The organism is Leptospira fletcheri, assembly GCF_004769195.1.
GTDB classification, from domain to species: Bacteria; Spirochaetota; Leptospiria; order Leptospirales; family Leptospiraceae; genus Leptospira_B; species Leptospira_B fletcheri.
Genome location: NZ_RQET01000009.1, coordinates 173,014 through 230,684, shown reverse-complemented (window position 1 = coordinate 230,684; position 57,671 = coordinate 173,014). Strand labels below are relative to the sequence as shown.

General features: G+C 47.9%; 53 protein-coding genes (2 of these 53 only partly in view). 33 read left to right on the top strand and 20 right to left on the bottom strand.

Annotated features, from left to right (window positions below; all coding sequences use genetic code 11):
• The 16 genes from EHO60_RS13140 to EHO60_RS13065 all read left to right on the top strand — a co-directional run.
• Positions 1 to 9 carry the end of a hypothetical protein gene (locus tag EHO60_RS13140; protein WP_135768654.1) on the top strand. It extends 408 nt beyond the left edge of the window, so 9 of the gene's 417 nt are visible here — the last part of the coding sequence; its start codon lies beyond the left edge, outside the window; it ends in the stop codon at positions 7 to 9.
• Positions 6 to 440, top strand: coding sequence for a DUF488 domain-containing protein (locus EHO60_RS13135; protein ID WP_135768653.1), 435 nt, complete (start codon positions 6 to 8; stop codon positions 438 to 440). Before EHO60_RS13140 ends, EHO60_RS13135 begins: the two co-directional genes overlap by 4 nt.
• 25 nt (positions 441 to 465) lie before the next feature.
• A complete protein-coding gene (locus EHO60_RS13130; RefSeq protein WP_135768652.1) occupies positions 466 to 927 on the top strand; it encodes a hypothetical protein in 462 nt (153 codons plus the stop codon).
• Entirely contained in the window at positions 908 to 1,336 is a 429-nt protein-coding gene (locus EHO60_RS13125; RefSeq protein ID WP_135768651.1) for an SRPBCC family protein, read from the top strand. Before EHO60_RS13130 ends, EHO60_RS13125 begins: the two co-directional genes overlap by 20 nt.
• 75 nt (positions 1,337 to 1,411) lie before the next feature.
• Positions 1,412 to 2,323: an AraC family transcriptional regulator gene (locus EHO60_RS13120; protein ID WP_246028310.1), complete on the top strand. Its 912-nt coding sequence runs from the start codon at positions 1,412 to 1,414 to the stop codon at positions 2,321 to 2,323.
• A gap of 69 nt (positions 2,324 to 2,392) precedes the next feature.
• Complete coding sequence (locus EHO60_RS13115; RefSeq protein WP_135768650.1) at positions 2,393 to 3,256, top strand: helix-turn-helix domain-containing protein; 864 nt, start codon at positions 2,393 to 2,395, stop codon at positions 3,254 to 3,256.
• Positions 3,257 to 3,347: 91 nt separating this feature from the next.
• On the top strand, positions 3,348 to 3,797 hold the full coding sequence (locus EHO60_RS13110; RefSeq protein WP_135768649.1) for a DoxX family protein: 450 nt from the start codon (positions 3,348 to 3,350) through the stop codon (positions 3,795 to 3,797).
• A gap of 180 nt (positions 3,798 to 3,977) precedes the next feature.
• A complete protein-coding gene (locus EHO60_RS13105) occupies positions 3,978 to 4,346 on the top strand; it encodes an ArsR/SmtB family transcription factor (protein ID WP_135768648.1) in 369 nt (122 codons plus the stop codon).
• Positions 4,315 to 4,743 (top strand): DoxX family protein, encoded by a 429-nt coding sequence (locus tag EHO60_RS13100; protein ID WP_135768647.1) that lies wholly within the window; start codon positions 4,315 to 4,317, stop codon positions 4,741 to 4,743. The genes EHO60_RS13105 and EHO60_RS13100 overlap by 32 nt, the downstream gene beginning before the upstream one ends.
• Before the next feature lie 26 nt (positions 4,744 to 4,769).
• Positions 4,770 to 5,243 (top strand): SRPBCC family protein, encoded by a 474-nt coding sequence (locus EHO60_RS13095; protein WP_135768646.1) that lies wholly within the window; start codon positions 4,770 to 4,772, stop codon positions 5,241 to 5,243.
• Positions 5,244 to 5,334: 91 nt separating this feature from the next.
• Positions 5,335 to 5,874: an SRPBCC family protein gene (locus EHO60_RS13090; protein WP_135768645.1), complete on the top strand. Its 540-nt coding sequence runs from the start codon at positions 5,335 to 5,337 to the stop codon at positions 5,872 to 5,874.
• 62 nt (positions 5,875 to 5,936) lie between these two features.
• Positions 5,937 to 6,500 carry a dihydrofolate reductase family protein gene (locus EHO60_RS13085; protein WP_135768644.1) on the top strand — a complete coding sequence of 188 codons (564 nt, stop codon included), beginning with the start codon at positions 5,937 to 5,939 and terminating at the stop codon, positions 6,498 to 6,500.
• A 1-nt stretch (position 6,501) separates the two neighbouring features.
• Complete coding sequence (locus EHO60_RS13080) at positions 6,502 to 8,070, top strand: MFS transporter (RefSeq protein ID WP_135768643.1); 1,569 nt, start codon at positions 6,502 to 6,504, stop codon at positions 8,068 to 8,070.
• A gap of 35 nt (positions 8,071 to 8,105) precedes the next feature.
• On the top strand, positions 8,106 to 8,519 hold the full coding sequence (locus EHO60_RS13075) for a hypothetical protein (RefSeq protein ID WP_135768642.1): 414 nt from the start codon (positions 8,106 to 8,108) through the stop codon (positions 8,517 to 8,519).
• A gap of 18 nt (positions 8,520 to 8,537) precedes the next feature.
• Positions 8,538 to 10,094, top strand: coding sequence for an NAD(P)/FAD-dependent oxidoreductase (locus EHO60_RS13070; protein ID WP_135768641.1), 1,557 nt, complete (start codon positions 8,538 to 8,540; stop codon positions 10,092 to 10,094).
• A 328-nt stretch (positions 10,095 to 10,422) separates the two neighbouring features.
• Positions 10,423 to 10,683, top strand: coding sequence for an RNA recognition motif domain-containing protein (locus EHO60_RS13065; protein ID WP_010409572.1), 261 nt, complete (start codon positions 10,423 to 10,425; stop codon positions 10,681 to 10,683).
• A 154-nt stretch (positions 10,684 to 10,837) separates the two neighbouring features.
• Here the strand turns inward: EHO60_RS13065 and EHO60_RS13060 are convergent, their stop codons facing one another.
• The 3 genes from EHO60_RS13060 to EHO60_RS13050 all read right to left on the bottom strand — a co-directional run bounded on the left by EHO60_RS13060 (position 10,838) and on the right by EHO60_RS13050 (position 12,656).
• Positions 10,838 to 11,194: an LB_289 family protein gene (locus tag EHO60_RS13060; RefSeq protein WP_135768640.1), complete on the bottom strand. Its 357-nt coding sequence runs from the start codon at positions 11,192 to 11,194 to the stop codon at positions 10,838 to 10,840.
• 277 nt (positions 11,195 to 11,471) lie between these two features.
• Positions 11,472 to 11,900, bottom strand: a complete 429-nt coding sequence (locus EHO60_RS13055; RefSeq protein WP_135768639.1) for a thioesterase family protein — start codon at positions 11,898 to 11,900, stop codon at positions 11,472 to 11,474.
• 36 nt (positions 11,901 to 11,936) lie between these two features.
• Positions 11,937 to 12,656: a YIP1 family protein gene (locus EHO60_RS13050; protein WP_135768638.1), complete on the bottom strand. Its 720-nt coding sequence runs from the start codon at positions 12,654 to 12,656 to the stop codon at positions 11,937 to 11,939.
• A 141-nt stretch (positions 12,657 to 12,797) separates the two neighbouring features.
• Here EHO60_RS13050 and EHO60_RS13045 point away from each other — a divergent pair, with 141 nt between their 5' ends.
• The gene (locus EHO60_RS13045; protein WP_135768781.1) at positions 12,798 to 13,697 is read left to right on the top strand and encodes a glycerophosphodiester phosphodiesterase; all 900 of its coding nucleotides are present in this window, start codon (positions 12,798 to 12,800) and stop codon (positions 13,695 to 13,697) included.
• Here the strand turns inward: EHO60_RS13045 and EHO60_RS13040 are convergent.
• The 7 genes from EHO60_RS13040 to EHO60_RS13010 all read right to left on the bottom strand — a co-directional run bounded on the left by EHO60_RS13040 (position 13,686) and on the right by EHO60_RS13010 (position 22,570).
• Positions 13,686 to 15,260 carry an FMN-binding glutamate synthase family protein gene (locus tag EHO60_RS13040; RefSeq protein WP_135768637.1) on the bottom strand — a complete coding sequence of 525 codons (1,575 nt, stop codon included), beginning with the start codon at positions 15,258 to 15,260 and terminating at the stop codon, positions 13,686 to 13,688. The two genes, EHO60_RS13045 and EHO60_RS13040, sit on opposite strands and share 12 nt — an antisense overlap.
• A 112-nt stretch (positions 15,261 to 15,372) precedes the next feature.
• Positions 15,373 to 16,170, bottom strand: coding sequence for a UDP-2,3-diacylglucosamine diphosphatase (locus EHO60_RS13035; RefSeq protein WP_135768636.1), 798 nt, complete (start codon positions 16,168 to 16,170; stop codon positions 15,373 to 15,375).
• Positions 16,171 to 16,359: 189 nt separating this feature from the next.
• Positions 16,360 to 16,752 (bottom strand): DoxX family protein, encoded by a 393-nt coding sequence (locus EHO60_RS13030; protein ID WP_135768635.1) that lies wholly within the window; start codon positions 16,750 to 16,752, stop codon positions 16,360 to 16,362.
• Positions 16,753 to 16,819: 67 nt separating this feature from the next.
• Positions 16,820 to 18,754 carry an AMP-dependent synthetase/ligase gene (locus EHO60_RS13025; RefSeq protein ID WP_135768634.1) on the bottom strand — a complete coding sequence of 645 codons (1,935 nt, stop codon included), beginning with the start codon at positions 18,752 to 18,754 and terminating at the stop codon, positions 16,820 to 16,822.
• A gap of 119 nt (positions 18,755 to 18,873) precedes the next feature.
• Positions 18,874 to 20,667: a diguanylate cyclase gene (locus EHO60_RS13020; RefSeq protein WP_246028309.1), complete on the bottom strand. Its 1,794-nt coding sequence runs from the start codon at positions 20,665 to 20,667 to the stop codon at positions 18,874 to 18,876.
• 38 nt (positions 20,668 to 20,705) lie between these two features.
• Complete coding sequence (locus EHO60_RS13015; RefSeq protein WP_135768633.1) at positions 20,706 to 21,950, bottom strand: polysaccharide deacetylase family protein; 1,245 nt, start codon at positions 21,948 to 21,950, stop codon at positions 20,706 to 20,708.
• Between the two features lie 107 nt (positions 21,951 to 22,057).
• A complete protein-coding gene (locus EHO60_RS13010) occupies positions 22,058 to 22,570 on the bottom strand; it encodes an LB099 family protein (RefSeq protein ID WP_135768632.1) in 513 nt (170 codons plus the stop codon).
• A 625-nt stretch (positions 22,571 to 23,195) separates the two neighbouring features.
• Here EHO60_RS13010 and EHO60_RS13005 point away from each other — a divergent pair.
• Together EHO60_RS13005 and EHO60_RS13000 are read left to right on the top strand one after the other, a co-directional pair.
• A complete protein-coding gene (locus EHO60_RS13005; RefSeq protein ID WP_135768631.1) occupies positions 23,196 to 24,035 on the top strand; it encodes an SDR family oxidoreductase in 840 nt (279 codons plus the stop codon).
• Between the two features lie 102 nt (positions 24,036 to 24,137).
• On the top strand, positions 24,138 to 24,563 hold the full coding sequence (locus EHO60_RS13000; RefSeq protein WP_135768630.1) for an RrF2 family transcriptional regulator: 426 nt from the start codon (positions 24,138 to 24,140) through the stop codon (positions 24,561 to 24,563).
• A gap of 35 nt (positions 24,564 to 24,598) precedes the next feature.
• Here EHO60_RS13000 and EHO60_RS12995 read toward each other — a convergent pair whose 3' ends face one another.
• Positions 24,599 to 24,946, bottom strand: a complete 348-nt coding sequence (locus EHO60_RS12995; protein ID WP_135768629.1) for a TfoX/Sxy family protein — start codon at positions 24,944 to 24,946, stop codon at positions 24,599 to 24,601.
• A 269-nt stretch (positions 24,947 to 25,215) separates the two neighbouring features.
• On the opposite strand from EHO60_RS12995, the gene EHO60_RS12990 reads away from it, so the two are divergent.
• From EHO60_RS12990 to recD, 3 genes are read left to right on the top strand one after another with little or no spacing between them, the layout of a single operon-like run.
• A complete protein-coding gene (locus EHO60_RS12990; protein ID WP_135768628.1) occupies positions 25,216 to 28,662 on the top strand; it encodes an exodeoxyribonuclease V subunit gamma in 3,447 nt (1,148 codons plus the stop codon).
• Positions 28,659 to 32,324: a UvrD-helicase domain-containing protein gene (locus EHO60_RS12985; RefSeq protein ID WP_135768627.1), complete on the top strand. Its 3,666-nt coding sequence runs from the start codon at positions 28,659 to 28,661 to the stop codon at positions 32,322 to 32,324. Before EHO60_RS12990 ends, EHO60_RS12985 begins: the two co-directional genes overlap by 4 nt.
• Positions 32,321 to 34,102: an exodeoxyribonuclease V subunit alpha gene (gene recD, locus EHO60_RS12980; protein ID WP_135768626.1), complete on the top strand. Its 1,782-nt coding sequence runs from the start codon at positions 32,321 to 32,323 to the stop codon at positions 34,100 to 34,102. The genes EHO60_RS12985 and recD overlap by 4 nt, the downstream gene beginning before the upstream one ends.
• A 6-nt stretch (positions 34,103 to 34,108) precedes the next feature.
• Here recD and EHO60_RS12975 read toward each other — a convergent pair whose 3' ends face one another.
• Positions 34,109 to 36,958 carry an adenylate/guanylate cyclase domain-containing protein gene (locus EHO60_RS12975; RefSeq protein WP_135768625.1) on the bottom strand — a complete coding sequence of 950 codons (2,850 nt, stop codon included), beginning with the start codon at positions 36,956 to 36,958 and terminating at the stop codon, positions 34,109 to 34,111.
• Positions 36,959 to 37,048: 90 nt separating this feature from the next.
• Entirely contained in the window at positions 37,049 to 37,519 is a 471-nt protein-coding gene (locus EHO60_RS12970; protein ID WP_135768624.1) for an STAS domain protein, read from the bottom strand.
• A gap of 97 nt (positions 37,520 to 37,616) precedes the next feature.
• Between EHO60_RS12970 and EHO60_RS12965 the strand changes: the two genes are divergently transcribed.
• The 7 genes from EHO60_RS12965 (at position 37,617) to EHO60_RS12935 (ending at position 46,229) form a co-directional block, all read left to right on the top strand.
• Complete coding sequence (locus tag EHO60_RS12965; protein ID WP_135768623.1) at positions 37,617 to 39,506, top strand: polysaccharide biosynthesis protein; 1,890 nt, start codon at positions 37,617 to 37,619, stop codon at positions 39,504 to 39,506.
• Positions 39,496 to 39,990, top strand: coding sequence for a ClpXP protease specificity-enhancing factor SspB (locus tag EHO60_RS12960; protein WP_135768622.1), 495 nt, complete (start codon positions 39,496 to 39,498; stop codon positions 39,988 to 39,990). Before EHO60_RS12965 ends, EHO60_RS12960 begins: the two co-directional genes overlap by 11 nt.
• On the top strand, positions 39,987 to 41,594 hold the full coding sequence (locus tag EHO60_RS12955; RefSeq protein ID WP_135768621.1) for an NCS2 family permease: 1,608 nt from the start codon (positions 39,987 to 39,989) through the stop codon (positions 41,592 to 41,594). The genes EHO60_RS12960 and EHO60_RS12955 overlap by 4 nt, the downstream gene beginning before the upstream one ends.
• A gap of 75 nt (positions 41,595 to 41,669) precedes the next feature.
• Positions 41,670 to 42,581 (top strand): protease HtpX, encoded by a 912-nt coding sequence (htpX, locus tag EHO60_RS12950; RefSeq protein WP_135768620.1) that lies wholly within the window; start codon positions 41,670 to 41,672, stop codon positions 42,579 to 42,581.
• A gap of 89 nt (positions 42,582 to 42,670) precedes the next feature.
• Complete coding sequence (locus tag EHO60_RS12945) at positions 42,671 to 43,204, top strand: adenine phosphoribosyltransferase (RefSeq protein WP_135768619.1); 534 nt, start codon at positions 42,671 to 42,673, stop codon at positions 43,202 to 43,204.
• A gap of 6 nt (positions 43,205 to 43,210) precedes the next feature.
• A complete protein-coding gene (locus EHO60_RS12940) occupies positions 43,211 to 44,674 on the top strand; it encodes a S1C family serine protease (protein ID WP_135768618.1) in 1,464 nt (487 codons plus the stop codon).
• Between the two features lie 4 nt (positions 44,675 to 44,678).
• Positions 44,679 to 46,229 (top strand): PDZ domain-containing protein, encoded by a 1,551-nt coding sequence (locus tag EHO60_RS12935; RefSeq protein WP_135768617.1) that lies wholly within the window; start codon positions 44,679 to 44,681, stop codon positions 46,227 to 46,229.
• 6 nt (positions 46,230 to 46,235) lie between these two features.
• On the opposite strand, the gene EHO60_RS12930 is transcribed toward EHO60_RS12935, so the two are convergent.
• The 3 genes from EHO60_RS12930 to EHO60_RS12920 form a co-directional block, all read right to left on the bottom strand.
• Complete coding sequence (locus tag EHO60_RS12930; protein ID WP_135768779.1) at positions 46,236 to 47,429, bottom strand: AZOBR_p60025 family cell surface glycopolymer formation protein; 1,194 nt, start codon at positions 47,427 to 47,429, stop codon at positions 46,236 to 46,238.
• A 66-nt stretch (positions 47,430 to 47,495) separates the two neighbouring features.
• On the bottom strand, positions 47,496 to 49,064 hold the full coding sequence (locus EHO60_RS12925; protein WP_135768616.1) for a hypothetical protein: 1,569 nt from the start codon (positions 49,062 to 49,064) through the stop codon (positions 47,496 to 47,498).
• Positions 49,061 to 49,459, bottom strand: coding sequence for a Fur family transcriptional regulator (locus EHO60_RS12920; RefSeq protein ID WP_135768615.1), 399 nt, complete (start codon positions 49,457 to 49,459; stop codon positions 49,061 to 49,063). Before EHO60_RS12920 ends, EHO60_RS12925 begins: the two co-directional genes overlap by 4 nt.
• 61 nt (positions 49,460 to 49,520) lie before the next feature.
• On the opposite strand from EHO60_RS12920, the gene EHO60_RS12915 reads away from it, so the two are divergent.
• Positions 49,521 to 50,327 (top strand): leucine-rich repeat domain-containing protein, encoded by an 807-nt coding sequence (locus EHO60_RS12915; protein WP_246028308.1) that lies wholly within the window; start codon positions 49,521 to 49,523, stop codon positions 50,325 to 50,327.
• An 8-nt stretch (positions 50,328 to 50,335) separates the two neighbouring features.
• Here the strand turns inward: EHO60_RS12915 and EHO60_RS12910 are convergent, their stop codons facing one another.
• Positions 50,336 to 51,217, bottom strand: coding sequence for a hypothetical protein (locus tag EHO60_RS12910; protein WP_246028307.1), 882 nt, complete (start codon positions 51,215 to 51,217; stop codon positions 50,336 to 50,338).
• On the opposite strand from EHO60_RS12910, the gene EHO60_RS12905 reads away from it, so the two are divergent.
• Positions 51,216 to 52,835 carry a peptidase M30 gene (locus tag EHO60_RS12905; RefSeq protein ID WP_246028306.1) on the top strand — a complete coding sequence of 540 codons (1,620 nt, stop codon included), beginning with the start codon at positions 51,216 to 51,218 and terminating at the stop codon, positions 52,833 to 52,835. The two genes, EHO60_RS12910 and EHO60_RS12905, sit on opposite strands and share 2 nt — an antisense overlap.
• 4 nt (positions 52,836 to 52,839) lie before the next feature.
• Here the strand turns inward: EHO60_RS12905 and EHO60_RS12900 are convergent, their stop codons facing one another.
• The 3 genes from EHO60_RS12900 to queA all read right to left on the bottom strand — a co-directional run bounded on the left by EHO60_RS12900 (position 52,840) and on the right by queA (position 55,970).
• Entirely contained in the window at positions 52,840 to 53,148 is a 309-nt protein-coding gene (locus EHO60_RS12900) for a YbaB/EbfC family nucleoid-associated protein (protein WP_135768614.1), read from the bottom strand.
• 81 nt (positions 53,149 to 53,229) lie between these two features.
• The gene (locus tag EHO60_RS12895) at positions 53,230 to 54,852 is read right to left on the bottom strand and encodes a S16 family serine protease (protein ID WP_135768613.1); all 1,623 of its coding nucleotides are present in this window, start codon (positions 54,850 to 54,852) and stop codon (positions 53,230 to 53,232) included.
• Between the two features lie 65 nt (positions 54,853 to 54,917).
• On the bottom strand, positions 54,918 to 55,970 hold the full coding sequence (queA, locus tag EHO60_RS12890) for a tRNA preQ1(34) S-adenosylmethionine ribosyltransferase-isomerase QueA (RefSeq protein WP_135768612.1): 1,053 nt from the start codon (positions 55,968 to 55,970) through the stop codon (positions 54,918 to 54,920).
• Positions 55,971 to 56,089: 119 nt separating this feature from the next.
• Between queA and EHO60_RS12885 the strand changes: the two genes are divergently transcribed.
• Together EHO60_RS12885 and EHO60_RS12880 are read left to right on the top strand one after the other, a co-directional pair.
• Positions 56,090 to 57,409 carry a glycosyltransferase family 87 protein gene (locus EHO60_RS12885; protein ID WP_135768611.1) on the top strand — a complete coding sequence of 440 codons (1,320 nt, stop codon included), beginning with the start codon at positions 56,090 to 56,092 and terminating at the stop codon, positions 57,407 to 57,409.
• A protein-coding gene (locus tag EHO60_RS12880; protein ID WP_135768610.1) for a glycosyltransferase family 4 protein crosses the window boundary here: on the top strand, positions 57,406 to 57,671 show its 5' portion. The gene runs 886 nt beyond the window's last position; the window shows 266 of its 1,152 coding nt (coding positions 1-266); its start codon is at positions 57,406 to 57,408; its stop codon lies beyond the right edge, outside the window. The genes EHO60_RS12885 and EHO60_RS12880 overlap by 4 nt, the downstream gene beginning before the upstream one ends.

Here is a 57,671-nt window from a genome sequence, read left to right as displayed (position 1 = left end):
AGCGCTTGAAGCTATTCACTCTAGGATTCACCCAAAAAAGTGCATCCCAATTTTTCGAACTGCTCAAGCAACCCGGATTAAAGCGAGTGATAGACATCCGTTTGAACAACGTATCCCAGCTCGCCGGCTTCACGAAAAAAGACGATTTGCAGTTCTTTCTGCGAGAGATTCCGCATATCGATTATGTGCATTCCGTGGACCTGGCCCCGACCCAGGAGATATTAGACGAATATAAAAAGAACAAGGGCGATTGGAAGGTTTTCGAGAAGAAATTCGTAAATCTGATGAAGAAACGGAAAGTGGAAACCCTCTTTCCTAAAAATCTCTTCGACGGCGCTTGTCTGCTTTGTAGCGAACCTTCCCATGAGCACTGCCATAGGCATTTTGTGGCCGAATATCTAAAGGCCTCTTGGGGAAATATCGACATCATTCATTTATAGAACTGATTAGGGTCGGAGGACCGATATGACGACAAAGACCAGTATCAATTTCCCGAGAGTGCTTCTAGGAGGAATCCTAGCAGGGCTGATTTTCTTCGTTGTTGCCGGCATCGTAAACGGTGGCATTCTTAAAAACGATTTCGAAGGTTGGATGCAAAGAACCAGCGGAGTAATCCATCCCTTGCCCCAATCCGATTCTCTTTTGCTTTGGGCCTTGATGTGTTTCCTCCAGGGTGTCGTCGGAGTTTGGATTTACGCCGGAATTCGTCCCCGCTTCGGCGCCGGACACAAAACTGCTTTGATCGCTGCTTTGGTTCTTTGGATCGCTTCGAAGCTTTCCGTGTCCATCGATTTCATCACTCTAGGTATTTTCCCGTACCGTATTCTTACGGGACAGTTGGTCGGAAGTTTCGTTTCTACCTTCCTAGGTATCTTCGTCGGTGCCTGGTTTTACAAGGAGGACTCCCATGCCGGACATACTTCATAGAGTAGGAATCCGATCCAAGCCCGATCAGGTTTTCGAAGCGATCAATACGATCCAAGGACTGTCTCATTGGTGGACGACCGAGACTTCGGGAAATACGGGACTCGGCAAAATCGTGGATTTCGGTTTTACCAAGATGAAGGTCACGAAATTCGTGAAGAACAAACTCTTGGAATGGAGATGTATGGAAGGTCCCGAGGAATGGATCGATACCTCCGTCACTTTCAAACTGGTATACAAGGAAAAGCAGACCTTCGTTCTTTTCTCCCATGCAGGATGGAAATCTCCGGTGGAATTCATGTACCATTGCAGCACGAAATGGGCCACTTTTCTTTTGAGTCTCAGAAATTGGGTGGAGCGCGGAGAAGGACATCCTGCCCCGTACGATGTCAAGATTCACGTAAACGATTGAATGATTGCCCTTTCCCTTTTTCCGGTAACAATTCTAAAAATCGGAAAAAATTTCCGATGAATCGGATTTTTCTTTTTGGATCGCAAGAAGTATCAAGCGAATTGCTTGCAGGTCTGGTATTCTCCATTCCTAAGCATCGATAGAAACGGCATGAATTTCGTTCAGAAGGCCCTTTGGTTCGTGGAAAGTCATTCCAGGGAGAACATCTCCTTGGAGGAAATCGCAAAGGCTTCCGGAGTTTCACCCTTCCATCTCACCCGAACGTTTGCGGACGCGATGGGAGTCTCTTTGATGCGATACGTTCGTGCTCGTCGGTTAAGCGAAGCTGCAAAGCGACTGATGGAAACCGGGGAATCGATTCTCGACCTAGCCCTCGAAGTCGGCTACGGATCTCATGAAGCTTTTACCCGTGCCTTCCGCGACCAGTTTTCCGCCACTCCCGATCAGGTACGAAACCTAGGACACCTGAAGAACATCGATCTAGTGGAGGCTATCACGATGAATTCCCAACCTATTACCGTCGCACTCGACCCGCCGCGATTCGAAACTCTAAATCCCAGAATCATGGTCGGCATTCTGGAACGCTACGATTGCCAATCCCCCGGAGGAATTCCGAACCAATGGCAGAAATTTTCCCCTTATCTAGGAAACATTCCCGGACAGATCGGAGAGGATGCCTACGGGGTCTGTTATAACTTCGACGAGGAAGGAAACTTCGATTATTTGAGCGCTGTAGAAGTCGCCGAAGGCCATTCGTTGCCGAGCGGCCTGGTCCGTTTGAAGCTGCCCACTCAACGTTATGCGGTATTTTCCCATAAAGGACATATCGCCGGAATCCGGTCCACGATTTCCGCGATCTGGAACAAATGGTTTCCTGAGTCCGGTACGAAACCCGTCAACGCGCCGAATTTCGAAAAGTACGGAAAGGAGTTCAATCCCGCTACCGGGGAGGGCGGTCTGGAAATCTGGATGCCGGTAGAAAAGTAAACGTGTCTTCTCCGACGCGGGACCTGATTTTTGATTTGCGTTTCCGCGTCGGAATTCTAAAAACCCTGTATGGTCGAGCGGGAAATTTCCATTCCTTCCTTTTCACTCGCGGAAATAGAAAGAGTTCCCGAGTCCGTTTTTTACGCAGGCAAATTGGAGGAACTCCCGCCTTCATTCCGGGAATATTCCAGTTCTCATAGACACAATTACTTTGCGGTTTTCTTTTTTCTGCAAGGAGCGGGAACTCATACCATAGATTTTACGGAGTTCGAAATCCGTAAAAATTCGGTATTCTTTTTAAAACCGGGGCAGGTCCATTCCTGGAATTTCATCGGCCGCATCGAAGGTTATGCATTGAAAGTCTCCTCGGATTTTTACGCGCAAAACGGCTTTCGATCTTCCCTCCGAGACTTTCCTTTCTTTCGATACGGATCCACGGTTTCCGGAATCGTACCTAAGGATATCGAATCCTTAAGATCGGATTTCGGAAGATTGGTATCTTCCTGGAAAGCCGAGGAAGATCCGAGAGCTCTAAATGCGATCTCCCAATTGATTCTTTTGCAATTGGAAAAGGATTACGACCAGGTATCGAATTTCTCCTCTCGGGACTCCAAAGTCGCGGAATTCCAGCGGATGCTGGACGAATTTTTTCTGCAAAAAAGAAGCACAGCGTTTTACGCTCGAGCTTTGGGTCTTTCTCCAGCTCTTCTCAACAAACAATGCAAATCCGTCCTCGGGCAATCCGCAAAATCCCTGGTTCATGACAGAATTATGTTGGAGATTAAGAGACTCCTGATTCACAGCGACTTGAGTCTTTCGGAAATATCTAGAGACTTGGAATTCTCCGATTCAGCATATTTCAGTCGGTACGTAAAGATCCGATCCGGATTGACTCCCGCGGAAATTCGGAACCGAGTGCGAAAAGTGCAATAGAAGAATCGATCCGTCCATTTACGAAAACTCCGCTTGCGTGTTACACTCCTTCCGTGGAGGCGAGGGAAATCGCTTCTCACAGGAGAATGGAATGATCGAAAAATTGCTTTTTACGGAGGCGAACTTCGCTTATACGATTGCGAGGATCACGCTCGGAGCGGTAATGCTTCCCCACGGCTTACAGAAATTGTTCGGATGGTTCGGAGGCTACGGCTTTTCTGCCACAGTGAACTTCTTCTCCTCCCAGGGAATTCCGAGCCAGGTTTCCGTGCTGGTGATTCTTGCAGAATCCTTCGGTGCCTTAGGACTGATCTTCGGTTTCGGGACCCGAATTTCGGCCTTGGGGATCGGCCTGGTCATGATCGGGGCCGCGATCTACCAAAGGCAAAACGGATTCTTCATGAATTGGTTCGGTTCCCAAGCGGGAGAAGGATTCGAATATCATATTTTAGCCGTCGGAATTTCGGGTCTTCTCGTTCTTTCCGGAGGAGGGGCTTGGGCTCTGGACTCGGTGCTATTCAAAAGAATCCTGCCTGATTGATTCACCTTGGAACAGCCCCCCAGGACAAAATCCGGGCGGGGCTGTCTTTCCGTTTCTGCCAATTTGTCCGAGATTTCCTTTCGAACTCACCTGTTTGCAGGAAAATGCAGGGCCTTCTTCTTTTTTCCATTGACAAAAAGTCTTCCTATCTATTATTTTACCAGTTGGTTAATTAACTATATGGTTTCATCTGCGATACTGGAAGATCGGTTGAGCGTCACCTTTGCCGCACTTGCGGACCCGACTCGCAGGCAAATTTTATCCACCCTCCAAGGGGGGGAGGCTTCCGTGAAGGAACTCGCGGAACCTTTCGATATGAGTCTGCCTGCGATCACCAAACATCTGAAAGTATTGGAAAGAGCAGGACTGATTTCGAGAGGTCGGGAGGCCCAGTGGCGCCCGGCAAAATTGGAAGTAGGTCCCTTAAAAGAAGCGTCCGATTGGATCGACCGCTATCGCAAGATTTGGGAAGAGCGATTCGATCGTCTGGAAGAATATTTGAAGGAGTTACAACAGAATGGACACGACGACACAAGAAGCCGGTCATAATCCGGCAAAGACAAGAATCCTGATTCGGAATATCGCGTATTGGGTTACCACCGTTCTTGTCGCCGCGAGTTTCGGCTCGGGAGGGATCATTTATTTAAGCGGAAGTCCGGAGGTTGCAGCCGGAATGCAACAACTAGGATTCCCACCGTATTTTCCGATGATCTTAGGTCCTTGGAAGTTGTTAGGCGGAATCGTAATCCTGCTTCCTAGGCTGGCTCTTTTGAAGGAATGGGCCTATGCGGGAATGTTGTTCAATCTCACGGCCGCCAGTGCAGCGAACGCGTTTGCGGGAAATGCAGTCTGGCATATCATCACTCCTCTTGTGGTGCTCCTCCTCGTCGCCGCTTCCTGGGCGCTTCGACCGGAAAGCAAAAGGCTCCCAGGCACTCTGAACTAAGACCGTTTCAAAAGGAGAAATCGGACATGGAAAAAGAATTGGAATCGAGTACTGCGGACCGGGAAATCTCTACTACGAGAATTTTTGATGCTCCCCGAGAATTGGTTTGGGAAGCCTGGACGAATCCGAAACACATCGTCCATTGGTGGGGGCCGAACGGTTTTACGAATACGATCGATAGCATGGAAGTGAAACCGGGAGGAGTCTGGAAATTCATCATGCACGGTCCCGACGGAACGGATTATCCGAATCAGATCGATTACACCGAGGTTGTCAAACCGAGTCGACTCGTCTATACCCACGGTACCGGCGAAGCGGATTATCCGGGAGAATTCAAGGTGACCGTAATCTTTACGGAAAAGAATGGAAAAACGGAACTTTACATGAAGTCGGTCTTTAAGACTGCGGAAGCGCGCAACGAAGTAGTCGAGAAGTACGGAGCGACGGAAGGTCTGAACCAAACTCTCACGAAACTTGCGGACTATCTGTCTAAGATGTAAAAAACGCGACGAATGCGATCGACGAGAATTGTTTCCGTCGATCGTCCTGAATATTTTTAGAATCGAATCTTCGGATTCGTAGGGAGAAACTATGCTTCGGTTAAAATCGGTTTTAAAGGGAATCGGACTCTTGGTCCTAGTCCTCTTACTAGGAGTGATCGGATTTGCGGCCACCAAGCCGGACCAATTCCGTATCGAAAGGTCGATCGAGATCCAAACCTCCGCGGAAAAAGTATATTCCGTACTGACGGATCTGCGCCAAGGATCCACCTGGTCTCCTTTCGAAAAGGACCCGGGAATGCGGAGGAAATTCAGCGGATCCGAAACCGGAAAAGGAGCGGTGTACGAGTGGGAAGGCAAGGAAGCCGGAGTCGGAAGGATGGAAATCACTGAAACGATCCCTTTTTCCAAGATCGTGCTCAAATTGGATTTTGTAAAACCCTTCGAAGCTCATGACACCGTGGAATACACCATCACCTCCGAAGGAAAGACCGCTCGAATCACGTGGACCATGTACGGCGCCAATCACTATTTCTCGAAAGTAATGTCGGTGTTCTGCGATGTAGACAAGTTGGTCGGTTCGGAATTCGAAACCGGATTGGCGAATCTCAAGCGAATTCTGGAAAAATGATCCTGTATGTTCCGATGCACCCGTTCGGTCGCCAAAAGCAAAGACAGGAGAGGCGTACTAAGATGAGAAAAATCGTTTTTCAAATGTTGACCACTCTGGACGGTTATTACGCCGGATCGAATGGAGAAATCGATTGGCACTATGTGGATGATTCGTTTAACGAATATGCGATGGACTTTCTGGATCAGGTGGACACTCTGGTGTTCGGTCGCCGTACCTACGAACTTATGGCGGGGTATTGGCCTACCTCCTTGGCCGTAGAACAGGACCCGCTGGTTGCGGAAAGAATGAACGATTTGGATAAAATCGTCTGTTCTAGAACCTTAACGAAGGCGGATTGGAAAAATACCAGATTGATCCGTGAAAACGTAAAAGAGGAATTTTCGGTTCTAAAAAAAACGCCCGGAAAGGATATCGCGATCTTCGGCAGTTCGAATCTAGGCGCTTACTTAGCGGAACAAGGATTGATCGACGAGTATAGGATTATGATCAATCCGCTGTTTTTAGGAAAAGGGAAGCCGCTTTTTGAGGGACTTTCGTCTATACTGCACCTTGAACTTTTCGATTGGAAACGTTTCGATTCGGGACTCGTTTCCCTTTTGTATCGACCGAAAAAGGATAAATAGAATGAATCCGAACTCTAGTCCGCGCGCCGGTAGCAAGGAATGGATCGGCTTGGCGGTGATCGCTTTACCTTGTTTATTATACGCCATGGATCTGACGGTGCTTTATCTTGCGATTCCCCAGCTCGCGGCGGAACTGAAGCCTTCCAGTTCGCAGATGCTATGGATCGTGGATATCTACGGATTCTTGGTCGCCGGCTTTTTGATCACCATGGGAACCCTGGGAGATCGTATCGGTAGACGAAAATTATTGCTCATGGGCGCCGCCGCGTTCGGAGCCGCGTCCGTATTCGCGGCGTTTTCCAATAGTGCCGAGATGCTCATCTGTACCCGAGCTCTACTCGGGATCACCGCCGCGACCCTCGCGCCTTCCACACTTTCCCTGATACGGAACATGTTTTTGGACGCGAATGAACGTACCTTTGCCATCGGTATCTGGGGAACCAGCTTTTCGATCGGAGGAGCGATCGGTCCTTTGGTAGGGGGAATGTTGCTGGAACATTTTTGGTGGGGTTCCGTATTTCTTTTGAGCGTGCCGGTAATGATCCTTCTCCTGTTAGTGGGACCGAAATTATTACCGGAATTCAAGGATCCGAACGCGGGCAGACTGGATTTTACGAGCGCGCTTCTTTCTCTTTTGGGTGTTCTTTCCGTGATCTACGGACTGAAAAAAATTTCCGAAGACGGCCTCGGGAAGATTCCGTTAGCGTTCATTTTCGCAGGTATATTCGTGGGCTATCTCTTCGTAAAAAGACAAAAGACTCTCTCCGATCCTCTCCTGGATCTGGAACTTTTCAAAATCCCCACTTTTTCGGGGGCCTTGGTCGCGAATACGATGGTCATCTTCGTGGCATTGGGAAGTTTTTTGTTCGTTACACAGTATCTTCAATTGGTTCTGGGATTGTCTCCGTTAGAGGCGGGACTCTGGACCCTTCCGGGAGCGGTGGGAAATGTAATGGGATCCTTAACGGTTCCGATTTTGGTCAAACGCATCAGACGTCTTTACGTGGTGATCGGCGGTTGTATTCTCTGCATCTTGGGATTTTTTCTCTACTTCCAGATCCAGGGTGATTCCGGACTCGTATATATTTTTCTAGGCGCCTTATGCTTGTCGAACGGGATCTGCTGCGTGGTCATCCTAGGAACGGACATCATCGTGGGCGCCGCTCCTCCGGAAAGGGCTGGTGCGGCGGCTTCCATTTCGGAAACCGGAGCGGAGTTCGGCGGGGTACTGGGAATCGCCGTCCTGGGCAGCATCGGGACTGCAGTTTATAGAAATCGAATGAAGGAAATTTCCTTGGAAGGCGTGGACCCGAATTCACTCGAAGCCGCCAGAAGTACCCTGGGAGCGGCGGTGGCAATCGCCAAGGATTTGCCGGAACAGTTCGGCACTGCGCTTACGGAGGCGGCTCGTCTGGCGTTTCTGGATTCTATGCGCCTCGTGATCCTCATCTGCGCCGGGATCTCGACCGTACTCGCGGCAGGGGCCTTATACACCCTCAAAAATCCGAAAAAAGCCGGAGAGATTTCGGGCGATCGGAGAGCGGAAGAAACCGCGGAAATGGTTGAATGAATCGAACTGCATGGTAGGAAGAGTCAATCCGACTCATGAAAAATCTCTTAAGACAATTCCTACCGCCGATTCTCCTCAAAGCGGCCGCCTTTCTCCTGCGCTCGATTCGAAAGAAATCCGGTTCGACGTTTTCGAATCTGGACGAAGAAAGCATTATCCGTAAGTATCTGGAAACGCTCGGAATCAAAGAACGTTTCTGCGTGGACATCGCGGCTTCGGACGGCATTACCATGTCTAATACGCTGTTTCTGTTCCGTCAGGGTTGGAACGGGATCGCGGTGGAATACGACGCGACTAAGTTTTCCAAGCTGGCCGGTTTGTACGCTTCCTTTCCCGATTGTTATTTGATCAAAACGAAGGTTACTCCGCTCGCGATGCAAAAAAAAGAAGGGATGGAATTTTTGCGCGAAAAATTCAAATCCTATTCCGGCAAATTCCTACTGAACTGATCCGAGCAGGGAAGTCGAATGATCCAAGAACTCCATCTTCGGGTATCGCCCGAGATCGCAGGGCAAGAGGAAGAACTGAGAAAATACGTCTCTAAGTCCGCTAGGATTCCGATGCAGGAACTCCGTCATGTGGAGATTTTGAGCCGTTCGATCGACGCTAGACAAAGGAATATCCTGTTCGATTTAAAAGTCCTGGCTTTTATCGGGGAAGAGTTCCTCGAAACTCCGATGCGATTGCCGGATTATCCGAACGTAAAAGATTCCGAGGAAGTTCTCGTCGTCGGAGCAGGTCCTGCCGGATTGTTTGCCGCACTGGAACTCATCGAGAACGGTTTGAAACCTGTGATTCTGGAAAGAGGAAAGGACGTTTCCCGCAGACCTTTGGATTTGCGACAGATCAATGCGCACCATACGGTGGATGAAGATTCCAATTATTGTTTCGGAGAAGGCGGAGCGGGAACCTATTCCGACGGAAAGTTATATACTAGATCCAAAAAAAGAGGCAATGTCAGAAGGATCCTGGAATTGCTCGTGGGTTTCGGCGCTTCCAAGGACATACTCGTCGAGGCCCATCCCCATATAGGAACGAATAAGTTGCCTAAGATCGTCCGCAAAATCCGCGAAACGATTCTGGATAGGGGAGGAGAGGTCCATTTCGACCAACGGGTCACGGATATCCTGTTAGAGGGGGATTCGATCCGGGGAGTTCTTACGAAACGAGGGGACCGTTTTACCGCAGAACGGTTGGTCTTGGCTACGGGACATTCCGCTAGAGACATATTCGAATTATTGCATGCAAAAGGGATCGAAATCCAGGCAAAACCTCTTGCCCTAGGAGTCAGAGTGGAACACCGGCAGTCCTTGATCGATTCCATCCAGTACCGTTGCGGAGAAAGAGGTCCTTATCTCCCGCCTTCTCCCTATAGCATCGTAAAACAGGTGGAGGGTAGAGGAGTGTATTCTTTTTGCATGTGCCCCGGCGGAGTCATAGCGGCTTGCGCCACAAAACAGGAGGAAATCGTCACCAACGGCTGGTCCTCTTCCAAAAGAGCCAGGCCCACTGCAAATTCAGGAGTCGTGGTCGAACTCCAACTCCAGGATTTTAAACCGTACGCGAAATTCGGTCCTCTGGCGGGGATGGAATTCCAAAAAGAACTAGAAAAACGAGCCTGGATTGCAGGGGGAAGAACCCAAACCGCCCCCGCCCAGAGACTCGCCGACTTTGTGGACGGCAAAATGTCGGAAAGCCTTCCCAAGACTTCTTACGCACCGGGAGTAAAATCCGTGGAATTGGGTTCCGTTTTGCCGGGACTCATATACGGACTTCTCCGCGCCGGATTCCGCGAATTCGACAAATCCATGAGGGGATATCTGACCAACGACGCCGTGGTTCACGCACCGGAAACCAGAACCTCTTCTCCCGTTCAGATTCCGAGAGACCCGGAAACCCTGGAACATGTGAAAATCAAAGGCTTGTATCCCTGCGGAGAAGGAGGCGGCTACGCCGGCGGAATCGTGTCGGCGGCCATGGACGGAATTCGGTGTGCCGCCGAGATCGCTAAAGCTAGGCGTTGATTTCTTTCGGAACCGCCGGATGCCGGATGGGAGGCGATTATTACGATTCCAAACTTATAAACTCGAACAATTTCTTATGCTTGCATGTTCTCGAATATGATTTTATAGTGGCTTTATTGCAGGTTCGCTGATCTTTATAACCGCACATGTCATAGTAGTAGATCCATCTCTTTTGGACCTAAGTTTCCCAGAAAGTCAGGAAGTTCCGGTAGCAAAAGGCGGTGGATACCCGCTCGAATCGCTTCCTCAGCCTTTAGGTTGTTTTCAGGAATCGACAAATACCATTTGCGAAGTCCCGGCTGCCTAAAATGAAACTATCGAGGAAAGCATGCAAAATCGCAAACTTTTTGTTGGAAATCTCAACTACTCTGTAGGGCATTCGGAAATTAACGAATTGTTCTCTAATTATGGCGAAGTTGCTTTCGTTAAAATCATCGAAGGCAAAGGTTTCGGCTTTGTAGAGATGGCAAACGAACAACAGGCAGAAAACGCCAAAAACAGTCTGAATGGAACCGAGTTTAAAGGTAGAACGCTGAACGTAGACGTCGCAAAACCGCAGACGTTCAACAATAGACCGAAAAGACATTAATCTTCGAAGCGAATTCGCTTCGTCGGTAAAACGAATTAGGACAAGGTAGGAGCGAAAATCGCACCCCATCTTGTCCTTTCTATTTCGATTGGTTAGATGAGAAACCGACCCGTCTGCGTGCCTAATTGCTCCGGCAAACGGATCGTGGGGTTGTTTAAACCCCTACTTCTTCCGTAGACTCTGCGTCTTCTTCCTCTTCAAAAGAGAGAAGCTCCAGCAATTCCTGATAAGCCCGTTCTTTTTCCACGACCCCGGTTTTCTTGATCGCTTTTCTTAAAACGTCGTCCCACTTTTTCTGCGGAATGACCGCTTGCATATCTTCCAATACTTCTAGGATCGCAATATCGTCCTTGGTATTGAAAATCTCCGTAGCGTCGTGGCGAAACAACCCGGACAACTGTTCGATGAAGTCTCCAATGCTGCTTCCTTTGGCACGTCTCTGCAGGGTTTCTTGTTTTTTTTGCGCTTTGCGGAGATCTCTTTCTCGTCTCTCCAACTCGGTCCGTTTCATAGGAAAAACCCTCTCTTTCCGGCTGTACTTGCCATTCTTTCCAGATGGCCTGCCAGGCAAAGAAAAAACCGTGAATCTATGTTTGGGAAGCGCAGGCCTATTCCCGTTCGGGGTACCTTTTAGCCCTTAGAGGAGGGGGTTTTTGCCGGGTTGAAAATCCTCTCACCCTTCTTTTTCTCTTTTTCGGCTCGTTTCCCGAAAACTTCCGAGCTCCCGAAGCCTACGACTATTAGACGAGGGCTCGGGAGGAAAAAGTTTCCTCCCTATTAGGATCCGCTTAAAACCAACTTTTAAAGCTTTGCGGGACTTCCGTGACTTTTCGAGTCGAGTAATCCATAAAGACTAGTCCCGTTTTGGCTTCGCATATCACTTTTCCCGAGATTGGTCCGTCGGTGTGAACCATACGATAATACAGATCGCAACCTTTGGAACTGAAATCGTCCGCTCCGATTTCCACCCGAATCTCGTCTCCGAAAAACGCCTCTGCCTTATAGACCACTACCAGATCCGTGAGAATGATTCCGGATCCTTCCACATCCAGTTCGTTCGTTCCCTTTTCCCGAAAAAGTCTGGCTCTTGCCTCGTGCAATAGGGAAACCACCCTGTCGTGAGCTAGGTGGGCGGCAAAGTTCGTATCGTAAATTCTGATCCTAAGGGACGTGGACCAGGAAAGTTTTTCGGGCAGTTGCAGTTGGACTCGCGCCATATTCGGCTCCTTTTTTGAATTCGAGGGTTTATATTTTTAATTCGAAAGGCCTTTTTCCCTTCTTGCTTTTTCCAATCTTTCGATGACTTCTTTCGCTTCCTGGATTTTTTCCTTCTCTTCTTCCGGTGTCATGGATTTGGGATAGGAAGGCCGGAACAGGTCTTGGGAAACTCCTCCATTCATCCAGAAGAAGAGGAAAAGCGAGACCGAGCCGACTGCCAGGCTGCTGATAAACGAATTCCTGCGTTCGCATTTCAATCCGTAATAAAGGACGTTCAGGAGTAGGTAGCTGGAATAGAGGAAGAAAAGGATCAAAACGGTGAAACGGAACCGGCCCGCAGGAAGCATAAGATACAGGCAGGAACAGAGCGGGAAAAGAAAAGCCAATCTGGAAACGAAGGTGGCGCTTTTGCGTACATCCGTCAGTCCCCGGGAATATTTCGGAATCCAATAGAGAAGAATTCCTCCGATCAGTAAAAAGCATCCGGAATACAGCGCGGAGTATATCGCTCCCCAAAAAACGGAAGGCAAAAGAACGATGAAAAGAAAATTCAGGAAGGAGCCTCCGAAAGCCAGAAAAATGGCCGCGGATTGCAGGGAGAAAAGTCCGCCGACGAAGGAGCCGATTAGGAAAAAGAAAAAAACCCTTAGGAAAGAGACTAGAAAATTCGGATCCGTACCCGCGCTTTGGAACGCGGAACTGGGAGAGCGCAATACGATTAAGACTTCTCGAACGTGGTCGATCAGAATTTTCATCCTTATAATGGCGCAAAGTTTGTTACGAAATGAAAAAAAGGCAAGCGATTCTCCTGAAAACTTCTTTTCCGAAACTCGAACGGAGTTAGAAAGGTCCTTGTCGTTTTGATAGCACCGCTTTCCGCGGAAGGAGCGATCCAAATGTTCTCGACTAGATTCCGGATGCACGGCCGAAATTCCCTTTTTCTCGGCGTCTTCTTTGTATTTCTACTTTTCGGAACGAATTGTGTTCCTCATTCTCCGCGCACGGATCTCGTACGGAAAGAATTTCCGCAGTCCGTGTTAATTCTCGGACACAGAGGTGCCAGGGCCTTGGCTCCGGAAAACACCCTTTCCGGATTTCGTTTAGCGATGAAATACGGACACGGCTTCGAGCTGGACACTATGCTTTGTAAAACCGGAGAATTGGTCGTTATACACGATTATAATCTGGATCGGGTGACGAACGGAAAAGGAAAGGTCAAGGACACTTCTCTGGCGGACATCAAACGGTTGGATGCGGGAAGTCATTTCGCTCCCGAATACAAGGGAGAAGAGGTCCCGACTTTAGAGGAAGTGTTAAACGAATTCGGCGGAAAGTCGGTCATAGACATCGAAATCAAATCCGAAGAATCGGGGGAACCCGCAAAACAGGTGGCGGATGCAGTCATCGATCTGCTCACGAAGAAAAAATTTCCGAAATACGTCTTCGTCTCCTCTTTCAATCCGTTCGTACTGGAACGGATTAAGGAGAAAAAGCCGGAGATTCTGAGAGGACAAATCTATGCTACGTTCAAGGATTCCCAGATGTCCTATTATAAGAAAGTGGCATTGAGGAATCTCCTGCTGAACGACAAGGCCGTTCCGGATATATTGGCTCCGGAGCATCTGATGGTGGACGAGGATTATGTGAAAAAATACCATTCCCTAGGATATAAAATCTATCCGTGGACGGTAAATGATCCTTCCGATATGCGAAGACTCCTCAAGGACGGGGTCGACGGGATCATTACCGATCGTCCGGATCTACTTTCCCAAGTCCTGAAAGAATCAGGCAGATGATTTTTCAGGGATAAAACTGGTATAATCCATCATCGTAGTAAAACGGACCGGTTCCCGTTCGTATTCCAATACTTCGGAAAGCGTTCGGAAGCGGTTCAGTCCGGCTCCTATTTCTATATCCGACCCGGTAAATTGAAGAGGATGTTCGTATCCGCATGCGTGCGCGACTGCAAGTAACTCCTTCCGGAATCCTTTGATATAACTCGCGGCTCGCTCGGCTTTAAGATTCACGTCCAACCCTGCTTGCAACCATCTGCTCTGAGTTGCGACTCCGGCAGGGCAATGACCCGTATGACATTTCTGGGCTTGGATGCATCCTATGGACATCATGGATTCCCTGGCCACGTTGATCAAGTCGCACCCCATCGCGAAAGCCACGATAGCTCTATCAGGAAAACCTAATTTTCCACTTCCAATCCAGACGATTCCGTCCGCGATCCTTGCATTCTGAAAAATACGATATACGCGGGCGAATCCCACTTTAAAGGGCAAAGAGACGTGGTCCGTAAACGTTAAGGGAGCAGCTCCCGTGCCGCCTTCCCCTCCGTCTATGGTAATGAAGTCGGGGCCTTTTCCGCCGGATTTCATTCTTTCCGCCAACTCTTCCCAAAACTTGGACTCTCCTACCGCGCTCTTGATGCCCACGGGCAGGCCCGTTTCTCCCGCAATTTTTTCTATGAATTCCACAAGGCCTTTTACGTCCGTAAATTCGGAATGTGCGTTAGGCGAAATACAATCCTGTCCCTGCTGGATTCCGCGGATTTTTGCGATTTCCGCGGTGACTTTGGCGCCAGGTAAGATTCCACCCTTTCCGGGTTTCGCGCCCTGGGATAATTTGATCTCTATGGCTCTGACGTACGGATTTTCGGAGAGACGTTCCAGAAACTTATCCATGGAAAACTTTCCTTTTTCGTCTCTAGCGCCGAAATACCCCGTTCCTAACTGCCACACGACGTCCGCTCCGAAGGCGTGATAAGGGGAAAGGCCTCCCTCTCCCGTATTATGATAACATCGAGCAAGCTTTGCTCCTTGGTTAAGTGCGGATACCGCTCTTTCTCCCAAAGATCCGTATGACATAGCGGAGATGTTGATGACGGAAGAAGGGCGATAAGGTTTTTTTCTGCCTCGGGATTCGCCCATGACTTTTAAGGAAGGGATCATGGAAGGGTCTCCGTTCAGAAATTTGGCCTGACCTTCCGGAAAGGGAAACGCGGAATGCTTTATGATCGGATAGCCCGCGTCGTATAACAATTCGGTGGTCCCGAAACCGAAATTATTGTTTTGCTTCTTCGCAGTCGCGTAAACCCAGGACCGTTCGGCGCGATTAAAAGGCATTTCCTCCTTGTCGTTGGCGACCCAATACTGTCTCAACTCCGGACCGATCATCTCGAACAAATAACGGATATGACCTACGATGGGAAAGTTGTGTTTTATCGTGTGTTTTCTTTGAACCAGGTCGTGGATGAAAACCGAGATTAGAAAAATACCGGTGACGCCGAACCAGAATAACCAGGGGTGATTGTCTATAATCCTAAGAGTTGCGAAGAGTTGTTCTTCCGACATGGGCGAAAGTATACATACAAGGAAAGATTTTGCAATTTCCTTTCATCCGCGACAGGGATTTTCTGATTCGAACCGTCCGACGGAAAATTCGGATTTGCCCGGTAGCTTTCGATCAGACTTTTAATCGAAATTCCTTTTTGAATTCTTTTCTAGCGGTCATTCTGATCCCGATGAATTTGCGCAGATCCTGGATTACGAACGTGTTGCTTTTCACCCAATCTCCGGTGTTAATAATGTTCATTTTCGGCAGACATAGGAAATCGTGTGTGTGTCCCGAAATCAGCACTTTTTTGCCTTGGTGTGCGAATTTTGCCAGCTTCTGGTAATAGGCGAGTGTTTCTTCGGCGGTCGTCGGGTCTTGTCTGTTCAAATGTTTGTGATAAAAATTCTCGGAGAATCGGAAGATTCCCGGAAACAAGGAGGCAAAGACGTGTAAGATTCTTAATATGAATATGGATCCGATCCAAGTGAATTTATTGTACTGGCCCTGATGACCGTGCAACGCGATCAGGAGATCGTCTTCCGCTTTTTCGCAGATGATCCAGTCCCTTGCCCGCAGATAGCTTTCCACTCTGGGGGACAATCTCATTAAATAGGAAGTCGTATCGTGGTTTCCTACGATGTAATATTTCCTTCCCTTGCCGCTGGAAAGGCGGTCCAATCGATCGAATAATTTGTTGAACCTTTTCTTTCCCTTAATTCTGGTCAACCTTCTGTCTGCGCTGAAAAACCAGCTTTCGATGATGTCTCCTACCAGATAAAGATTATGAAACTTGATCTCCTTCCTGTCCAGATGATCGAGTAATTGAAAAAGCTCTTTGTGCTTATGGGATTTGATTTTTTTGTTCAGCAGATAATGAACGTCGGAAACAAAGAATCCGTCGTATATTTTTCCTCGTGGGAATTTCATCAGGTGAAGCGACCTTATCCCATAAGATCCGACGGATTGGAAATGTCAACGGAATCGGCCGTTTGTAAGAGGAAGTTTCGATCGAATTTGGGATAAAAATACGTTACGATCCAACGGGACGCACCCTCTCGGAAACACGGAATCTCCTACCGCAATTTCGATCTCGGAAAGGTTCTTCTGATCCGACTTTTAGGGAGCGGGCCGACTGTCCCATTCTATACTTAAAATGATCGTACAGGAGGCGAGGGTGAACAAGGCCAACCCGAAGAGCAAACCTCCGTCATTGTGGACTACGATTCCCAGAAAAAGAAGGTGGGAAAAGACCGCGCCTACCATCAGGAAAAAACCTCCGATCGCTCCGATAAATCTTAGGGGCGGGATCAGGAGTAAAACGGCTATGAGAAATTCGAATGTCCCTGTCCAGATCCTTCCCCAAGGCTCCATTCCCATGGTGGCAAAGATCTCCACGGACTCGTCCGCTCCGGTGAACTTGAAAAAAAGAGTCTGTAGAAAGATGATCGAAGATAGTATCGACAGTACGGTTGAGATTCGATGCTTAAGCTGTTCCGACAGGGATAACATGTATAAAGCTCCTTTCCTACATTTCGAGAAATTCTTTTCGACGGTTACATCGGTTAAAAATAAATCCTTATTTGTACAGTTTCTCTATCGCGTTTTTGTATTTATCGGCGACCACATTCCGACGCACCTTCATGGTCAAAGTCAATTCGTCTCCCGGTTCGAACTTCTTGGGTAGAAGATAGAAATTAGACACCTTCTCGAAATTTTTGAAGCCGTTTTTGGAAGAAACCAAATCGCGAATTTCTTTCCTAAACAACTCGCGAACGTCGGGATCCGAGTTCGGATCCTGGATTTCCTGAAGCAATCTGGATTTCCATTCCTGGAGTTGCTTGTCCAAGACTTCCCAATCGGGAACGAGCAGGGCTCCGACGGACTTTTTGTCGTGCCCGACGACCATTGCCTGTAGGATCAGTTCGCTCTTGGTCAGCGCGAATTCGATCGGCTCGGGTTCAAGATTTTCCCCTCCGGAAAGTACGATCGTATCCTTTGCTCGGCCTGCGTATTTCAGGTCGCCTTGCGCGGTCCAAAACAGGAGATCTCCGGAATTCAACCACCCGTCCACGAGGATTTCCGCCGTTTTTTCCGGGTCCTTGTAGTATCCCATCATGACGTGAGGTCCTCGGTGCCACGCGATCCCTTTGATTCCCGGGTCATGGATCTCTTCCCCTTTTTCGTTGAGAAGTTTGATTTCTACTCCCGGCAGACACTTGCCTAGCGTTCCTACGGTGATCGCGTCCAATCTCCTACGAGTGGAGATCCCTCCTAACTCCGTCATCCCGTAGCCTTCCAATAAAGGAATTCCTATGGAATTGAAAAATCGATCTATGTATTCCGGCAAAGCCCCGGCGCCGGAAAGCGCATATTTCAGATTTCCCCCGAGACCGTTTCGAATTTTAGAAAAAACGAATTGAGCCATCAAGTTCGGCAGATATAGAAACGATAGCACCGCCAAGGCCGTGGACCTACGGAGAAATTCGACCGGAAAGGAGATCCTGCGCAGGGAATATTCCAGGCCCAAAAATCTACTCTTATATTTATGAAAGGACGAAGCGGTTTTTTGAAAGACGGGAAAGAGCAGTCTCCGAAAAGGGGAGGCTTCCCTCAGTTTATCCTGGATCTTATTGTAAAAACTTTCCCATACCCGAGGCACGGATAAGAGAAAGGTCGGACGAATTTCCTGCAGATCCTGACCTAAACTCGAAATAGAAGTGAAGGCTTCCGAAGCTCCGACACGCAGACAGGCGGTTTCTATCAATCTTTCCGCGATATGCCACGGAGGAAGATAAGCCATGGTTCGATCTTCCGGACTGAAATGGAGGTCGTAGAGAGAAAGGGAAGTGTCCACGTTGAACATTATGTTTTTGTGGGAAAGCATGACTCCTTTCGGTTTCCCGGTAGTGCCGGAAGTGTATACGATCGTAGCAAGATCGTCCTCCCGGATGGACTCTCCCCGTTTGTGGAATTCCATCTCTCCTTTTTCCCGGATCCAGCGATCCCCTAAGGAGATTAGGTCCTCTAAATGAAGAACTTTGAAAGAATCGTTTTGTCCTAGATTAGCGGAAGGCTCGAACGCGATCAGAACTTTCAGTTTCGGAAACGCGGAGGAGTTCGAAGCAATCTTACGAAGAGTGATTCCGTTTTCGACGAACGCCACCCTCGCTTCGGAATGGTTCAGAATATAAACCAAATCCTCCAGAGTAGAGTCCGTTCCTCTCGGAACATCCACGCTTCCTATATTCGTGATCCCCATACTGGCCCAAAGCCATCTATATCCGGAATCGGCGATCAAGGCTACATTCTCTCCTCGGTCGACTCCGATAGAAACCAAACCGAGACCGATTCTGGTTACGATTTCGTACAGTTCCGAATAGGATACGGCTCTGTAGGACTTCCCGTCAGGTTTGTAGAATTGCGCAGGGTGTTCTTTAAACGTCTCAGCGGAAACCTTCGTCATGTGATACAAAGTGGAGGAGCTGAGAAAAGGAAGCCTTGATGTTTCCATAGCGGGAACCGATTGTAACCTCGGTTAAAAAGAGGGTCCAGGAAAATTTGACCCTTTTCCTATTTTTTTGGCTTTTTTTGATTCGACTTCTAGTTTAGATCGGATTACAAAAATCGATTTTAATGTCGGATGTGATTTCTACCGAAAGACTTCGCATCGTATAGATTCTTATCCGCTGCTCCGAGAAGTTCTTGGGGAGAATGGATTTCCCTGTCTAAATTGCTGGAGACTCCGATGGACACGGTCACTCTGGAAAAAGGGCTTTTTTCATGAACGATCTGCATATCTTCTACGGTCTGTAGCATATCCAAGGCGACGACGATGGCTCCTTCCACGGGAGTATCCGGCAGAATTACGCCGAATTCCTCACCTCCGTATCTGGAGATCATATCCGAAGAACGATTCAAACAATCCTTCAATGCGAGAGCCACTCTTTCCAGAATTTCATCTCCCTTCAGATGCCCGTAGGTGTCGTTGTAGGATTTGAAATAATCCACATCTATCATAAGAAGCGACAGAGGTCTTTCCGTACGGAGAGATCGGTTCCATTCGCGGTCCAATTCTTGGTCGAAAAACCTTCTGTTCGCCACTCCCGTCAACGGATCCAACAGAGAAAGCTCCAAAAGTTGATCCGCTTTCTCCTTGTATTCCTCCTTTTCTTTCCGGAACGTGTTGATCCTATCTACCAATCCTAGAGAAAGCAAAACCACGTTACTCAAGAGGCCTAATTTCAACGCCCCGCTTGCGATCGGCTCCGATTCCCAAAGTCCCAATCTATTTAAGGAAAACATGATAATTCCCGCAAGGCCGAGTATCCATGCCGCAAGGAAGATTTTGGCTCTTCTGTCGTTCTTCAGCGCTCTTAAAACGGAAACGAAAAGAAGCAAAAGGATTCCTAGGATGGAAAGAACCGCGATGATCGGAAGAAGTTTGTGAAGCGGAAAGAAGGGAGCAGCGCAAAGAGAAAGAACCCATACTCCTGCCAACAATTTCGATAGAAGATGCAGCCTAGGATGGGAGTTCCTGGTTTGTAGGTATTCCTGCGAAAAAAGGATCAAAAAAAACATCGATATAGGCGTGATGCCGGCAAATGCGTAGTTTCCCCATTTCGGGAAGTCCGAAAAGAGCAGCCAGAAGCCGTAGCCGGAACTGATCAAAGTGAATAATACGAAAGAGAATACGACGATGGTATAGTATAAATACGCTTTTTCCCGAATTCCTAGGAACAGGAAAAAATTATAGAAGACCATGACTCCCAAAGCGCCGAAAAATATTCCGTTCAGCACAAGGGATATTCTGAAGGATTCCTCCCACTTGCTCCGGGTAATTAAGGAAATCGGAATGGTCAAGGATCCTTCGGATTCCACCCTGAAATACACCTCCACTTCCGCCTTGTCTTCCAGAGGGATCGGAAATACGAAGTACCTGTCTTTGACGGGTCTTTCTTTGAACGGTGTGAGATTTCCTGTATGAAATTCCCCCTCTCTGCCCAAAGAATCTTTCCAATATAGGTCGATCTTATCCAAATGAGGGTATTCTATTCTTAAATATCTTTCTTCTGATATCGGTTCTTCCACCTGCGCACGGAATTTGAACCAGTAAGGATTGGAGTCGTAACCGAAGTTGGAGATTTTATCCGCGTTTTTACGAAAAGCGGAATCCAGCTCTCCTCCGATCACTTCGTTGGAGGAAAGCGAACCGAGGGAATCCCTCATGAAAGAAATTTCATCGAAAAGTCGGATCTCCTCCGGCGAGCCGGAATCCAACTGTAACGTTTTTGCGGAGGTCGGCCCCAAGGATTTGGGGTACGTTTGCCCGACGAAAATCAGAAAAACGGCAAGAAAGACCGGACCAGAGATTAGAAATCGGTAAAATTTGGAAAGGCATTCCCGCATACAGCGGAAACGATCCACTGCATTCGAAGAATGTCAAAGATTTTCTTCCGTACCGTTTAGTCGGGTTCTCGGGTAAAAGCCTGCCTGTTTACGAAGAGAAACTGGGTTTCGGTGCGTCTGCCGTCCGAAGTCTTACCGGTAATCACGAGGGGAGGGTAACTTACCTTCGTTTTAAAATCGGGTATTCCGACTACGTACTCCGTCGCGGACTTTTTGGATCGAATCGCGTTCTTGCCTCTGATCTTCATTTGAATCGTCGCCGGATCCAAACCTTCCACGTTCACGGAAAATGTCTGTCCGGGCTTGACCCAGGAACCGTCCGCGATTCCGAGTTTGATCTTTCCCGGGGGGCTCGCGCTCAATATCGAATTGAATCTGGCCTGAGATTGTCCCCATGGAATCAGAGACCTATGGACCGTATACGGATCGGTGGAAGGAACGTTCTTGCCCGGATTGACGGTGAACGCCATTCTATAACCCGCTTCCTTCGCTTCCTCTATCACTCGGACGTCGAATAACCCGAACGGATAAGCGAGATCTTTGACCTTATGGCCGGTTTTCGCCTCGAGAATCGCTTTGGATTCCCTCAATTGTTTCCGAATTTCGGCCCTCTTCATTGCGGGTAATTTAGGATGGTATAGAGTATGAGAGCCTAAATCGAGGACTCCGCTGTCCAGAGCTTCTTTCAAGTCGGGCCAACGCATATAAAATTTGAATTTCGGATTGGAGATCGTACTCGGGTAAATGAATATCGAAGCCCTAAAACCGTATTTTTTCAGAAGGGAAACCAACACGGTCTTATGAGTGAGAGAACCATCGTCGAAAGTGAGTAAGATCGGACGCTTGGGAAAATCCGCGCCGCTTTCCCCCTTTATGTAGGAATAAAATTGGTCCAAACTTACCGTTTGGTAGCCTAACTTTTTCAGATATTTGAACTGCTCTTCCAGCAAACTCGGGTCGAGATTGTATCCCCCCATAGGGTTTCCATTGTCGACCAGATGGTGATAACAAAGGACCGGGATCCCTTTTCCATGGCCCGATCCGTCCGGATTTTCCTTGCCGGCGTCATAAGCGACTCTTGCAGGCAAATTCGAAACATTGGGAATGGAATTTTCGAAAGTTTTAGCGGATTTGGGAGAATCTTCGATTTTCGATTTTGCGCGGGCTTCCGGAGGATTCTTCTTCGATCCCTGAGAGGATGGTTCTGGATTTAAGAAATTTTTTACCGGAGTCGCTACTGCGGAGAAAGAAATCAGGAATGTTACAGTTAGGATAAACTTCGTCGGTGTAAGGCGGCTCATATTCTCTCAGACAGGAGGAGTCAACGCCCATTTTTTTTACGGCATCCGCGTTCGCAACTTGTTTCTGGAACCTCCTCCCTAAGGAAATGCTTCGGAGGAGGGGAAATTTATTTCCTTCCTTTTTCCCGAATCATCCGCTTTAGAACGGACTCGGAATGATGACTTAGCTTTACGACAGCCACCTTGGTCGGTTTCTTTTTTTCGGATTCGAGAAGCAGACTAGCGAATCTGAATTTCCTTCGGATGTGGTTCACTGCGGGAATGGAAGTCTTAAACAATTTCGCCAACTCGTGGTCGGCGTGTCCTTCCTGATTCAAGTCGTAGAATTTATTCAGTTTATTTTCATCCCAAACGATCTTTTCATCCGACTTGTAGTAATTGTGATGCTCCAATCTCCGACTGTTTCTTTCGTACGATCCCTTATTTCTTTTCTCCCGCCAGAACGGATGCCGATTTCTTGCGTATTTTATGTCATCTATTGTATAACCTGATTTATTCAACCATTCTGTGGTAATACTAGATTTCTTCGGTCCTTCTAGTTTTGATTTTATGGAAAATTCGATGTATTGCTCGGGCGTTTTTGCCGAGAGAAGTTTCTTTTTTTCCTTTTCGTAATCCATATCCTTGCCTTGCGATCGTTGACCCACCGTGAATAGGGTGTTAGTTTCTATTTAAGTCGGTGGATAGTGTTCTTTACCATAAGTTGTACCGAAACTCTTTTTCCGCCTATACTTCGAAAAAACAAAACGACCTGAGTCATTCCGCTCCGGTATTTGTAAGATTTAAATCGGCTAAGTATACTAAGAATATTAACCGAACTACAATGTCCCAATTTACTAATGTTACTTGAGCCTCGAAAAATTCCGATAAGCATACGATCGAATTCGACCCCGATCCGACTGTACCCCGGCGGTCATTTTTATAAGCGAAGTCCTTTATCATCTTATAAAAGCCGAACCGAGGATTTTTATCGGAAGTGCTCAAAAAATATTCATTAGAAATCACGGTAGCGCCCGAGTTCTATTCTCCGCCTCATCGACGAAAAATGGAAGCATAGAACTAGCTCTACGATCGGAAATCGTTAGAAATCGGCATATTTCACTTTTCCTTGACTTACCGTCGCAAAAGTTCCTACATTTCCGAACTTCGGTCCGACCGAAATTTTTTTCCATTCCGACGGATCCGTAAGAAGGCTTTCCTACACTTCGGAGGTCTAAATGAAAACTACCAAGGAAAACAGTACAAATGAAATACTCGGTTATTACCGGAGGAACGGAAGGAATCGGGAAGGCGACCGTAAGCGGATTGGCCGAAAGAGGTTGGTCGGTCACTATGATCGCTCGAAATCCGGAAAAGGCGGAGGCGACGGCAAAGGAAATTCGGGCGAAAACGGGAAACCAAAACGTGGACTTTATCGCGGGCGATCTTTCTTCCCTGGAAAACGTGGCAAACACAGCCAAGACAGTGCGGAAAAAAATTCCGAAAATCGACGCTTTAATCAATAATGCAGGGTTGATGTCTCCCGAAAGACAGGTATCCAAAGACGGATATGAAATGAATTTTGCGGTCAATCACTTGGCGCATGTTTTGTTAACCGAACTCTTATTGGAGAATGTAAAGGCCGCCGACCAGGGAAGAATCGTCGCTGTAAGCTCCAAATTATATAGGAATGCCAAGCCCGATCTGTCCGATCTTTCGCTGGAAAAAAAATATTCCTGGATTCAGGCGTACGCGGATTCCAAATTGTATAATATTTTTTACGTCCAGGAATTGGCGGATCGACTGCAAGGAAGCGGAACGACGGCGAATTCCTTGCACCCGGGAGTAGTCAATACGTCCCTTGCCAGGGATTTGAAGGGCCCCATCGGATTCGTCTTTTCAGGGATAAAAAACCTATTTTTTATCTCTCCTGAAAAAGGAGCTAGAACCTCGATCTATCTCGCGGACGCGCCCGGGCTGGAAAAAATTTCCGGACAGTATTTCGAAGATCGGGTTCAGGTCCCTCTGGCCGGCCTGGCATTGAACGGTGAGCTTCGAAAAAGAATCGGGGAAGAAACTCGAAAAATTCTGTCCAAATTCCTATAATATGCTCGAACGGGGGAAATTCCCCGTTCCTTTTTCCGATCGGCGACCTCGGAACCCGATTGACCGAGACGAAATTTGCGTTACTCTCGGAATCCGTTTCTCATGGCCGCTAATAAAAGATTTTCCGTCGCCGTTCATACGCTTGCAGTCGTAGGTTACCACCAAAGAAAAAACTCTTCTCCCGTGACTTCCGAAGATATCGCCAAGAGCGTAGATACGAATCCGGTAGTCATACGAAATCTAGTGCGGTCTTTAAAAGCGGCGGGGATCATCGAATCAAAGGAGGGAAAAGGAGGCGGACTTCTTTTGTCCAAGGATCCGAAGTCGGTCACCTTGGGCGAGATTTATCATGCACTGACACCTTCCCCGATCCTGAAAGAGAACGACGGGAGTGTCCAGAAAGCCTGCCAAGTCAGTTGTCATATGAAACAAATATTAAAACCTTTTTTACAAAAGGCGGACCAAGCCGTTTTGGAAACGTTATCACATACGACATTAGAAGAGGTGATTCAAGCGATCCCGAAGTAGGTCCCTTGCTTTTCGCGTTTGATCGGCTCTACGATTTATTTCTTCTTTCGATTTTTAGAACTTTTTGCCGTCTTGTTGAAATCGAGAGAAAGTTGGATCCAGTAATCAAAATCTTTATTCGTTTTGATTGCGTCTTTGCCGACGAGTACGTAGCCTTTGTATTCTTTGCCTTTCATATTCATAGTTCGACAGCCTTTTCTCTGAATCGCATCCTCGTGCAGAGAGGGATCTATGCGGCAAAGCAATTCGTCATCTCCGACACCGATGCACATCTTACCGTTCACCATAAAGGTGACGCCGCGAAACATCCGTTTCTCCTCTACGTCGGGTAAATGTTGGAGCGCAGTTCTAACTCGGTTCGTCAGTTGTTCGTTGTACGCCATGAGGAACCTCACTTGAGAATCATATTCCGATTGCGGACCGTTCGCTTCGCGCAAATTCGTATAACAACCGCGAATTATACGAGCGTTTCTTGAACCCGATTCTTCGAAAATTTAAGCGACATAATGTTGATTATCGGAAGAAGTCGATCCGTCTCAAAATACGAAAAAAGCCTTCCTTTTTGATCGTTCCTGTTTCTTCTACCGCACAATCTATCCGAGAAAAATCCTTTTCTCGGTGATTCCTTTCTCTACATTGGATAGGCTTTCCCATGTCCGTCAGAGTATTTTCCTCCAATGACCTATCCGAGTTGGCTCGGATCTTACAGGACTCGATTTCCGGAGAACTCGAACAAGAAAACGGATTGTACAGCCCCTTGGTGGTCATTCCGAACAAGAGCATGGAAACCTGGCTGTACTTGGAATTCGCGAAGCGGAAAGGCGTAGTCTTTAACCTTCGGTTTCTCTTTTTAGAAAAAGCGATCGAGGAATTATTGAAAAGAAAATACGGGTCCGACCCGGACTTTCAGGCCTTCGCTCGACCGGAAGAAAGAAAATTCCTCATTTACGAATACGTTCAAAACCACCCTGAATTTCTTTTGCGGTATCCTTCCTTACGATCCTACCTGATTCCTTCCGGTAGACAAAACATAGATCCGACCCGCTTATTCGAATTTTCCGGGAAGATCGCGAATTATTTTAAGGACTACGAACTGCACAGGCAAGACTGGATTCGGAATTGGCTGGGAGGAAAAACCGAATATTTACGATTGGGCGAACAGGATATCGAAGAGAAGATCGCCACCAAATCCCAGATGTTTTTTCTCCAGAAAGAACTGTACGCCGCGGTCGCAGCCTCTTCCAAAACTTTGGTTCAATATGCGATGCAAGCAGGAAACCGCAAACAAAGCCCGAGACCGGAAAACGGAAACCTAGAATCGAAAAAATTATATTTATTCGGTCTGTCCCAACTTTCCCAGACATATCTCGCTCTATTTAAGAAATTATTTCCGGAGCTATCTCTGGAAGCCTATCAATTCGGGCTCCCCCGGGATAGCGCCGGTACCGAAGAAAGCATATCTCTTCCTTGCCGCAGATGGGCATCTCCCTTCCGATCCTTATTTGCAAGTTGGAACTTAACGGGGGCTTCGATTCGGAATGTATCTTCCGTTAGAGAAAGGAAAGATAAAAGCGTTCTTACCTCTTTCCAAGAATACTTACTCGTTGGCCCGAATGCGCTTTCGGACCGTAAACACTCCGATGCTAGCCTTGTCATCCTGGAAGCTCCGGGAATCTTTCGGGAAGTGGAAGCGGTATTTCACATAATTCTTTCCAAGCTGGACGAAGATCCGACGTTGAACTTGACGGATATCGGAATCTTTTGTCCGAATTTATCCCAATACAGACCCGCTATCCAATCCGTCTTCGACGGGGGAATTCCCGCAAAATTGATAAACGAAAACGGATCCCCCGAATTTTCCGTTCGCACTCTGCCGTATACGATCCAAGACATCAGAGCGGGAGAAACCAGTCCGTTTTTAAACGGAATTCTATCCGTCTTTCCTTTGCTCTTAGGCAAACGTTCCAGGACGGAATTCTTTGCCTTATTCCGAAATTCCTGCTTCCAAAAAAAATGGGATATCTCCGCCGAAACGGTTCGCGAATGGGAGGAACTTTCCCGAGAGCTTTCGCTTTTTTTGGACGATTCCCAGGAAGGTCCTCCGCTTCCGTTTTCCTTCCGGAACGGATTTCTTCGCTTATCAATGGGAGAAGTTCTCCCTACCGTCGCGGAAGAAGAGACTTCCTTTTCCCCTTATTCCGCCTCCGATCGAAAAACCGTAGAACTATGGATCGGAACCTGGAAACGTTTGGAAGAAATGACGGACCGGGTCACGGAGGAATGCGGACGCTCCGAAATCGACCCGGACGGATGCTTGGATTCTTTTACCTCCTTTCTTCGCGAATTATTAGGTCCGACCGAAGATTCTCCCGAGGAAAATTCCATCGCATCCGAACTCTTTTCCAAATTCGGTTCCTTACGAGGAAAGGCATGGGATCCCGGAAATTTCGAGGATCGATTGCGATTTCTGGAAGTTTTCGTCCGGGAATCCTGCGAGGGAATTCCGATCCGTAAAGGAAAATATCTGACCGGAGGAATCACAGTCTCTTCCCTCCAACCGATGCGACCCATTCCGTTTCGGCATATTTTTCTGTTAGGCCTCGGAGAAGTCGAATTTCCCGGTTCCGAGGATCGCTCCGCTTTCAACTTAAGACACCTGTCTCCTAGAGACGGCGATGTCACGAATCGACAATTGAACGAATTATTGTTATATGAAACGGTTCTCTCTGCCAAAGAAAGCCTGAATCTCTCTTTCGTATCCGTGGATTCTAGTTCGGAGGAGGAAATGGCTCCTTCTCCGTCTATCCTGCAAATGGAACAAGTGCTGAGAGACTACGTTCTTCACCCGGAGGAAAGTACGCGCGTTCTTCTCCCTTTGAACAAACATAGCCGGCAATATTTCGAGCCGAGACCGGAAGGAAAGGATTTTCGGATCCGATACTTCGAAACCTACGATATTTCCTCTTCCGCCGCTTATGGATTCGAAAAAGATAAAGTAGAATATTCTAAAACATTTCTGGATTTTCGGAACCCTCGCTCGGTTGATCCGATAAGAAAACCGGACGTAAGATCGGAAACCGAAGCTGAGATTACGCTCGATTTGAAGGATTTGATCCGCTTCTGGCGCTCTCCTTTGCAACATTTCCTAAGGAGCCAATTCGGTCTGTTCGTAGAGGAGCAAAAGGAGGACAATCCCTCGAGCAGCGAACCCTTCCGATTGTCGGACCCGTTAAGAATATTAACGAAGTCATGGGAGCTTTTTTTCAAAGCCCTTTCGGAGAAATCGGTTCCGAAAGATTCCTTGGAATTGTTTCGGGAATCCCGGGAAAAAGCGATCTCCGCCTTCGGAAAGAAAGGATTTTTGCCTAGAGGCAAATACGGTCGGGTGGAAGAGATTCTTCTTTCGGAAAGATTCGAACGTTCTTGGAGCAAAATTTCTCCCTTACTGGAAGACAGAGATTTTTACGAAGCGATTTCTTTCGGAGAATCCACAAAGCAAGGTAGAATTCTGACGCTTCCGACACCGACACTTACTCTAAAGAACGGCTCTCGCATCCGATTTACCGGACTCAAGGAGTCGATCTTTCTCTCTCCAGAAATGCGGAGTATTGTCCTAGTATATCCCAACTCCAAGAAAAAATTAAAGAATGGAATCGAGCCGTTTCTGATCCAATCGATTTTGGATCTCGTACGAACGGAACATTCCCCGAAAACCGTATCCGTCCTTTTCGGATATACGGCCAGAGACGGAGCTCCTGAAATTTTGGAATTCGAGGAAAACGGTTCCGAGAGGACGGAATTTTTAAAGTATCTAACGGAGGAATATCTCGGTGCCGAGAGACCTCTCCTCTCCCCCGATTTTTGGGAGGATTTTCCTCTAAGAAAATCGGGAACTCTTTTCGATTCCGGCGGAAAGGAGAAAGAAGAACTCGGGCGGGAATTCCTCCAATGGGTACACGAATCCTTGGAATACGAACTTTCGGATTACGTCCCGGCAACTCTCCGTCTCCTCCCCTCCCCGAAACGCTTAGTCCCGACGAACGCATTCGAATTGTCCGAGAAATTATACGATCCTGTTTTTAGAGGGTTGTTTTCATGAATCGGAATTCTCCTGGTCTTCCTCCCTCTTACGCGGACCATATAGATCTTTCCAAACACGGATTTATAGGCGCCTCAGCCGGAACGGGGAAGACCCATACGATCGTCTATTTAGTATTAAAAATTCTGCATACGTATTTTCTTTCCTCCGGCTCGGATGAACCCGAAAGAGGAATAGAATCCGTACTCGTGCTGACCTATACCGAAAAAGCAGCTTCAGAACTCCGCTCCCGTATCAGACACGGAATCAAGGACAGGATTCGGGTTTTGGAAGCGGGTCTTTCTGCGGACCCGGATCTAGAGTTGGAAAGAAAATATTTCCTAGGGCAATTAGGTCGTCTGGACCAGGCGACCATCTCCACGATACACGGATTTTGCAATAAGATTCTGAAGGAATATTCCCTGGAAACGGGGACTCCATCCGACCCGAAATTGGTTCCGGAAGAAGAACCATTGCGCCGTCTCTTGGATTCCCATCTTCGCTCGGAATTTACGGAAGAACTCCCTGCGGAAAGTCTGGTATTGACCCTATTGGAACTGAGAAGATCTTTCGACAACGGATTTACCGGAGATACCTGGGAGAGCTTTCTTGCGGAAATAGCGGGTAAAAAAGAAGTCTCTCCGGATTCCACATTTTTCCTTCCGGATCCTTTTTCCGGATCCTTTCCGGATCAGGAGAAGATCCGGAGCGTTTTTCGATCGTTAAACGAAGAATACCACAGACTCAAAGAAAGCCAGGCGCCCGTGCTGAAATCCTTGCACGCAAGTACGAGAAAGGCCCTAGCGGAAAGACAAACTGTCTTCGAATCCGTAATGGAAAACGCGATGATGGCGTTAGATCCTTTTCAAGAAGAGGAGCTCACGAGGGCGATTCTAGAAATCGGCCGCCTCAAGAGAAAAGATTCCGGGATCGGAAGCGTACTGCTCTCCGATGAGGAATTGACGAAAGCAGGACCCGATCCGGCCGTCGCAAAATACCGGAATTGTCGTGAAGGGGTAAGGAAAAGCCTGACCCCTCTGGAAAATCTAGCGGCCTTGTTCGTCGTAAAAATCGCCGAAAAGATCGTAAAGGAAACTCCCTTCGAAAAAAACGGAAGCGGGGAAATCACTTATAACGATATGATCCGAAATCTTGCCAGATCCGTTTCGGATAACCCTGACTTATTAAGCGAACTCAGAAGAAGATTCGATTATGCGATCGTGGATGAATTTCAGGATACGGACTGGAGCCAATTTTCGATTTTTAAAACCGTGTTCCTGGAGGAAAATTCGAATAGAAACCGTTTGTTCCTGATCGGAGATCCAAAGCAGGCGATTTACGGATTCCGAGGAGCGGACATAGGAACATATCTGGCTGCGAGGGCTTATATGGATCAAGGAGGAGCTTTTTCCTCCGTCTCCGCGGTGTATCCGGAGTTGGACACGAACCGCAGGTCTCTGCCCGAATTGGTCGCCTCTTACAACGACCTATTTTCTTCCGGAGGGGAAACTTGGTTTCCGATCTCTGAACCCGGATTCGAGCCTATCCGTTATTCGAAAGTACAAGCAGCGTACGAAGGCGGAAAAGCGGTTTTGTACTCGGACAAAAGCGGGAGGGGAGCTCTTAACGCGTTCTCTCTTCCGGTCGGATCGAATAAACAAGGATTGAGAGAGCCCTACGCGAAGTTCGTCGTTTCGGAAATTTTACATCTCGTTTCACCGGAAGCGGAAATTTTTATCCGAAAGGAAAAACACAACAAGCAACCCTATTCGGGCAAAGTGGAATTCGGAGATATCGCGATTCTTATACGAAACCAAGAGGATTCAAGAGAGCTGGAGAATTATCTTAAGATCGCGGGAATTCCCTATTCGAATATCCGCAAAAGAGGACTCTTTTCCTCTAACGAGGCCTTTCGTTGCAGGCAGATTTTATCCTGTATAGAAGACGAAGGGTTACCTGATTCTTTTTACAAACTTTTACTTTCGGATCTGTTCGAGATCTCTCCGGATCGTCTGCATCTTTATGCCGAATATTCCCTGGAATCGGAAGAAAAAAGACGCATCGAATCTTGGAGAAGATTCGCACGAAAAAAGGACTTCCCTGCCTTATTCCGCTCCCTGACTACGGAAAGTCTTTTGGCGAGACCTAGAGATTCCGAATTGACTCTGGAATGGGAAAGAAGGATCGCGAATTTCAAGCAGATCTTTTCTCTGCTAACGGAAAAGGCTTCCGAAAACGATCTTTCCCTTCGGGAGATCCTAGATTGGTTGGACACCAAGATTTCCGCGGAAGCGAGCGCGGAAAAGGACGAATCCTTGTCTCGGGAAACGGAAGAGGATAGGGTCAAAATCCTGACCATACATTCCAGCAAAGGTTTGGAATTTCCGTTCGTATTCCTGATAGGTGGGTTCTCCGGTTGGTCCCTTTCACAAAAGAAATATTACGAATACAGGGAAACGGTTTCCGCAAACGCTACAGAACCGAAAAGTCGTAAGATTCTCGATCTCACCAAGGGGCATCCGGAAAAATATCTGACTTATCTAAAGAACGAAGACAAACGGTTGTACTATGTTGCTGTCACTCGGGCCATGTACAAATTCTACTTCCCTCTGCTTTCCGAACCGTCCTCGGATCGCCCTCTGGAATTATTCCGTTCCTCCTTTGAAAAGACGGCGGAGCATCCTTCTACTACCTCTCATATTTCTAAAATCTTTTGGAACGAGGAACAGAGAAAGTATTCAGCGGAGATCCTTTCCGGTCTCCCCTCGGAAAAAAGGACGTTGCTAGAGTTGCAGCCCCCCGCTTCCGAGCAGGAACCTGCGAGAAGTCCTCTCCTCTGGCCCCGAAACTGCGAACATAGAAGGATCCGTTTGGAAAGTTATTCTTCCTTGGATCGGTTTTTAAATCCTCCCGAAATCAAATTCGGACCGGAGTCGGAACTCTTCCGAACGGATGAGGAAATTCCCCTCTCCTTCCCATCGGAAGAACTTCCGTCCTCGAACCGAATGGGAAATCTTCTGCACCAGCTTTTAGAGAGGCTTGAATTTTCCTCTTTTTTCCGTTCCGACCTAGGCGAACAGAATATCTCGGAGGTGAAAAAATTACTGAGGGAATACGGATTCGGAAAGGACGAAGAAGAAAGAAATATCTTCGCCGAAAAGATTTTATCGATGCTCCGGAACACTCTTCGTTCTCCCCTTCCCCAAATTCCTAGCTTGGATTGCCTTGCGGCCTTATCTTCATCCGAAAGAAAGCACGAGGTGGATTTCTTTCTCAAACTTTCGACGGGCCGGTCCGAAAAGGAGGAATTCCTAAACGGAACCGTGGATATGATCTTTTTTTCGGAGGGCAAGTACTGGATTGTAGACTGGAAATCCAATCGTCTGGAAGGCTCCTCTTACTCCGAAGCGGATCTGACAAGAAAGGTGGAGGAAGTCTATTCGCTCCAATTGGCACTTTATTCTCTAGTGTTAAACGAATGGTTGCAAGCCAGATTCGGAGCCGAATACGATCGGAATCTACTCGGCGGCATGTATTTCCTCTTTTTGAGGGGGATGGATCCGAATCGTTCTAGTTCGGGAATTTTCTTCCAAAAAATCGATCCGGAATTCGTCGAAATTTCCAGACGTACCGTTCTTGATGCTTTAGATCGGAAACATTCGGAAAAAGGAATACAGCTATGACCGAGGAAATCGGAGCCGCCGACCCGGAATATATCCGATTTCTGACTTCGGAGATGCATAGAGTTCTTCCGGAAACCGAGCAGGGGGATCTTTTCCAACGGAATTCCCTTCTCTTAACCGCATTGCGAACGGGAAGTTTGGGAATCCCCGAACCCCGGGATTCTCTTTCGGACAAGGACAATCCTTTCTTTCGATCCAGAAACGGAGTCCTATATTTTCGTAAAACCTTCGATGCCTTGACCTCGTCCGAGGAAATTTTCCGAAGCCTATTAAACAGGAATCTACCGGAGAGTCAAAAAAAGCAAATCCCCGAAGTTCTGAAGGAAATTACGGAACGCTCCCCTCTAGTATTGCGGAGAGAGAGTTTGGAAACCGTTCTTTGTGGGGAAGGAGAACAGAGGGAAGCTTTGGAAGCCGCTCTCCATTCTCCTTTTTTCGTGCTTACGGGAGGCCCCGGTACCGGAAAAACCACGGTGGTTACGAGCTTGTTGCGGGCGCTGGTCCGTTTGGGATATGATCCTGTTCGGATCGGATTGGCGGCTCCCACCGGCAGGGCCGCGCAAAGATTGAAAGAATCTTTGGAGAACACTCTGAAGCTAGGAACCGGTACGGATCCGATGGATCTGAAATTGTACAATCTAACCACGGCAACCTTGCATCGGTTATTAAGATTCGATCCCAAAACCAGGAGCTACAAGTACGGAAAGGACTTCCGTCTTCCGTACGAAGTGGTCGTGGTGGACGAAGTTTCTATGGTGGATTTGGATCTGATGCATTCCCTTTTACTCTCCTTACCGGATGCAAAACAGGATCGATTTCGGATCGTCCTGCTCGGAGACGCGGACCAACTTCCGAGCGTAGAAGCGGGCGCCGTCCTTTCCGATCTGGCGGAATGTATTTCCCGTTCCGAGAATTTCTACAAACTAAGGACGGGACGTAGGCAAACGGGAAACGCTTCGGCGATTTTCGACGCGGCACGGAAATGCATTTCGAACGATGCCGACCCGGATTCCCTTTTAAAAGCGACTTTTTCCGTCCAACCTTCCCCATCGTTAAGCGAAGTACAGGAAAGGACGATCCGAGATGGCTTTTACCGGAGCAAAATCGATCTAAAAAAGGATCGCATCCGTTTTTTAAGCGATTACGTGGAGAAATGCCTACTCCCCGGATTTTCTTCCTTGGAAAAAATCCGTTCCGATCCGAAGCGATTGGCAGAATTTCTCAGAACCGATCTGAATCATACGCGAATCCTGACGATTTTAAGACAAGGAGAATTTGGAAGCGAAGGGATTAACAGGGATATCATCCGCCTACTTTTGAAACAAACGAAGATGCGCACGATTCATTTGGGTACTCGGATCTATTTTCCGGGACTTCCTATTTTGATCGTAAAGAACGACCGTTCTAGAGGTCTTTTTAACGGAGACACCGGACTTGTCCTGGAGTTCGAAACGATTACTGGGGAAACCGAGATGCGTGCCGTTTTCTTTCTGGACGGAACTATCCGGGACTTTGCTTTGGATACCTTGCCTCCCCACGAACCTGCGTTCGCGATTACGGTGCATAAATCCCAAGGTTCCGAATACGATCATGTATTTATTCTATATCCGCCGGATCCTTCCGCCGAAACGGAATCCCCGAACGAATTATTGCGCAAAGAGATCCTGTACACCGCGTTAACGAGGGCAAAACGAAAAGCGATCTTACTGGCCGAAGACAAAAACCTTTCCGTCTCGCTGAAAAGGAAATCGGAAAGACTCACCGGATTCCGGATTTAAATTTCCTTACTTGTGGTCTCTGGTATAAACTCCGTCCCAATTTGCGGGAGGAGGGTTCTTGGAGTATTCTTTGCAGCGATCAATCAACAAATGTACAGATTTGTCGTTTTGCTTCTTTACGGTTTCCGATTCCTGAAAACAACGAACTGCTTTGTCCCAACGTCTTTCCAAATACTGAGAGATTCCCTCTTCGTACAAAGCGATGGATTCCCGGATCGAAGTCGGAATAGATGTATTCTTTTCCGCGATCGCTTCGTACAATACGACGGGTTCCGTCTTCCCCTTGACCCTCACTAGATCCAATTTGCGGGTGAGAATGGAATCCTTGATTTCTCCGTATACGGCATCGGAGACTAGAATGGACACTCCGTAATCCTTGCCTGCCGCTTCGAGGCGCGCAGCCAAGTTGACCGTATCGCCCATCATCGTGTAGGAAGCGAGTGCATCGGTTCCCATAAACCCGACTTTCGCCAATCCGGTGTTCAAGCCGATCCTAATTTGCATCGCCCTGGCTTCGGGAATATATCTATGATCTTTTTCCCAGGATTTGCGAAGTTCCTCCAATTTCGCCAGCATCTTCAAAGAGGCACGAGTCGCCTTTAGACAATGTTGCTCCACTTCCACCGGCGCGTTAAAAATACCCACGATCGCGTCCCCGATATACTTGTCCAAGACGCCTTCGTGATCCTTTAAGATCAGGGTCATGGCGGACAGGTATTCGTTCAAAAGTTCCGCCAACTCCACGGAGCTCAATTTTTCGCTGATGGCGGAGAAACCGGCCACGTCGGAAAAAAACGCGGTGACCCTTTTTTCCGTTCCTCTTTTTAAGGCCGCGAGATCCTTCATGGCTTCGCCGATCACGACCGGGTCGATCATACTTCCCAAAATACCTTTGATCTTTTCCCGCTCGCGTAAACCTCCCACCATGTGATTTAAAGCCACGGAGAGATTTCCGAATTCGTCGTTTCCTCCGGGTTCGAACTCGACGTTCAAGTCTCCCCCTCCGACTTCCTCCGCATCTCGGATCAATCTTTTGATTCTCTGTACTACGATTCCGGAAATAAAAATGGCCAAAAAGATGGAAAAACCGCAAATTCCGAGTGCGGACAAGACCGCGCGATCCCGGTTGTTTCGGATGGATTTCAAACCTTCGGTTCTATCCACAATCGTTCGGATCAGTCCGGAAAAGTTCGAACTTAGTACGATCGTGGGAACGTCGTCGCCTTCGCCCGATAGAAGCGGGACCGTATCCAATTTCCAGAGGATTTGTTCCGCTTCCGTACGACTGTTTCCGATGATACCGTCCGGAAATAAGGCTTTCAATTTCGCGGTAGGAGTTTCGCTCTCCCCGGAATAGATCCACTGACGGAGATTGGCCCACCGCTCCCGAAAAATACGGCTTTCCTCTTCCGATCGGAGGGATCTTTCGTAATCCGATCCGTCGGGACGAAAACGCAAGAGGACCAAGTCCTCCAAAGCGGAGTCTCTGATCGATCCTAGCGCCTCCACCCGTGACTGTTCCTCCTCTTTCGGAGGATGATTCCTTTTGTATGTGGCGAAAAGAAGATCCCGTTTTCGTATTAGAGATTCGTAATTCTCATATTGTTTGCGGAATTCTTTGTCCTTAAACGGAGGAACGGGCGGTTTCTTTTCCCGTAATTCCTTTAATCTAGTCGATAACAAAGGAGGAATCTTGTTAAGATCTACAAGAATCGCCCTTTCCTCCGAAAGATAGGAACTCCAGGCTCCGAGTTGATTCCGGGACGCCTCCACCAATTTGGCTCTTTCGGTGGAAGCAGGATTCCGAAAATGAGGGGAATACAATGCCTGCAATTCCAAACCGGTATGTTGGAAAGAGTCGGGGGGAATCTCTCCCGTAACTCCCACCTTTTCCACCAACGTATTCAAGGAACGTTTTAAGCCTTCCTCCAAACTGGAATCGAAGGAAATTTCGTTTAACGGGGATTCCGGATCGAAGATACGGGTATCCAAAGTAGGCTCGGAGTCCTGCCCGGGAAGAATTCCGGAAAGAGGAAAAGTCTGGATTCGGAATCTTCCCGTATCCAATCCCAAGTCCTTGATTTTTTTTCGACGCGAATCCGCGAGCAATTGGACGATTTTAGAGTCCATCGCGGACCTTCTCTTACGAGCGAGAAGGGATTTTTCTCGGACGTCTTCCTCCAAGGCCGAGAGTTCCGTTGCGTCCATTTTTTCCCGATTTTCTTTTACCTCGTACAATCGTTTGCGCAATAAGGAAGCGTCCCTTTCCGCAAAGACCACTTGCTTCGCCAAATGTTGGAGTTGGGAAAATTCCCGTTCTCCGACCGGCTCATGACCTCCGTTCTGTTGCAACTGCGCCTTGACGTTCTTTTCCAGAACTTCGATGTCTCCCTTAGACAAATATTCCGAATAATACGTGTCCAAGGTTTTTCGAATTTTATTTTTTCCTAAAGCTCCAAAAAGACTGGTCTTGATCCCGAAAAAGGAGACCTTTTTTTCCTGGACCAAAGTCTTGGTGGTTCTATATTTCTTTAAGGCCTCGGTTTGTTTGCTGACCCTATCCCGGAACTCTTCGATACGGATCAGACTCTGGGAAATATTGTCCAACTCCAAGACCAAGGAGGAGATGTATCTCCTGGAAATGGCCGCCTCTCTCTCGTAGCTATCCGTCAAAATCTCGGTTTGCTGCTTCACGTAAATCACCGAGAGAATGAAAATCGTCAGTACGATCAGACTCCCCGTAAATAAGGCGAGTTTTGCCCGGATCCCGGAATAAAAAAGGCGAAGGATTCCCGTGAAGCCGGAACGAATACGATTTAAAAAACTCGGATTAGAAGAGGGCGAGGTCTCTTTCATATTAAAAAAAGACCCTTCCGGCGCTTTTGTGGCAAGCACTATCTTCGGAAATTTCTTTACCGGAGGAGTTCGGGCGCATTCTTCGCGCGGTTAAAACAGTTTTTCGAAACTAGCCGTTCTGTAATCCGCGGTCAGATAAAAAGTATGGGAACAAGCCGGGCAGCGATAATTCCCTTTTCCTTGCACTCTCAAAGTCTGGAAGCAGATCGGACATGCTACGAATCCGGGAGATGCCGTTTCCTTTGCATCCGATTCCCGGTTTAAAAAGGACTTGGCGTCTTCTCTGGAGGAGAACGTCGGAATTTCTTTTGCCAAACCGGAGAGTTTCCATTCTTCGCCTAAACCTTGTACTAGATTGCATACGGCAAATTTTGATTCCGAATGACTGGTCGCAGCCTCTCGGATCAGGTCGAGTGCCCCCAGTTCCCAATCTCCGATGCCCGATGCATCCAAAAGAATCTTATAGGGTTCCGAGGATAATACCTGCCCTATCTTTTCCCGAAATGCCGCCCCCAGCTGCAAGTCAAGTTTCCCTTCCAGGTTGACGATTAATTCTTTCACGGATCTACACGGGAGATTCGTTTAGATTCTCGATTTCCGCAACCGAAAAAACCCAAAAAGATTGGACTTTTAGCATTTAAAGATATTTTTTTCCTTAATGGAACATTGGAACCGCCGGACCTTGATCTTTCCTTTGGATCTCTGCTTTATGGTCCTGTCCTACTTTTTGGCCCACTTGATTCGATTCGAATCTCTCTCCTTTCTCCAAAGAACGGATACCTTTTTGATTCCTTTGGTGATCGTAGTCGCCTGTCGTTCCGTCGTTTTTCTGTTTTCCAATATCTATCGTTCCATCTGGGCTTATGCGTCCATACATGATCTTTTAGAAATCATTAAAATAACCGTACTGTCCTCCTTCATCGCCACGACAGTTCTACTATTTTATAACCGATTCGATCAGATGTCCCGGATGGTTCCGGTACTCGATACGATTCTTCTTCTCAGCTTTCTTTGTCTTCGAAGTCTTTCCTGGAGAATTTTTCGGGACCAGTACATCATTCGCAAAACGAGAGAGCATGGAGCTCCTACGCTGATCTTAGGCGCCGGAAAAATGGGAGCTTCCCTACTCTCGGAATTCCGCCGGCATAGCGAACTGAAATTGAATCCAGTCGGCTTTTTGGACGACGACGAAAGTAAAATCGGCGCTTTGATCCAGGGTGTTCCCATTCTCGGAAATATTTCCAAGGCGGAAGACACCATCCGTAAATTAGGGATCAAACAGGTTATCATAGCGATCAAAAACCCGGACGGAAAATTGATCGGAAAATTGCTCAAGACGTTCGAGTCCACCGAGGTAGGCTTTAAGATTCTTCCTTCCATCGGCTCCCTCCTCTTCGACTCTCCTAAGATCCAGCAACTCCGCGAGATTCGGGTGGAAGACCTACTCGGACGACCCGTCGTGGATTTGGAAATCGAATCCATTCGTTCTTATATCCGAGGCAAATCCATCCTAGTAACGGGCGCGGGAGGTTCGATCGGGAGCGAGATCTGCAGACAGGTCGCGGTCTTCCAACCTTCGAAACTCATTCTGGTAGATTCTTCGGAAACTCCTCTCTATGAGATCGATTACGAGCTTAGAAAAATCTTTCCGGATTCCGAAATCGAATTCTTTCCCGTGGTCGCGGACGTGAAGAATCTTTCCAGAGTCAGCTCCGTGTTCGAAGCGCATTCCCCCGAAGTGGTCTTCCATTCGGCCGCTTACAAGCACGTACCAATGATGGAAACCAATCCCTGCGAAGCGGTCTTGAACAACGTTCTGGGGACCAAGAATGTGGCGGATATTTCCCGTCTGTCGGGAGTAGAACGCTTCGTTCTGATTTCCACGGACAAAGCGGTAAACCCGGTGAATATCATGGGAGCTTCCAAACGCGTAGCGGAATTGTACATCCAGCATGTATCCCGAGAAACCCGTACGAAATTCATCACGGTCCGATTCGGAAACGTGTTGGGCTCGAACGGATCGGTGATTCCTAGGTTCCGAGAACAGATCCAAAACGGCGGACCGGTCACGGTGACTCATCCGGAAGTCATACGTTATTTTATGACGATTCCGGAAGCGACGCAGTTGGTCCTCCAGGCGGGATCCATGGGAGAACGAGGAGAAATTTTCCTTCTGGAAATGGGAGAACCCGTTCGAATCCTCAGTCTAGCGGAGGAGATGATCCGACTTTCCGGACTTCGTCCTTACATAGATATTCCGATCGAATTCACGGGTTTGAGACCTGGGGAAAAATTGTTCGAAGAACTGCTGTTAGATCTAGAAGGCATCAAAAAAACCCACCACCCGAAAATCAGGATTGCAGCGCCCTTGGAAGACAATGATATTAGCAGCTTCCAAGCACGTTTCCAAGCCCTATTGAATGCCGCACGCTCCAACCAGGAAAAGGAAATCTTTTTGAGATTCAAGGAGCTCGTACCGGAATATAAGATTCATAAGGATTATATCACGGAAGAGGAAGCCAGGATCATAGGAAAGAATGGATCATAACCCAGAAGATAGCACGGTCCTCCGCGAGTTCAAAAAACAGCTCTTCTCCCTCTATTGGGAGAGATTCGGGACGTTCTACTTGCACGCGATGCCTCACCCAGATCTGAAGATAGGCAAACGTGGATTGATCGGAGACGAACCGGAATCCGGGATCATATTGGTCATCGGACCTAGAGCCACTCGGGACATCCGAATCGAGCAGGATTGGGTTTATGCGGAACTCCAATTCGGGTACACTTGGGAAGAGGTTTTTATCCCTTGGGATAGCGTATTCCGTTACTTCGACAAATCCCAACAAACCGTCTCTCAAATGAGAATCTTTTTGGGGAAATTGGAAGATCGTCGTTCCGCAGAAGACGAGCAAAATTCCGGAACACCCTCTTCGGAACTTCCGCAAGAAGAGGGGAACGAATCGAAATCGAAAGGGAAAAAACGCAAAGACAACGTCATCGAAGTGGATTTCGGGAGTAAGAACAAAAAATGAGCAAACACAATTGGTTCGTGCCGGGGGATCTGGACGGTTTCTTCGGCTTGATGATCGATAACCTAATCCAAATTCTCGTTTTAGTCACTCTTTGCATGGGTCCCTGCGGAATGCCCCAAGAGTTCGTCTTCCGTGTTGTGATTCCCGGCGCTGCCGTGTCCCTTTTGTTGGGGAATGTATTCTATGCTTGGCAGGCCAGGCAACTGGCCAAATCGGAAGGGAGAAGCGACGTTACCGCACTTCCCTACGGGATCAATACGGTTTCTTTGTTCGCCTTCGTATTCTTCGTCATGTTCCCCGTTTACTTGAAGACGGGAAGTTACAAGGCCGCTTGGGCAATGGGATTGCTGGCCAGTTTTCTCTCCGGATTGATCGAAATGTCGGGGGCCTTTGTAGCGGAGAGAGTGCGCAAGGCGACTCCCAGAGCCGCCCTTCTTTCCGCTCTCGCCGGAATCGCGCTCACGTTTATCTCTATGGATTTTCTGATCCGTACGTTTCAGAATCCGCTGGTCGCATTCGTTCCCTTCGGGATCATATTGTTGCAATACTTCGGAAGAGTCGTATTCCCCTTTAAAATTCCGGGGGGGTTGATTTCGGTGATCGCCGGAACCTTGCTCGCTTGGTATTCTCCTTATTTTTCCGGAAAAGCGATCATGGATGCGGATGCACTCCAGTCTTCCTTCCGAGTCGGATTGTACCTTCCCGTATGGAGTGCCGGAGAAATCTTTTCCTTATTTTCGGGAGCGGACATTCGGGAATATCTTTCCGTGATCCTTCCTATGGGAATTTTCAACGTAATCGGTTCCTTGCAGAACATAGAATCCGCAGAAGCCGCCGGGGACAAATTCAATACCAGAAATTCCTTATTGGTGAACGGACTCGGAACCGTGGCCGGAGCCTTTTTCGGATCCCCTTTTCCGACTACGATTTACATCGGTCATCCGGGTTGGAAAGCATTGGGCGCTAGGGCGGGTTATTCGACTCTGAACGGAATCTTTATGACCTTGGCCGCCTTCTTCGGATTGATGGGCTTTCTTTCCAAATTGATTCCGATCGAGGCGGGCATGGCAATCGTACTCTGGATCGGAATCGTCATCGGCTCCCAGGCCTTCGAAGCCACACCGACTAGACATGCTCCGGCCGTAGTGATCGGACTCCTCCCCGCTCTCGCCGGCTGGGGAGTGCTGTTGATCCAAAGTACGTTCAATTACGTAGACCCGATTTTAACGAAGGCCATCGAAGGAACGGCTGCCGCTTCCCAAACCCAGAATCTCTGGCTTTCTCTCGTTCCTCCCAACCAACCGATTTTTCCGTACCCGTTGGAAGGCCTCTTAAGCCTTTCCCAAGGTTTCTTACTCTCTTCTATGGTATGGGCTGCAATCGCTACCTTCGTCATCGATCGGGATTTTAAAAAGGCGATCCTTGCCAGCTTGACCGGAGTATTGCTTTCGGCGACCGGATTTATCCACGCTTATTCCCTGCGCGGAAACGCGATTTTGACGCCTTTCGAACCGAATTTCGGCCCGTTTGCTAAGGGGTATCTGCTTCTGGCAGCGCTTTTTCTGTTAGCTTCTTTTCTGAGAAAGGAACCGAGAACAGTCTAATATGAAACCGGGAAGGAACACCCGAGGGAACTTTGGATCCCGAATGTTTCTATAGATAAGGAGAAAAACTCACCTATGTGGATGATTCGTAGAATCGGATTGTTTGCGATTACAAACCTGGCCGTCGTCTTTACGATCGCATTTTTGATCAGGATCACCGGCCTCGCCGGCTACTTGGAGAAATCCGGGATTTCGTACGGGGGATTGCTTCTATTCTGCACGGTTTGGGGGATGGGAGGAGCTTTTATTTCCCTGATGATTTCCAAATTCACCGCCAAGATGGCGATGGGAGTGGAGATCATAGATCCGAACACGGCCTCAGGATGGCAGAGAGACCTAGTCGCCAGAGTCAAAAGATTGGCCGACGCCGCAGGACTTCCCATGCCGGAAGTAGGATATTACCAATCTCCGGAAGTCAACGCGTTCGCGACGGGTCCCGGTAGATCCAGTGCCTTGGTCTGCGTTTCCACCGGACTATTGAACGGAATGGATAGCGGAGAAATCGACGGAGTACTCGGTCACGAATTGTCCCACGTCGCCAACGGCGATATGGTAACCATGACCTTGGTACAAGGTGTGGTGAATTCTTTCGTGTTCTTCTTCGCATGGATCGTAAGTACTCTTATCGCCTCTCAATTGAGTCGGAACGACGAAAGAGACGGAGGTGGAGGCTATTTTATGCGCTTTATGATCCAGCAAGTTCTGGTCATGGTCTTCGGCCTACTCGGTTCCATCGTGGTCGCCTACGTTTCAAGAGCCAGAGAATATAGAGCCGATGCCGGCGGAGCGAGATTGGCGGGACGGAGCAATATGATCGCGGCATTGGAACGATTGAAAGCCGGATTTACTATGGATCCGGTGGACCAAAGAGGAGAATCCATCGCCACTCTTAAGATCTCGAACCGAGCAGGAGGACTGGCTTCTCTATTTGCCACCCATCCTCCTCTAGACGAAAGGATCGCCGCCTTACGGGCAAAAGCGTATTAAAACCGAATGGGAGCCGCTCTTAAATCAGGGCGGCTTCCAAAAAAGAATTGTTCCCGCGCTTCCGAAGATTGGAATAGGACTTCGAGCCTATGTCCGTCGTTAAATCAAAAATCCGAACCATTCCAGATTATCCGAAGAAGGGTATCCTTTTTCGAGACATTACCTCTTTGTTACTCGATCCGGAAGGCTTGGCGCTTACGATCGGTACGTTTGTGGACCGGTATACCGGTAAAGGAATCACGAAAGTGGCCGGAATCGAAGCAAGGGGTTTTATCGTCGGGGCTCCGGTAGCATTTCAATTGGGCGCCGGATTCATTCCGATCCGAAAAAAAGGAAAACTTCCCGCGGAGACCGTAACGGAAGAATACGATCTGGAATACGGAAAAGACGTTATCGAGATCCATAAGGATTCCATCACTCCGGGAGACAGGATTCTTTTGATGGACGACCTGATCGCGACGGGAGGTACCATGCTCGCCGCTGCCAGATTATTGAGACGCCTAGGAGCCGAAGTGGCGGAAGCGGGAGTGATCATAGACTTGCCCGATTTGGGTGGAGCCTCCAAACTAAAAAGGGATTTGGGAATAGAAGTCTATTCCATCTGCGAATTCGAGGGCCATTGACGCTCGATGTCTGCTCTGAAAAAACTTTCCCTAGGGATTCTTATCTTTCTCATTTCCGTCCCCGCAACCGCGGAGGAAAAAACGGATTTCGACGGAATCCGAAAAGCCGTAGTTCAGATTAAAGTCTATTCCCAGGCGATCAATCCGTATTCCCCTTGGACCACGGACGGGGTCCGGGCCGGCTCCGGAACCGGATTCCTGATCGGAAACAAGCGGATTCTTACGAATGCACACGTGGTATCCAACGCGAAATTTATCCAAGTGCAAAGATACGACCAGACGGAATGGTATAGAGTCAAGATTCTCTTCATCGCCCACGATTGTGACCTCGCTATTTTGGAAGCGGAGGACGGAACGTTTTATAAGGACTCCCGGGATCTAGAACTCGGAGGAATTCCGGAATTGAACTCTCCTTTGATTGTGGTAGGATATCCGATCGGAGGGAATAAGGTCTCCGTCACCCGAGGAATCGTTTCCAGAAAGGAACAATCGGAATATTCCCACTCTTCGGTAGACAGCCATTTGGTACTCCAAGTGGACGCCGCCATCAACCCCGGGAATTCCGGGGGGCCTGCAATCCAGGGAGACAAGGCTGTCGGAGTCGCGTTTCAAGTGGCGACAAAGGGAGAAAACATAGGCTATCTCATCCCTACGAACGTAATCCGACATTTCCTCACGGACATAGAGGACGGAAGTTACGACGGTTACGTCGAACTCGGAATCAGTTTTTTGAATTCGTTTAACACCTCGCTTAGAAAAGCGAAAGGAATTCCTGACGGGCTGGAAGGAGTGTTCGTCACAAGGATCCTCCCCCACGGCTCGGCGGACGGATATTTGAAGGAAGGGGATTATCTTACGGAAATCGACGGAAGCCCGATCGGCCGAAACGGGACCACCACTCTCGACAAGGACGCGAGGGTGGATTTTACGGAGAACGTGGACAATAAACACGCGGGAGACAAGATCAGATTTAAGGTTTTCCGTGAGGGGAAATTTATGGACATCTCCTTCGAGGCGAAGAGAATGCCCGACTTCGATTTCATGCGGAACAGATACGATGCACCGTACGATTATGCGATGATCGGAGGTCTTCTCTTTCAGGAAATGTCCCAGGATTTGCTCGCGACTTGGAGCCGTGCGGGAAATACTTCCGGAGGGAGCCAATTCCTCTACCGATACAAATATTTTATTCCGGACGGAATCAACAGATCCAAAAAGGCGGACGTGGTTCTGTACAGAAAACTGGCGCATCCGGTAAATTCTTCCTCCGATTATTTTTTAAATCTGGTCATCGAGTCGGTCAACGGTTCTCCCGTGAACAGTCTTGCGGATTTGAAATCCGCTTTGGCCAAAGCGAAAGATCGGTATCTAAGATTGAAATTCCTGGATGTGGAACTCCCCCTGATTCTGGATCGCTCGGAAGCGGAAGCCGCCGACAAACAGATCCGCTCCACATACGGATTGGAGTGATTCTTTGAAATTACGCATTCTATTCCTCTCATTCCTTCTCGTCTTTACCGTTTCCTCGACCGAATCCAAAAACGGAAAACCGTCCAAGTCCCCGGTGAAAAAAAACTCCGAGATGAAAGGTTCCGGAACAGTCTCTAACCGGTCCGACAACGGTTTCGAAAAAAGCATCGTTCAAATCAAGGTCTCCTTCCAAGAACCGGATTACATTTCTCCTTGGAAAAAAAAGAATCCCCGGGTTCGAAGAGGAGTCGGGATAGTAGTAAACGGAAATCGCATTTTAGTTCCCGCGCAGATCCTGCAGTATTCCACTTTGGTGGAGGTCAAAAAATTCTCCTCTTATACGGAAACCAAAGCGGAGATCTCGCGTACCGATTCGGAAACGAACCTCGCGTTATTGACCGTAGAGGAAAAAGGTTTCTTCGAAGACTTAAAGCCCCTGGAATTCCAGCAAAAAATCGTCTACCCTCAGCAGATCGCAATTTATCAATTGGATAATTCCGGATCTATACAAAGTGCGAGCGGAGCCTTGCTCAGTCTGGATCTGGACCTTTATCCTCAGGGCCAAATCGAGCTGCCGATCTTGGATGTGAATTCCGCAGAAACTCTGAACGGAAACGGGGAAGTGATCGTTTCGGAAGGAAAAGCCGCAGGCATTCTATTCGATTTTACCGGAGATAAGAACGCAGGTAGAGCCATTCCTTCCTTTTTGATCCGTAAATTTTTAGGACTTTCCGGGAAATCGGATCGGATCGCATACAAGGGATTCCGTCATCGCCCTGTCACGGATTCCGCTACAAAAGAATTCTACGGAATCTCAGGTAAAAACGAAGGAATCCTAGTAGCGGAAGTACTCCCCGGAAGTTCCGCGGATGGAGTGCTCAAGGCGGGAGACGTAGTCCTAGAATTCGGCGGCAAGAAAATAGATTCCAAAGGCTATTTCGAACATTCCACCTACGGCAAACAGGTTTTTTCCTTTCTTGCACATGCCGGAGACGAATTCGGTTACGAAATCGGGAAAACCGTTCCGGTTCTGATCCTGAGGGATAAGAAGAAGATGGAAGTGGACCTCCCTTTAAAACCCTTTCCTTATTCCGCCGTCCGGATTCCTCATAGAGACCCTTCCAATCGCCCCGATTATTACTTAAACGGCGGCTTCTTATTTCTCGAACTTTCCGAAAATTATCTTTTGGAATGGGGAAAGGACTGGAGATCAAGGGTGGATAAAAAACTGCTGTACCTGTACGATTACCACAAATTCCGTTCTTTGGGGGAACCCCAGAGTCGCATCGTACTTCTATCCCAAGTGATCCCCGACGAATCCAATAACGGATACCACGACATTTTCGGAAGAATTCTGGAATCCGCGGACGGAATTTCCGTGAATTCCATCCAAGACCTCATGCGGAAAGTCCGGGAGTCCAAAAAAGATATCGTTTCTCTAAGGTTAGACGATGGAACCGAAGTGGTATTGGACAAGAAAGAGATGGCAAAAGCGAATTCCAGAATAGGAGCCCAGTACAAGATTCCCGCCTCTGCTATGGGAGAGCGTAAGTAGGACCTCTTACCAGATCGAATACGCCAACGGCTTGGAAATGAAGGCGATCTTTACGAAAAAGAGCGCCAACACGAGCGCGACAATCCCCCAGTAATGCCGAGCGGAAAGAGTTTCGTCTTCGGACTGCCAAAGCACCAAAAGCGGAATGGAAACCGTAAACATGCGGGAAATATTTTCGTACGTAGCCCAATACAACACATAGCCCGCCGAAAAAACGGAAAACAAGGTCAGGCCCATTCCCAAACGGAACGGAAATCCCTTCTTTCGATTCCCTTGAAAGAGAAGAACGCATCCGCTGAGAAACAATAAGAGAAGGGGGAAGCGGGAGAACTTCTTCGCGATCGTTCGAAACCTTCCGCCCTCCTCCGGCAATGTCCCCGAAAAAAAAGCCTCATAAATCTCCCTGAGATATCCCGCAATGCCGCCTAACGGATCAAAAAATTCCGCAAACCTGGCCGGCGAAGATTCCGATAAAACGGAACGAAGATAAACGTTCCAGAGTAACGGCAAAACAAGACTACTCGCAACCCAAAGAGCTCGACGGAATTCCTTTTTTAGAAGCGCATCCAAACCGAGGGGAAACAGCAGAAAAAGCGCCTGCTCTTTCGTAAGAAGAGCGAGTCCACCCAGCAAGGAGAAAAGCAAAAACCGATCCTTTCGGTACGCCCAATAACAAAGTATCAAAAGACTCGCCAGGATTGCGTCCGAAACAAGAAGGACATAGCCTCCCAACGCGAAGGGGGAAAAAAGATAGAACGAAGTTAAGAACCTTCGGTTTTCCGGTAACAAATCGTAAAGCGCGAAAAAGGAAAGAACCACAAGTAAAAAATGCAAGAAGTACATTCCGAAGATCGTACCTGTTCGACCGAACCATCCGAAAGGGGAAACCAAGAGAGGATACCCGATCCTCGGCGCCCTCACGCTCGTTTCGAAACCCTTAGGCCAATCCAATCCGAAATCGGAAAGCATTCTGGAATAGAAGTAAAAAATCTGGCCGTCGTAACCGGATCCGAGATTTCCCTCTTCACCCAAAAATACGACCGCCCCTTCCGGCGTGCGATCCGCGTTGAATTGGCAGAATTCTAGGCCGAAATTCACTTGAGAACTGGGATTCCATCCGTATTTTTTCCAGACTAAAACGGAGGAAAAAGCGTACATCAGAAAAAAGACCAAGAGTACTACATTTCGTTTTTCTAATATTTTTTCCGCTGCGAACGGGAATTTTCGGAAAAAAGAGACGGATCTGAATTGAAACAACGGAAACTCCTATTTGACGGAAGATAATTCGGAGAGGATCCAATTCGAATACTCGTCGGTGGCGGATCTCGCGGCCCGAAAAGTTAAATGATGCGGATCCAAAAAGTCTTTCTTGTCCGAAAATAAATCCTTAGCGTCCTTAAAGGTATATTTGGCCCCGCCTAGATTTTTTAGATAAGAAAGGTATCCTTTGTACCAAGGACTTTCCTCGTATAACGATCTTTCCAACGGATTTTCCGGAGAATTGATTAATAGGACCCGAACTCCTTTTCCTTCCAGAAATTCTATCCCTTTTTTCAGGTATTCCAGTTCCGACCAGGAGAAGTAAGAATCCGATTCCCGCAGTTTTCGCTTGGCCATCCGGATCACTTTCAAACGGGTCAATGCGGCTTCTCCGTCTTCGCTTCTATATATTCTTTTTTCATAATCTTCTAAATAAGCGGTATCGCTCAGTGCGGAAATCCTGTCGTCGTCTATTCCCGGGATCCGATCGTAGGAAATATCCTTACGAAAGTCCTTACGACAGAAATTTTGGGAAAGCCTAAGCCCGTAAACCTCCGGAATTCCGAAGATGCGATCGTCCACTTCGTCGGAGGAAACGGGAGGTTCGGTCTCGAAACGCAGGCGGATTTTTTCCGCGTCGCCCGGAAACTGCAGCTCCAAGCCGTGCCAGCCGCGGCTTTCGAAGTTTTCGTTTAATAGCAGTAGTTCTTCGGGAGTTTCTTGAAAGATCTTCAACCTGGTGTTCTTCTTTTGGGAAAAAAAGCTATCGACCAATTTCCCGTTCTTAAGTTCGCACTCGATACTGAATTTGGGCTTGGTCCAGCCTCGTAGATAAATTCCTTCCTCCGGCAGGATGCCCGTATAATAATGATACGAACGTCCGCTACGGAGATGGTGTTCGATAAAGGAATCGAACGGATCGTACACGAAATTACGGTACCGAGTCAGCAGGAACAAGGATCTGGACAAGAGTTCCAAGAACACGGGTTTGCCCAACTTCCAAATCCGACGGGCATTTTCCCGAAAGAATTGGGCCGGATACAGAATCCTGTTTTGGTGCCTTCCCCGACTGAAATCCGAAAACAATCTTTCCTCTTCGAATGGAATGGAAGGATCCAACTTTCCGGTCTTTAATTCCTTTTCGCTTACCAGATAATCCAATTGTAGATCCGCCGGATTCAGAACATAGACGACTAATTTCGGCGTCTTGGAGGCTATGTCCTCCCGATAATAATAAAAATCCGAGGGGGTCAAAGCAGGGTGGGCATAGAACTCGGCACGGATCGGGTTTGTTCCCGCTTCCGCCTTTCGTCTTAGATTTTCCGTTAAACGATCCGGAAACAGAGAATACAAAGCCACACTGCTTCCTACCGCTAAAATACCGGATTCGTCCGGATCGAACCGGATCCTTCGTCTCTTCTCCAGAAAATTGTACCATGGGGACGTGTCCCATTCCAATTCATTAGGAAAATTGAATAGAATGGAAGAGAAGATGATTCTATCTAAGAAAAAGAAGGAGAGCAGAAACGCTATACTCAAAAAGAGAACGCGCACTTTGGTTTTTTTTTCGTTCATTTTTGGATTTTGTTACATTCCGAACAGACACCGTAGAGTAAAATCTCGTGGGAATCCACCCGAAAGCCTTTGGGTAGGTTCTCGATCGGAAAAGGACAGACTTCCACGTCAAAGACTCGATCACATTCGGTGCAATGAAAGTGGTGATGGTGCTCCAAATGGCTGGTTTCGAAACGCGAGGATTCTCCGGGTAATTTGATTTCGTGGATCTTTTCGGATTCCAGTAGATGGTTCACAGTACGATAGACCGTGGCGATTCCTATATTTTTCAGGGAAAGTTTGGAGAGGTCGTGGATTTCCTTTACGGAGAGAGGTCCTTTCGCATCCTGAATTACGCGAAAAATCTCTTCTTTCTGTTTCGTTTTTCTGGAAGCGCTCTTTTTATCTTCGCTCATATTGCAATCCCGAAGAAAACTTGCGGTTCACATTAAGGATCTTGCGATTTATTCGCGGACTATGTCAACCCAGATTAAATCCGGCGCCCGAAGACGTTCCGGGAAAAATCGGGCTTCCAATCCGATTCCTATTTCTTACAATGCATCCGTGCGCAGAATTCTTTTTCTCTTCGGCTTCCTACTTTGCCATTGCCTTTTTCATACGAAGGCCGGACTGCCTATACGGAATTCGTCCGGAAAAACGATCGCATTTTATCACCAGGACACCCGTTGGATCGGTTTTGACCAGACTCCTGAATTAACGGACCTCGCTTCCTTTTCGAAAGTGGAAACCTTGGAATTTCCCTCTTCGGATCTGGTCTCCTTGGAAGCCCTACCCGATCTGCCGAAATTGCGTTATTTGAATCTTTCGGGGACGAAGGTACGCGATTTCAAACCGTTGGAAAAAGTTCGCAAATTGGATTCTCTGATATTGAATGGAATTCCGCTGCAAAATTCGGATCTCGCCACTTATACGTCCTGGAACCAATTGACTCGGATCGAACTTTCCAACACGAAAGTCGATTCTTTAGATTTCCTCGGCAAAGGTTGTGCCGTTCGCCATCTAGAGTTGAGGAACACACTCGTATCGGATTTAAAGCCTTTATCGAACTGTTCCCAATTGAGGGAATTGTATCTACAAGGAACGAAGGTACGGAATCTTCTCCCGCTGTACGGATTAAGCGAACTCTTGCATCTTCAACTAGATCGGACAGAGGTCTCGAATGAGGAAATTTCCGAAATACGAAGGAAACTTCCCTATCTAAAAATCTTTCCGGGCTTACGCAAAATACTCGACTCCGAAACCGGACTGGACCCGAAACCTTAACTCGGAAATCACTCGTAAGCCAAGGGTCCCGCTTCTCCGGGGTTCGTGTATAGGATCAGATCTCCCGGACGGAGAGTATTTCCGTCTGCCTGAATTTCTCCCGTAGTTTCCACCGTTTTCAGGGATCGTAACCTTGTCCTTTTACCGTCCGGCTTTTCTATGACCAAAGTCGCTTCCTTTCGCACTCTCGCGAGTCGAATCCCCCAGATTTCCAGGATCCCCTCTTTTGCTCTCAATACTACTGCGGTCACTCTTCCCGGAACCGAGGAAACGGAACGTCTTAATAGGAGTCCTTCCTCCTCGCCTTCAGGTCCGGGAACTAGACGAATTTCGTTCGGACCCGCTTTCCATATTAGAAATTCGAAATGATCGCATTCGAATGCGCGGGTTAATGCCCATCGATCTCCCGGGCCTTTGCTGGTGAATATCCTACAAAGCTTGGGGCGAAAACGGTAACCTTTCCCTTCCGGATCCGCCACGAGTTTTCCTTCGAATCTGGTTTCTTCCCAATTCTTAGCTTCGGTCACGGTGAGTTGGCTGATCAAAAATTCCGGTCTATGTCTTTTATTGTTCATGAATATCTGTCGAACATAGAAGCCAGTAGGAAGAGATCGTATGGGAGAAAAATATTCGCCGTCTTCGGGAAGAGCAGTAATCCCTTCGGGGTAGTTCATTAGATCCGGACGATCTATCGGAGAAGGACGAAAGGAACACTGTAAAACGAACAAAGAGATAAAAAATATATTTCCAAAATTGGAAAAATATTTCCAAAGGTTAAAATCCAAAAAGGTCAATGCGACTTGCTCCGAAACGGGGGTCCTTCTTAATTGACCGTAGGATAGGTCCATCACCGCGTAAAGCAGATTCCTATTCCGGAAAGAGTTCCTCATGAACGGATTCCAAACTGGAGAATCGGTCTTTGTGAAAGTCCTTTTCTGGACGGGAATCCGCACGTCTTTTCGGGTTTCACGATTTTTCCTCCTACCGGTACTTACTCTCTTCTTAGGATATTGTTCTAATCTACTTCATCCGAATCTGAAAGAGGACGGGAATTCGTTTTCCGCGAGCCAATTGCTTTCGTTAGTGGCCTATTCTCCGAACTGTTCCGGAGATGGAGCGTTTTGGGCGAGAGACTTGGCTTCCAACACCTCCTATTGCGCCCAAGCACACCTCGCCGCGTCCGGTCAATATGTGAATATTTACGCCGAAAATACCCTTCCAAATACATTAGATTATCAGAATATATCATTCCAATTCGATTCGCAAATATATCCTAGATTGACGTCCGCTTTCGGAACGCCGAACGATCTGGACAAGGACGGAAAAGTTACCATCCTCATCTTGGATATCCGGGACGGCAGCCTTCCTGGAGGTTCTTTTGTGGCGGGCTATTTCGATCCCGCGGATTATTATCCGGACAGCATCTTCTCACGTGTACGATCCAATTATCAGGACATGCTTTATTTGGACGGGGTCCAACTGGTGAATCTTCGGAATCAGGACTTGGCCGCGGGAAAGCCTGACACGTTGTTAGCTACGCTTTCCCACGAGTACCAGCATTTGGTGCGTTTCCAATACGAGGCCTTGGCTCTAGCTCAGGGAGGAAATCGGGACGAAACCTGGATCAACGAAGGCACCAGCGAAGTGGCTTCGGATATTGCCGGTTATTCTCCGCAGTCCGCCAGAATCCGTTGTTATCGGGGAAATATGCCCGGTGCCTGCGCGAGAGGGGTCAACGGGGCCGCACTTTTCGGGAGCCCGCTTTACAACTCCGTGGTGGACTACGCGTTCTCCTATCCTTTCATGAAATACCTGTATCTTTCCGCGGGAGGAAACACCGATGAGAGAGACCTATTTTTCAAAGCCAGTGTGCAAGGCATTGCCGGCTTCCGCGGAACCGATGCGGTCAATCTCTTCGAAACTTTTCGTAGGACTTCCGCCGCCTATACGACACAGGATCCGATCGTCGGTGAATTAGGTTCGGCAGCTGCGGATACGTTCCGGAGAATGTTCGTCTCCTTTCTCTGGCAATCGATCGGAGACAATACTCCTGATTTCATGCAAGCGGGAACGGATACGACCGGATCTCCTGCGTTATTACAATCGTTGGAATCCATAATGTTTCGATTTCCGTTAATAGGAATCAATATGGACGGAATCGATTTGGAAGGACTTTACCTTCCGTACCGGTTATCCGACATTTCCCCTCTCTGGACGTTGAATCCGGGACAATTCCAATTCGTAAGAGTGGACAGACAGAACGTAAATGCCAGCCCGGGCCTATTCCTGGTCAAGAAGAACTTTAGCGGAACCTTATATTCCATGCAGATCAATACCGAGCCTTATCGCATGGGAGGAATTTCCTTTTCCTACGCCAGAACGAGTTCCGACGAGGAGACGACAGGGGGAATCGTATTGCCGGATTCGGACGAACCGAGCCCGGTTTGCCCTCATGATTTTTTAAAGAATTCCGCTTCGAATCGGACGACGATCCTATCCCCTTTTTGAAGGATTAAGGCATACCGGAAAGAAGACCCTTGAACTCTCCCATTCTTTCTTCGGCCGCTTTTTGAGCTAAATCTATGGATTGGTTCACGGCCTGCTTGATGCTTTTTTGCAGAAGTTTTTTATCGTTTTTCGCCAGCAGTTCGTCTTCGATTCGGATTTCTTGGACCGTCAATTTGCCGTCCGAAATGCAGGTAACCCACTCGTTTTTGGATTTGCCTTCGAATGAGAGTGCCTGCAATTCTTTCTCCAGACGCTTCATCCGAACTCGCATCTGATTCATCTGTTTCAAGTTTTCCAGGCTTTTGCCTAACATCTTCTATTCCTCTTCCGGAAAAATCCGAGTCTTAAGAGAAAGGATTTTCTCCCTTGCACGCGGCGCAAGTATTTCTCTCCTTTAAGAGGATTCTTCCAAATCGCGCTTTTTGTCGATTCGTTCCTCTATCGATCGGAATAGACTTCCCGGCGGATAAGATCCCGATTTGGACATTCTTCCGGCAGGAGCTCCGAACACCTCCGGGATCAAATCCTCTACATGAGAGCAGGAAACGATTTGAAATCTGCCGGTTTTCATGGAGTTCAGAATCTCTCTCGGTAGATTTAAATCCCTTACATTGTCTTTCGGAAGATAAAGAGTATAAGTTTCACCGGGAGAACCCGCCAACTTCGTGACGTCATACCAGGCTTGGATCTTCGTATTCACGGATCCTACAGGTAGAATATCCCCATATTGGGACAAGGCGCCCGTGACAGCGATATTGCAAGGGATCTCCAAATCCGACAGAGCGGAGAGAAGGGCGAGCAATTCGGCACAACTCGCGGAATCTCCGTCGATCGGAGAGTTGTTCTGCTCGAACAAAATCGAAGCATCCAAGCCGAAGGATTGGATATGGGAAAACATCCCTTTGATATAGGACTGAAGAATAAACACTCCCTTGTCGTGCAAATCACCGGAAAGGTTCACTTCCCTTTCTATGTTGATCAGATTTCCGCTTCCCAACGAAACCCGAGCGGAGACCTGATTCACTTGTCCGAAATCCAAAAGGGAGGATTGCAACAGAATCACCGAGAGACCGTTGATGCGCCCCGTCTTTTTCCCTTTCAGAGGAACCGAGATCAGACCTTCCTTTATATTTTCCCGGTATTTTCTCTTATGAATGGCCGTACGTTTTTGGATCTCTTCCGGAGCGGCTTCGATCTGGATCCGACCCAAGGTTTTTTTGCTTTTCTTGCTCAGAGCCAGCACTTCAGTCACGAAAGAACGCAATTCCGAAAGATGCAGGGAAAGTTTTGTCTGGCTATCGTTCCAACGAAGAGCCAGCTCCAAAAGAGCGTCTAACGCGCTTTGGTCCAAGGAAGGATACCCCGGTTTTTCCCAGGACTTTACCAATCCGGAAAATACGGGGAGCCACGCGGAGGTAAGATTGACTTCATAAGGCATATGAATTTTGAAATCGAATCCGCCGTAAAAGTCCGGATCCAACTGGGAAATGGAATCCACTTCCGTTTCCTCCCCGATTAGGATCAATCGGAACCGGGATTCTATGCTGGGGTAAAACCGATTGATATGACGGGAGTCGGGACCTTCCGGCAAGGCGAGAAAATCGATCTTTCCGGTCAACAAAACGCCTTTCAGAAAATAATAGAGATCCGGGTCTTCCACTAGAGGGCGCAAAGGCAGGAGCAATAAACCGTCCTCTGCTTCGGCGATCCTCCCGGGCCGGTACTTTTCCGAATTGGGAAAGCCCGCGAGCGAAAGTAAGGTCGGTGTGGGTTCCGCGATAACAGGCCTATTTTTTACCTGTTCCGTCAAGTATTGGGCGAATTGCAGAAGATTGGATTCGATTTCCGGTCCAGTGATCAGAATATGTCGGAACAACTCCGGATTTTCCAAAGCTTGGTGAAATGTCCGAACCTCTTCCTTGTGGAAGACCAAAAAATCCGGGAGACCTTTCAGTTGTTTCGGTTTTACGGCCTTGAATTTCGTTTGAGCTTGGGAAGGAAGTACTCTGCGCAGCACCTTTCCATACTCCGCCCGACGTCGGATTTGCTCAATAAAAATAAGAGAGAAGAAGAAAAGAGGATCTAAAGCCGATTCAGCAGGAGCATCGCGTCTCCGTAGGAATAAAAGCGGAAGCCGTTCTGCAAAGCGTAGCGATACGCGTTTAAAACGGCATCCTTTCCGGCGAACGCGCAAACCAAAAGCAACAAGCTGCTTTCCGGCAAATGGAAATTCGTGATCAAGCAATCGCAGCTCAGGATCGGATCTCCCGGTTGAAGGAACAACCTTGTACTCGATTCTCCGGAAAGAAAACTTCGTGTTTTCGAATCGTACGCGGCTTCGAGAGCTCTCAAGGTAGTAGTACCGACGGAGATGATCCTTCTTCCCTGCTTTTTCGCGAGACGTAACGTTTCGGCGACTTCGGAAGAAATGGAAAAAAATTCTTCGTGAAGCTTCTTTTCCCGAAATTGCGTTGCGGTAAGAGTGGAAAAGGTTCCGTAACCTACTCGCAATTCCAATTCCGCGAATTCGACGCCTAGAGTACGGATCCTTTCCAATAACTCTGGAGTGAAGTGCAACCCGGCTGTAGGCGCGGCAACGGATCCGAGAATTTTCGAGTAAACGGTTTGGTAACGGACGGAATCTTCTTCCGAACTTTCTCGCTTGAAATAAGGAGGGATCGGAATTCTACCTATCGTTTCGAAATCGATTTCCATGAAATCGGGAGAGGCAGTAAGGTACGTGAACTCCTCCTCTCTTCCGGTAACGGTAAATGAAAAACGACCGGATATTTCGTCCTGCAGAACCGTTCCGGATTTCAATTTTTTGGAATTGCGGACTAAGGCTCTCCACTCGTTCGGTCTTCCGCTCGGATCCAGAAATAATGCCTCGTGCCTTCTTCCCGAAGGAGTTCTGAGAAACACCCTACGTCTAGCGACTCTTGTGGAGTTAGCGACCAACACATCGCCTTCTTTTAGATATTTCAGAATTTCCGAAAAGAACGGTTCCTCTTTCAAAACTCCGTCGGGAGAGGAAAGAACCAAAAGTCGACTTCCGTCTCGATCTGAAGCCGGCACCTTCGCGATAAGGTCTTCCGGAAGATTAAAAGAATACTCGGAAAGATCTCCGATCTCCATACCTCCAGAAAAATCGGCGGGCTTCCGGAGAAAATCGATTTTTCTCCCTTCGAATTTCGACGGAGGAAGGGGTCGGTTATTTGGTTGGCTTTTCGGGGCTATCGGAAAACAGTACCGGAATGCAGATCGATCTTCGGCGACGAGGGCCTCTATTTCTGTTCCTCTCACTTTTAATCTTTCTGTTTTTGAACGGGATTTCCAGAATCTCCGTGTCCTCGGATTTCAAAGATTATTTCGAGGCTTCCAAAAACTTCTCCGCTCATAAGGACCTTTATGATCTGGACGTATTGGACGAGTTGGTTCAGGAGCTAGAATCGGGGAAACTCGATCTGAAGGATATCTTCAAACCGGAGGTTTTCGTACGACTCCAGACCAAAATGGATAACGTCGGAGCGTACATCTATCCGCCTACGTTCGCATTTTTACTTTCTCCTCTTTCCTATCTGGAATACCCGGTCGCTTCGGGGATTTTTTTCACCCTGAATTTTGCGGCAATGGTCGCGAGTCTTTTCCTGATTGCAAGACTGCTCGGAAAGGAGAAAAAATTCCTATTTTTGACCTGCCTGGTCTTTCTTTGTTATCGCTTTATCGAAAACCACCAAAACAACAACCAGGTCGGATTCATTCTGCTCTTTCTCGTTCTTTCCGCCGTGTCCGTCAAAAAGGATTGGCTGGCTGGGCTTTTACTTAGCTTAGCGATCGTGATTAAAATCACACCGGCAGCGTTTCTATTCTATTTCTTGGTTAAAAAAAGATATTCCGTGATACTCTATACCTTAGGTTTCGGAGTCCTTTGGGTGGTCCTACCTGCGGTCGCGGATCCTGCCTTTACGTGGAAAATGAACGGTACTTGGTACGAATTAGTGCTGGAAAAATATCTGAAGTCCCCCGCATTGCGAGCGTGGAAAAACAACCAAAGTTTAAGCTCTACGGTCGCGAAATATTTTCTTCCTTATGCAGATATCATGAATCAAGGTCGATTCGGCATGCCCTTTTTGGAACTGAATGTAAAACAAGTCAAGTGGATCCTTATGCTTTCGACTTTAGGGATTTCCGCGCCTTATCTTTACAAAGCCTATAAGGGAACTTCGGATGGTTTTCTTTTGTCGGGGCTGTTCTTTTTTTCCGTGATGTTCAGCGGAATTTCCTGGGTCCACGCTTTCGTTTTTCTATTATTCCCCACTGCCTTCGTATTATCTTCCTTCTGGCCAGTAGAGGAGAGGCTACCGAATTTGGCAGAATGGAAAGAAATTCTGCAAAGGAACAAGGCGGCCTTCGTCTTCCTGATTTTGGCATTGTTAGTTCTGTTGCTGAACCGCTCTTTTATCGGTTCGACGGCGGAAGAGAAATTGATGATGTTTTCCTACCTATTCTATATCTGCCTCATCCAGTATCTCTGTCTTTTCTTTTTAAGACCCGAACGACTTAAGAACTCATGATCGCCAAGGAAACCTTGAAGTACAAACCCAGAATCGCCGTCGACGCGAGACCCTTATCCTACGGGATGAACGGAAATTCTAGGTACTTGGCGGAAGTTTTGGAGCGAGTCTTGAATCCGAATTCTCCTTTGGAATATTATCTGTATTCGAATAAACCCGTTCATCCGATATTCCGTGAATTGGCCAAGAGAACCCCGGCATTTCTGCCGAGTAAACTTCCCGGTCTCTTCTGGTTGAACTTTACCATGCCTTCCTTATATCG

Excerpts from the sequence above, each read along its gene's own strand:
- EHO60_RS12975 (WP_135768625.1), bottom strand. The coding sequence starts at position 36,958 with ATGAAAGAGACCTCGCCCTCTTCTAATCCGAGTTTTTTAAATCGTATT.
- EHO60_RS13105 (WP_135768648.1), top strand. The coding sequence starts at position 3,978 with ATGGTTTCATCTGCGATACTGGAAGATCGGTTGAGCGTCACCTTTGCC.
- EHO60_RS13080 (WP_135768643.1), top strand. The coding sequence starts at position 6,502 with ATGAATCCGAACTCTAGTCCGCGCGCCGGTAGCAAGGAATGGATCGGC.
- EHO60_RS13050 (WP_135768638.1), bottom strand. The coding sequence starts at position 12,656 with ATGAAAATTCTGATCGACCACGTTCGAGAAGTCTTAATCGTATTGCGC.
- queA (WP_135768612.1), bottom strand. The coding sequence starts at position 55,970 with ATGGAGATCGGAGATCTTTCCGAGTATTCTTTTAATCTTCCGGAAGAC.
- EHO60_RS13070 (WP_135768641.1), top strand. The coding sequence starts at position 8,538 with ATGATCCAAGAACTCCATCTTCGGGTATCGCCCGAGATCGCAGGGCAA.
- EHO60_RS12925 (WP_135768616.1), bottom strand. The coding sequence starts at position 49,064 with ATGAACGAAAAAAAAACCAAAGTGCGCGTTCTCTTTTTGAGTATAGCG.
- EHO60_RS12945 (WP_135768619.1), top strand. The coding sequence starts at position 42,671 with ATGTCCGTCGTTAAATCAAAAATCCGAACCATTCCAGATTATCCGAAG.
- EHO60_RS13130 (WP_135768652.1), top strand. The coding sequence starts at position 466 with ATGACGACAAAGACCAGTATCAATTTCCCGAGAGTGCTTCTAGGAGGA.
- EHO60_RS13075 (WP_135768642.1), top strand. The coding sequence starts at position 8,106 with ATGAAAAATCTCTTAAGACAATTCCTACCGCCGATTCTCCTCAAAGCG.
- EHO60_RS13060 (WP_135768640.1), bottom strand. The coding sequence starts at position 11,194 with ATGAAACGGACCGAGTTGGAGAGACGAGAAAGAGATCTCCGCAAAGCG.
- EHO60_RS12995 (WP_135768629.1), bottom strand. The coding sequence starts at position 24,946 with ATGGCGTACAACGAACAACTGACGAACCGAGTTAGAACTGCGCTCCAA.
- EHO60_RS13045 (WP_135768781.1), top strand. The coding sequence starts at position 12,798 with ATGTTCTCGACTAGATTCCGGATGCACGGCCGAAATTCCCTTTTTCTC.
- EHO60_RS13000 (WP_135768630.1), top strand. The coding sequence starts at position 24,138 with ATGGCCGCTAATAAAAGATTTTCCGTCGCCGTTCATACGCTTGCAGTC.
- EHO60_RS13035 (WP_135768636.1), bottom strand. The coding sequence starts at position 16,170 with ATGAAATTCCCACGAGGAAAAATATACGACGGATTCTTTGTTTCCGAC.
- EHO60_RS12905 (WP_246028306.1), top strand. The coding sequence starts at position 51,216 with ATGAACGGATTCCAAACTGGAGAATCGGTCTTTGTGAAAGTCCTTTTC.
- EHO60_RS12885 (WP_135768611.1), top strand. The coding sequence starts at position 56,090 with ATGCAGATCGATCTTCGGCGACGAGGGCCTCTATTTCTGTTCCTCTCA.
- EHO60_RS13030 (WP_135768635.1), bottom strand. The coding sequence starts at position 16,752 with ATGTTATCCCTGTCGGAACAGCTTAAGCATCGAATCTCAACCGTACTG.
- EHO60_RS12940 (WP_135768618.1), top strand. The coding sequence starts at position 43,211 with ATGTCTGCTCTGAAAAAACTTTCCCTAGGGATTCTTATCTTTCTCATT.
- EHO60_RS13110 (WP_135768649.1), top strand. The coding sequence starts at position 3,348 with ATGATCGAAAAATTGCTTTTTACGGAGGCGAACTTCGCTTATACGATT.
- EHO60_RS13065 (WP_010409572.1), top strand. The coding sequence starts at position 10,423 with ATGCAAAATCGCAAACTTTTTGTTGGAAATCTCAACTACTCTGTAGGG.
- EHO60_RS12955 (WP_135768621.1), top strand. The coding sequence starts at position 39,987 with ATGAGCAAACACAATTGGTTCGTGCCGGGGGATCTGGACGGTTTCTTC.
- EHO60_RS12985 (WP_135768627.1), top strand. The coding sequence starts at position 28,659 with ATGAATCGGAATTCTCCTGGTCTTCCTCCCTCTTACGCGGACCATATA.
- EHO60_RS12910 (WP_246028307.1), bottom strand. The coding sequence starts at position 51,217 with ATGAGGAACTCTTTCCGGAATAGGAATCTGCTTTACGCGGTGATGGAC.
- EHO60_RS13025 (WP_135768634.1), bottom strand. The coding sequence starts at position 18,754 with ATGGAAACATCAAGGCTTCCTTTTCTCAGCTCCTCCACTTTGTATCAC.
- EHO60_RS13015 (WP_135768633.1), bottom strand. The coding sequence starts at position 21,950 with ATGAGCCGCCTTACACCGACGAAGTTTATCCTAACTGTAACATTCCTG.
- EHO60_RS12900 (WP_135768614.1), bottom strand. The coding sequence starts at position 53,148 with ATGTTAGGCAAAAGCCTGGAAAACTTGAAACAGATGAATCAGATGCGA.
- EHO60_RS13125 (WP_135768651.1), top strand. The coding sequence starts at position 908 with ATGCCGGACATACTTCATAGAGTAGGAATCCGATCCAAGCCCGATCAG.
- EHO60_RS12920 (WP_135768615.1), bottom strand. The coding sequence starts at position 49,459 with ATGAGCGAAGATAAAAAGAGCGCTTCCAGAAAAACGAAACAGAAAGAA.
- EHO60_RS13115 (WP_135768650.1), top strand. The coding sequence starts at position 2,393 with ATGGTCGAGCGGGAAATTTCCATTCCTTCCTTTTCACTCGCGGAAATA.
- EHO60_RS12960 (WP_135768622.1), top strand. The coding sequence starts at position 39,496 with ATGGATCATAACCCAGAAGATAGCACGGTCCTCCGCGAGTTCAAAAAA.
- EHO60_RS12990 (WP_135768628.1), top strand. The coding sequence starts at position 25,216 with ATGTCCGTCAGAGTATTTTCCTCCAATGACCTATCCGAGTTGGCTCGG.
- EHO60_RS13005 (WP_135768631.1), top strand. The coding sequence starts at position 23,196 with ATGAAATACTCGGTTATTACCGGAGGAACGGAAGGAATCGGGAAGGCG.
- EHO60_RS13095 (WP_135768646.1), top strand. The coding sequence starts at position 4,770 with ATGGAAAAAGAATTGGAATCGAGTACTGCGGACCGGGAAATCTCTACT.
- EHO60_RS12915 (WP_246028308.1), top strand. The coding sequence starts at position 49,521 with ATGTCAACCCAGATTAAATCCGGCGCCCGAAGACGTTCCGGGAAAAAT.
- EHO60_RS13085 (WP_135768644.1), top strand. The coding sequence starts at position 5,937 with ATGAGAAAAATCGTTTTTCAAATGTTGACCACTCTGGACGGTTATTAC.
- EHO60_RS13090 (WP_135768645.1), top strand. The coding sequence starts at position 5,335 with ATGCTTCGGTTAAAATCGGTTTTAAAGGGAATCGGACTCTTGGTCCTA.
- EHO60_RS12965 (WP_135768623.1), top strand. The coding sequence starts at position 37,617 with ATGGAACATTGGAACCGCCGGACCTTGATCTTTCCTTTGGATCTCTGC.
- recD (WP_135768626.1), top strand. The coding sequence starts at position 32,321 with ATGACCGAGGAAATCGGAGCCGCCGACCCGGAATATATCCGATTTCTG.
- EHO60_RS13055 (WP_135768639.1), bottom strand. The coding sequence starts at position 11,900 with ATGGCGCGAGTCCAACTGCAACTGCCCGAAAAACTTTCCTGGTCCACG.
- htpX (WP_135768620.1), top strand. The coding sequence starts at position 41,670 with ATGTGGATGATTCGTAGAATCGGATTGTTTGCGATTACAAACCTGGCC.
- EHO60_RS13040 (WP_135768637.1), bottom strand. The coding sequence starts at position 15,260 with ATGTCGGAAGAACAACTCTTCGCAACTCTTAGGATTATAGACAATCAC.
- EHO60_RS13010 (WP_135768632.1), bottom strand. The coding sequence starts at position 22,570 with ATGGATTACGAAAAGGAAAAAAAGAAACTTCTCTCGGCAAAAACGCCC.
- EHO60_RS13100 (WP_135768647.1), top strand. The coding sequence starts at position 4,315 with ATGGACACGACGACACAAGAAGCCGGTCATAATCCGGCAAAGACAAGA.